Origin of the sequence: Lysobacter sp. Root667, from assembly GCF_001427715.1 — a bacterium.
Taxonomy (GTDB): domain Bacteria; phylum Pseudomonadota; class Gammaproteobacteria; order Xanthomonadales; family Xanthomonadaceae; genus Lysobacter.
The window spans coordinates 228,875-286,545 of record NZ_LMHF01000012.1 but is presented as its reverse complement, the minus strand read 5'-3'; the positions used below and the strand labels follow the sequence as shown (position 1 = coordinate 286,545).

Annotated in this window: 42 protein-coding genes and 1 pseudogene (2 of these 43 running past the window's edge); 24 read left to right on the top strand and 19 right to left on the bottom strand. The window is 67.6% G+C overall.

The features are described 5' to 3' along the window. The 4 genes from ASD78_RS12650 to ASD78_RS12635 form a co-directional block, all read left to right on the top strand. Window positions 1-560 carry the 3' portion of a response regulator transcription factor gene (locus ASD78_RS12650; RefSeq protein WP_082575612.1) on the top strand. Its footprint begins 136 nt before the window's first position, so 560 of the gene's 696 nt are visible here — the last part of the coding sequence; the start codon falls outside the window, past its left edge; the stop codon is at window positions 558-560. 1 nt (window position 561) lies between these two features. Continuing rightward, window positions 562-1,608, top strand: coding sequence for an ATP-binding protein (locus tag ASD78_RS12645; protein ID WP_056101863.1), 1,047 nt, complete (start codon window positions 562-564; stop codon window positions 1,606-1,608). 158 nt (window positions 1,609-1,766) lie between these two features. Beyond that, entirely contained in the window at window positions 1,767-2,156 is a 390-nt protein-coding gene (locus ASD78_RS12640; RefSeq protein WP_156087738.1) for a hypothetical protein, read from the top strand. Between the two features lie 60 nt (window positions 2,157-2,216). Continuing rightward, window positions 2,217-3,341: a hypothetical protein gene (locus tag ASD78_RS12635; protein WP_056101861.1), complete on the top strand. Its 1,125-nt coding sequence runs from the start codon at window positions 2,217-2,219 to the stop codon at window positions 3,339-3,341. Between the two features lie 123 nt (window positions 3,342-3,464). Here the strand turns inward: ASD78_RS12635 and ASD78_RS12630 are convergent, their stop codons facing one another. Together ASD78_RS12630 and ASD78_RS12625 are read right to left on the bottom strand one after the other, a co-directional pair. Continuing rightward, entirely contained in the window at window positions 3,465-6,332 is a 2,868-nt protein-coding gene (locus ASD78_RS12630; RefSeq protein ID WP_056101858.1) for a type 2 lanthipeptide synthetase LanM family protein, read from the bottom strand. A 97-nt stretch (window positions 6,333-6,429) separates the two neighbouring features. Next, window positions 6,430-6,615 (bottom strand): DUF6229 family protein, encoded by a 186-nt coding sequence (locus tag ASD78_RS12625; RefSeq protein WP_056101853.1) that lies wholly within the window; start codon window positions 6,613-6,615, stop codon window positions 6,430-6,432. Between the two features lie 630 nt (window positions 6,616-7,245). Here ASD78_RS12625 and ASD78_RS12620 point away from each other — a divergent pair. The 3 genes from ASD78_RS12620 (at window position 7,246) to radA (ending at window position 9,609) form a co-directional block, all read left to right on the top strand. Further along, entirely contained in the window at window positions 7,246-7,551 is a 306-nt protein-coding gene (locus tag ASD78_RS12620; protein WP_055900116.1) for a hypothetical protein, read from the top strand. A gap of 181 nt (window positions 7,552-7,732) precedes the next feature. Continuing rightward, window positions 7,733-8,020 carry a hypothetical protein gene (locus ASD78_RS12615; RefSeq protein WP_055900113.1) on the top strand — a complete coding sequence of 96 codons (288 nt, stop codon included), beginning with the start codon at window positions 7,733-7,735 and terminating at the stop codon, window positions 8,018-8,020. 179 nt (window positions 8,021-8,199) lie between these two features. After that, on the top strand, window positions 8,200-9,609 hold the full coding sequence (gene radA / locus ASD78_RS12610) for a DNA repair protein RadA (protein WP_055900110.1): 1,410 nt from the start codon (window positions 8,200-8,202) through the stop codon (window positions 9,607-9,609). A gap of 37 nt (window positions 9,610-9,646) precedes the next feature. On the opposite strand, the gene ASD78_RS12605 is transcribed toward radA, so the two are convergent. After that, window positions 9,647-10,642, bottom strand: coding sequence for an ankyrin repeat domain-containing protein (locus tag ASD78_RS12605; protein WP_056101846.1), 996 nt, complete (start codon window positions 10,640-10,642; stop codon window positions 9,647-9,649). A 117-nt stretch (window positions 10,643-10,759) separates the two neighbouring features. Between ASD78_RS12605 and ASD78_RS12600 the strand changes: the two genes are divergently transcribed. Both ASD78_RS12600 and ASD78_RS12595 read left to right on the top strand, forming a co-directional pair. Then, window positions 10,760-13,225 (top strand): XVIPCD domain-containing protein, encoded by a 2,466-nt coding sequence (locus ASD78_RS12600; RefSeq protein ID WP_056101843.1) that lies wholly within the window; start codon window positions 10,760-10,762, stop codon window positions 13,223-13,225. A gap of 288 nt (window positions 13,226-13,513) precedes the next feature. Further along, complete coding sequence (locus tag ASD78_RS12595; RefSeq protein WP_200944173.1) at window positions 13,514-15,220, top strand: enoyl-CoA hydratase-related protein; 1,707 nt, start codon at window positions 13,514-13,516, stop codon at window positions 15,218-15,220. Window positions 15,221-15,298: 78 nt separating this feature from the next. Here ASD78_RS12595 and ASD78_RS12590 read toward each other — a convergent pair whose 3' ends face one another. The 6 genes from ASD78_RS12590 to ccsA all read right to left on the bottom strand — a co-directional run bounded on the left by ASD78_RS12590 (window position 15,299) and on the right by ccsA (window position 21,821). Continuing rightward, window positions 15,299-16,861: a DHA2 family efflux MFS transporter permease subunit gene (locus ASD78_RS12590; RefSeq protein WP_055900101.1), complete on the bottom strand. Its 1,563-nt coding sequence runs from the start codon at window positions 16,859-16,861 to the stop codon at window positions 15,299-15,301. Between the two features lie 148 nt (window positions 16,862-17,009). Beyond that, window positions 17,010-18,194 (bottom strand): efflux RND transporter periplasmic adaptor subunit, encoded by a 1,185-nt coding sequence (locus ASD78_RS12585; RefSeq protein ID WP_055900098.1) that lies wholly within the window; start codon window positions 18,192-18,194, stop codon window positions 17,010-17,012. Continuing rightward, window positions 18,191-19,714 (bottom strand): efflux transporter outer membrane subunit, encoded by a 1,524-nt coding sequence (locus ASD78_RS12580; protein ID WP_055900095.1) that lies wholly within the window; start codon window positions 19,712-19,714, stop codon window positions 18,191-18,193. The genes ASD78_RS12585 and ASD78_RS12580 overlap by 4 nt, the downstream gene beginning before the upstream one ends. 3 nt (window positions 19,715-19,717) lie before the next feature. Continuing rightward, window positions 19,718-20,173 carry a MarR family transcriptional regulator gene (locus tag ASD78_RS12575; RefSeq protein WP_056101840.1) on the bottom strand — a complete coding sequence of 152 codons (456 nt, stop codon included), beginning with the start codon at window positions 20,171-20,173 and terminating at the stop codon, window positions 19,718-19,720. A gap of 164 nt (window positions 20,174-20,337) precedes the next feature. After that, window positions 20,338-21,006: a CPBP family intramembrane glutamic endopeptidase gene (locus ASD78_RS12570; protein ID WP_056101836.1), complete on the bottom strand. Its 669-nt coding sequence runs from the start codon at window positions 21,004-21,006 to the stop codon at window positions 20,338-20,340. A gap of 26 nt (window positions 21,007-21,032) precedes the next feature. Further along, a complete protein-coding gene (gene ccsA / locus ASD78_RS12565) occupies window positions 21,033-21,821 on the bottom strand; it encodes a cytochrome c biogenesis protein CcsA (RefSeq protein ID WP_055900086.1) in 789 nt (262 codons plus the stop codon). Between the two features lie 152 nt (window positions 21,822-21,973). On the opposite strand from ccsA, the gene ffh reads away from it, so the two are divergent. The 7 genes and pseudogenes from ffh to ASD78_RS12530 all read left to right on the top strand — a co-directional run bounded on the left by ffh (window position 21,974) and on the right by ASD78_RS12530 (window position 28,290). Continuing rightward, window positions 21,974-23,341 (top strand): signal recognition particle protein, encoded by a 1,368-nt coding sequence (ffh, locus tag ASD78_RS12560; protein ID WP_056101833.1) that lies wholly within the window; start codon window positions 21,974-21,976, stop codon window positions 23,339-23,341. Window positions 23,342-24,047: 706 nt separating this feature from the next. After that, entirely contained in the window at window positions 24,048-24,947 is a 900-nt protein-coding gene (locus tag ASD78_RS12555; protein WP_156087737.1) for a hypothetical protein, read from the top strand. Window positions 24,948-25,324: 377 nt separating this feature from the next. After that, on the top strand, window positions 25,325-25,582 hold the full coding sequence (gene rpsP, locus ASD78_RS12550; protein ID WP_055900076.1) for a 30S ribosomal protein S16: 258 nt from the start codon (window positions 25,325-25,327) through the stop codon (window positions 25,580-25,582). Between the two features lie 54 nt (window positions 25,583-25,636). After that, the gene (rimM, locus tag ASD78_RS12545; RefSeq protein ID WP_055900073.1) at window positions 25,637-26,152 is read left to right on the top strand and encodes a ribosome maturation factor RimM; all 516 of its coding nucleotides are present in this window, start codon (window positions 25,637-25,639) and stop codon (window positions 26,150-26,152) included. A 153-nt stretch (window positions 26,153-26,305) separates the two neighbouring features. Then, window positions 26,306-27,043, top strand: a pseudogene (gene trmD / locus ASD78_RS12540) (tRNA (guanosine(37)-N1)-methyltransferase TrmD); the annotation flags it as partial. Window positions 27,044-27,253: 210 nt separating this feature from the next. After that, window positions 27,254-27,646, top strand: a complete 393-nt coding sequence (gene rplS, locus ASD78_RS12535; RefSeq protein WP_055900070.1) for a 50S ribosomal protein L19 — start codon at window positions 27,254-27,256, stop codon at window positions 27,644-27,646. A gap of 227 nt (window positions 27,647-27,873) precedes the next feature. Beyond that, window positions 27,874-28,290, top strand: a complete 417-nt coding sequence (locus ASD78_RS12530) for an RNA-binding S4 domain-containing protein (RefSeq protein WP_055900067.1) — start codon at window positions 27,874-27,876, stop codon at window positions 28,288-28,290. Window positions 28,291-28,664: 374 nt separating this feature from the next. On the opposite strand, the gene ASD78_RS12525 is transcribed toward ASD78_RS12530, so the two are convergent. The 8 genes from ASD78_RS12525 to ASD78_RS20755 all read right to left on the bottom strand — a co-directional run bounded on the left by ASD78_RS12525 (window position 28,665) and on the right by ASD78_RS20755 (window position 39,794). Beyond that, window positions 28,665-29,291: a DUF937 domain-containing protein gene (locus ASD78_RS12525; protein WP_056101827.1), complete on the bottom strand. Its 627-nt coding sequence runs from the start codon at window positions 29,289-29,291 to the stop codon at window positions 28,665-28,667. 511 nt (window positions 29,292-29,802) lie between these two features. Next, window positions 29,803-31,983 (bottom strand): catalase/peroxidase HPI, encoded by a 2,181-nt coding sequence (gene katG / locus ASD78_RS12520; RefSeq protein ID WP_056101824.1) that lies wholly within the window; start codon window positions 31,981-31,983, stop codon window positions 29,803-29,805. Window positions 31,984-32,449: 466 nt separating this feature from the next. Next, complete coding sequence (gene mutS / locus ASD78_RS12515; RefSeq protein WP_056101821.1) at window positions 32,450-35,065, bottom strand: DNA mismatch repair protein MutS; 2,616 nt, start codon at window positions 35,063-35,065, stop codon at window positions 32,450-32,452. Window positions 35,066-35,563: 498 nt separating this feature from the next. Beyond that, window positions 35,564-35,845, bottom strand: a complete 282-nt coding sequence (locus ASD78_RS20085; protein WP_235565764.1) for a hypothetical protein — start codon at window positions 35,843-35,845, stop codon at window positions 35,564-35,566. A gap of 166 nt (window positions 35,846-36,011) precedes the next feature. After that, window positions 36,012-36,800 (bottom strand): His-Xaa-Ser repeat protein HxsA, encoded by a 789-nt coding sequence (hxsA, locus tag ASD78_RS21545; RefSeq protein WP_082559524.1) that lies wholly within the window; start codon window positions 36,798-36,800, stop codon window positions 36,012-36,014. Beyond that, a complete protein-coding gene (hxsC, locus tag ASD78_RS12505; RefSeq protein ID WP_056101818.1) occupies window positions 36,785-37,981 on the bottom strand; it encodes a His-Xaa-Ser system radical SAM maturase HxsC in 1,197 nt (398 codons plus the stop codon). Before hxsC ends, hxsA begins: the two co-directional genes overlap by 16 nt. Then, window positions 37,981-39,492 carry a His-Xaa-Ser system radical SAM maturase HxsB gene (gene hxsB, locus ASD78_RS12500; protein ID WP_235566492.1) on the bottom strand — a complete coding sequence of 504 codons (1,512 nt, stop codon included), beginning with the start codon at window positions 39,490-39,492 and terminating at the stop codon, window positions 37,981-37,983. The genes hxsC and hxsB overlap by 1 nt, the downstream gene beginning before the upstream one ends. Next, complete coding sequence (locus ASD78_RS20755) at window positions 39,489-39,794, bottom strand: hypothetical protein (RefSeq protein WP_156087736.1); 306 nt, start codon at window positions 39,792-39,794, stop codon at window positions 39,489-39,491. The genes hxsB and ASD78_RS20755 overlap by 4 nt, the downstream gene beginning before the upstream one ends. Before the next feature lie 446 nt (window positions 39,795-40,240). Here ASD78_RS20755 and ASD78_RS12495 point away from each other — a divergent pair, with 446 nt between their 5' ends. Beyond that, entirely contained in the window at window positions 40,241-40,954 is a 714-nt protein-coding gene (locus ASD78_RS12495) for a hypothetical protein (protein WP_055900051.1), read from the top strand. 364 nt (window positions 40,955-41,318) lie between these two features. Continuing rightward, window positions 41,319-42,713: a TIGR03013 family XrtA/PEP-CTERM system glycosyltransferase gene (locus ASD78_RS12490; protein WP_056101815.1), complete on the top strand. Its 1,395-nt coding sequence runs from the start codon at window positions 41,319-41,321 to the stop codon at window positions 42,711-42,713. Window positions 42,714-42,747: 34 nt separating this feature from the next. Here the strand turns inward: ASD78_RS12490 and ASD78_RS12485 are convergent, their stop codons facing one another. Together ASD78_RS12485 and ASD78_RS12480 are read right to left on the bottom strand one after the other, a co-directional pair. Continuing rightward, window positions 42,748-43,488: a hypothetical protein gene (locus ASD78_RS12485; RefSeq protein ID WP_156087735.1), complete on the bottom strand. Its 741-nt coding sequence runs from the start codon at window positions 43,486-43,488 to the stop codon at window positions 42,748-42,750. A 144-nt stretch (window positions 43,489-43,632) separates the two neighbouring features. Continuing rightward, window positions 43,633-44,043: a J domain-containing protein gene (locus tag ASD78_RS12480; protein WP_055900045.1), complete on the bottom strand. Its 411-nt coding sequence runs from the start codon at window positions 44,041-44,043 to the stop codon at window positions 43,633-43,635. A gap of 216 nt (window positions 44,044-44,259) precedes the next feature. On the opposite strand from ASD78_RS12480, the gene ASD78_RS12475 reads away from it, so the two are divergent. The 6 genes in view from ASD78_RS12475 to ASD78_RS12450 are tightly spaced (at most 49 nt apart) and all read left to right on the top strand, a layout consistent with a single transcriptional unit that may run on beyond the window. Next, window positions 44,260-52,623, top strand: coding sequence for a hybrid non-ribosomal peptide synthetase/type I polyketide synthase (locus ASD78_RS12475; protein WP_056101809.1), 8,364 nt, complete (start codon window positions 44,260-44,262; stop codon window positions 52,621-52,623). Window positions 52,624-52,672: 49 nt separating this feature from the next. Beyond that, window positions 52,673-53,476: a hypothetical protein gene (locus tag ASD78_RS12470; RefSeq protein WP_056101806.1), complete on the top strand. Its 804-nt coding sequence runs from the start codon at window positions 52,673-52,675 to the stop codon at window positions 53,474-53,476. After that, entirely contained in the window at window positions 53,473-54,315 is an 843-nt protein-coding gene (locus ASD78_RS12465; RefSeq protein WP_156087734.1) for a hypothetical protein, read from the top strand. The genes ASD78_RS12470 and ASD78_RS12465 overlap by 4 nt, the downstream gene beginning before the upstream one ends. Continuing rightward, on the top strand, window positions 54,312-56,093 hold the full coding sequence (locus ASD78_RS12460) for a hypothetical protein (RefSeq protein ID WP_156087733.1): 1,782 nt from the start codon (window positions 54,312-54,314) through the stop codon (window positions 56,091-56,093). The genes ASD78_RS12465 and ASD78_RS12460 overlap by 4 nt, the downstream gene beginning before the upstream one ends. A 38-nt stretch (window positions 56,094-56,131) precedes the next feature. Next, window positions 56,132-57,652 (top strand): oligosaccharide flippase family protein, encoded by a 1,521-nt coding sequence (locus tag ASD78_RS12455; RefSeq protein WP_056101801.1) that lies wholly within the window; start codon window positions 56,132-56,134, stop codon window positions 57,650-57,652. Between the two features lies 1 nt (window position 57,653). After that, on the top strand, window positions 57,654-57,671 hold the 5' portion of the coding sequence (locus ASD78_RS12450) for a YdcF family protein (protein ID WP_082575602.1). Its footprint extends 747 nt past the window's final position; only the first 18 of its 765 coding nucleotides appear in the window; it begins with the start codon at window positions 57,654-57,656; its stop codon lies off the right edge, out of view.

Below are 57,671 nucleotides of genomic sequence, written 5' to 3'. Positions count from 1 at the left end.
ACGCGCTGGTCGTGTTGGACATCATGATGCCGCGCCTATCGGGCATCGAGGCATTGCGTCGGATACGCGCCGCCAGCGCAGTGCCCATCCTCATGCTCACCGCGCGCGGCGACAACATCGATCGCATCGTCGGGCTCGACATGGGCGCCGACGACTACGTGCCCAAGCCTTGCACGCCCGGTGAACTGGTGGCGCGCATACGCGCGATTCTGCGGCGTGCGGAAGGCCGCGGGTCGCCAGGCGGCGCAAGCGTGCAACGCATGTTGCGGGTCGGGGACCTCACGCTGTGGCCGGGCAGCCGGCGGGCGGCCTGGCGCGGCGCGGCGCTGGAACTGACCGGCACGGAGTTTCGCTTGCTGGAAGTGCTCGCTCGGCATTCCGGTCGGCTGGTCAGCAAACAGGACATTTCCTTACAGGCGTTCGACCGGCCGCTGGCTCGCTTCGATCGCCGTATCGACGTGCACATCAGCAGCATTCGTCAGAAGCTGGGCGTGCGCCCGGATGGCCAATCCTGGATCCAGAGCGTGCGAGGGTTGGGATACCAACTGCTGGAGGACTGAGATGTACAAGTGGAGACCCGGGCGCCTGTTCTGGAAGCTGTTGCTTGCGCTGTGGGTATGCATGATCTTGTCGATCGCCGGTGTGGCTACTTATTTTCAGCTCACCGGTCGGGGTCCGCCCCCGTCCGTCGATGGCATCGCGCGTATCGGTGTCCTGCCGGTAGCGCCCCTGGTGTCGGCGGGAGTCGCGATTCTCGTCACCGGGCTGGCGCTGGCGTGGTATCTGTCTCGCCCACTGCAGCACTTGCGTTGGGCGTTGCGCCGGATCGCCGAAGGCCACCTCGACACTCGGGTTCAACCGCTCATGGGGCGCCGTAGCGACGAGATCGCCGATCTTGCGCAGGACTTCGACCGCATGGCGGTACGGCTGCAGCAACTCACCGAATCGCGCAAGGTCCTGCTCCACGACATTTCCCATGAGCTGCGCTCGCCGTTGACGCGCATCCAGGCGGCGATCGGCCTTCTGAGACAGGATCCCGCGCAGAGCGAGGCGATGATCGGCCGTATCGGGCGCGAGGGCGAACGGCTCGACGCCCTGATCGAGGAGTTGTTGACGCTGCATCGCATGGAGGCAGGAGTGGCGGCACGCGAGCGCGTCGATGTCATCGAACTGCTGTATGCGATAGCGGAAGATGCCGACTTCGAGGCGCGGGCGTCGTCGCGTTCCTTGGTGATCGAGGCGCCCGGCCAGTTCGTCGCGGACGTCAACGGCGATCTCATCTACCGGGCGTTCGAGAACGTGATCCGAAACGCCGTGAAGTTCAGCCCGGAAGGCGCGGTGGTGGAAGTGAGTAGCAGAATCGTCGGCGATGGGCGCGTACTCGAGACGGTCGTGAGCGATCGCGGGCCAGGCGTGCCGGAGCACATGCTGGAGTCGATATTCCAACCTTTCACCAGAGTCGAAGGCCAGGAACCCGTCCATGGAGCCGGTTTGGGGCTCGCGATCTCCCGGCGCGCGATGGAAATGCACGGCGGCCAGGTCGTCGCGGCCCGGCGCGCGGGCGGTGGGCTTGAGGTGGTGCTCACGCTGCCGCTGCGCGACGCCTGATGGATCTTGGCGCGGCCGCGCTGCGCCATCCCTGTCGAACCCAACCCAGGATTGGCGGCGAAGCCGCGTCGAACGCGCAGGTCCCACGGTTTCACGAGGACCTGCAATGGCCGTGCTAGGCTCGCGCCATCGGACGCCAGCCACTCCAGGGACGGTTCATGAGCAAGCCATCGATCACCTTGGGGGTTTCGCCCCGGCTCGCGCTGCAGCGAGCGCGAGTCGGCGTTCTGTTGATTCCCTTCCTACTATCGGCGTGCCCCATGCAAGAGACCACGAACTTCGATTCGGCTGCCTGGAAATCGCAACGCGGCGCGAAGCCGCTGGACAACCAACGCGGTTCGATGGTGCCCGCGCTGGCGAAGCTGGTCGCCGACGGCATGCCGCGCGAGGACGTGATCGGCCTGCTCGGCGAGCCGGACTCCAGCAATGCGGCGACGGGCGTCGACATCTACGAACTCGGCGTTTCCGACGCCGGCATCGACGAAGAGTATTACGAGGTCCGCTACCAGGACGGGCGCGTGGCATCGCGCCGTTGGGCGCGCAGATAAAGCGCGCGGCGCGCGCGATCGCGCGGTAGCGAACGAAACGCAAGCGAAAAGGAGAGCGCGATGGCGGATCCACGTCCCAACCTCAACGACATTCGGACGAACTACCAGGTCTCCGACGACGAGGTCATCACCTACCATCCCCGGGCGTTCGGTGCGATCGATATCCCGTTCACCGACGGCCGGCAGATGACCAAGACCGAGGGCGCCTTGCTCGATCGCCTCACCCGCGATCGCGGGCTAGCCGGTCTGAGCGGCTTCCGCGATATCGCACGCGAAGCCTTCGCCGAGGGCGAGCGGCGCTTTCCGGACAATGCGGTGCCGGCCGGGGTTCCCGCCGACCGCGCGCGCGAGTGGCAGGGTAACGACGGTCATCGCGACGCGTTCCGGCACGCCTATTGGAGTGCGCGGCTGGCGCAGGAGTACGGGCCGGAGTGGGGCAAGGCCTTCACCACCGCGCACGAAGGGCTGCCCGGCAACTGGGCCAATCGCGAGGCGATGGACCTGTACAACAATTCCATCGGCAACCAGATCGGCGCCGCCAACCGCAATGCCACGCCGGAGCAACTGGCCAATCTGATCGGGCAGTCGCTCGATCAGGGCAAGCTGGTGCTGATGAACGGCAGCGGCAACTTGGAGTGGAGCGACCGCGTGCGCGTGGGCCAGCACGGCCTGTCGCCGGAGGATGTGATCGGCCCGAAGCTGCCGACGCCGGGCACCGTATCCACCGACAGCCACGCCAGTCTGCGCACGCCCGATGCGGCACCCGGCGAAGCCCGCACCGCGCTGGCCGCACTGGACCCGAACGTCGCACGCATGCGTGAGGATCCGATGTATCAGCAGGTCGTCGCCGCGATGCGCACGCACGGCATGGCCGACGACCAGTTGGCGGCCAATCTGTACGCGGGCGCGAAACAGAAAGGTTTCGACGGCGTGACCGGGATCCAACCCGGCCATCCCATCGTCGATGCCAGCGGCAATCCGGATCGCAATGTGTTCGTGTTCGACGGCAGCAAGGGGCCGTCCGGTCCGAACTACGCGATGGTCAGCGAGAACCAGGCGCGTGGGGTGCGCGAACAGGACGCCGCGACCGTCGCGGTGCAAACCCAGGCCCAACCGCAAGCGCAGACCCAGCTGGCGGCCGCGCAGACGACCGAGCAACCCGAGCATCGCAAGGCGATGGGATAGCCGGTGCGCACGGAGCCGTTGCCGGCACCGTCTTTCCGAAGCCCCGCGATGCGGGGCTTCGTCGTTTTCGGGCATCGACGGATCGCCGCGTAGTCCGCTTTCGGCTGGAACCGGCGCCGCCGCCTACGAGATCGCAAGCGCCTCCAAAGTCGTCGCCACGCTCGCTTTCGGCGCGGCGGTCCGCTTGCATTCCAGCAGCAGCGGCGAGGCCAGGTCGCAATCGGGGTGCATGCGGTTGAGGCCATGGATAGCGCCGGCCAGACCGGTCATCAGGCCGGGGGTGAACGCCTGGCGGGTGATACCGCCGACGATGCCGTGTTCCTCGATCGCCGAGACGACCTGGGCGGTCGCCTCGTTGTGGTCGATGGCCGAGGCCTCCGGGTCGAGCATCGATGCGCGCACCAGCAGTTCCCATAGCGAGAAATCGCCGTGGCACAGGGTATGGGTAAATCCCCATTGCCCGCGCGACGCCGCCACCGCGCGACGCATGTCGCGCAAATCGCGGGGATCGCCGCTGCGCGCGTACAGATCGGCGGCCGCCAGACCGATCCCGACGCCGCCGTTGCACCAGGTAGGGAAGTTGACGGCGTCTTTGATGCGAATATCGCGCCAGTTGCCGGCCGATGCGTCGAACAGCGAGTCCTGGAACGCGAATGCGGCGACGGCGAGTTCGTTCCAGCGCCGGCGTTCGGCCTGGCTGCCGGCGTCGGTCCGCGCCAGACGGGCCAAGGCCCATCCGATGCCATAGCCGCCGTGGGCGAAGCCGCCGATCGGATCGGCAAGCTCCAGCGTTTGCCAGTAGGTTCCCTGTTCGTCGGTGCGCGCCTTCGATTCCAGATGCGCGGCGGCGCGCGCGGCGAGCGCCAGCCAACGCGGATCGGCGGTTGCCTCGGCCAGACCCAGCAGGGGCGCGATCGCGCCGCAGCTGCCATCGGTGATGTCGAGGCTGCGGTCGTCCTCGAAGCCCTTTCGCTCCAGCGCCGCCGCGCAAGCGCAGGCGTTGGCGAGCAGTTCCGGGCGCCCGAGCAGATCGTGCAGAACCAGCCAGGCCCAGATGCGGCTGCCATCGCCGGTGAAGCCGCCTACGGTTGCCGGCGCTTCGGCGTCGATGAACGTCTGCAAAGAGAGCAGGGCGCCTTCAAGCGCCTCGTCGATGCCCGCTACCGGGTCGGCGCGTCCGTTTTCGACTTCATGGCGATAACCGGCCAAGGCGACGGCCACGCCGCCCAGGCCGAAATAACCGTCCGCGCCCAAGGGCTGCACGTGCCAGCCCTTGTCGCCGAAGCTTTCCGGTGTGATCCAGGTGACCGAGCCATCTTCGCCGCGCACGGCGAGTCGCAACAGGCGTTCGGTGGTTTCGGCGGCCAGCTTGCGCCTGCGTTGGTCGAGCTTGTCGCGATGCGGACGGCGGGCGAAATGCGAGCGGCTGTCGCGTTGGCCCGGTCCGTCGGTACCGCTGTTGAGCTGGGTGACGACCAGCGAGCTGCGGATCGTCATTTCCTCAAGCTCGATCCGCATTGTGCGCCAGTTGTCGAGGGTTTCGGCAATGCGCTCGGGCGTCAGCGACACGACGAAGATCGGTATGTCGCCATAGCGCAAGTCGTCGATTTCGCCGGCGATTTCCTGCTGCGTTGGGGCCATGCCCGCGGTGCTGCCGGAAAACAAGGTGCGTGCGCGCTCGATGGCCTTGGCTTCCTCGTGCAACGATGCCGGATGCCAGAGCATGCGGCCGATCTCCACGTAGATCTGGGTCGCGCGTCTGACCTCGCGCGCCCGGCAGCCTTCGAACGCGGACAGCAAGGGCACCAGCCTGCCCTCCGCATCGAGCGCGCGCAGCCGCAGCGAGGCCTCGAGAAAGGCGTCGGTAATGTCGTCCCAATAGCGCGACACATCGGGATTCGGGCTGGGATGGTTTTGCGAGGTCGCCATGTCCGCTTCGACGAGCTCCACCCGCGCGGCGGTGGTGCCGTCGTCGGCGATGACGGGCACCTGCAGTTGCGGCTGCTCGCCCGGCAGCGAGCCGGCGGCGGACAGGTCGGCGCGGCCGAAACCCAGGGCCCGCGAACGGAACGGCACGATGCCGGTGCGCAGCACGGAACTCAGGATCAGCGTCTGGGCGAGATCGTAGGCCTGGCCGTAATTCGACGCTGCCACCGGATGGGCGGCGGCGAACAGGCTCTCGACATCGACCACGGTCGGTACGGGGCCTGCGGCGACCAGGTTCTCCAGGTGGATGTCGGTGCCGCCGAGCAGGCGCAGCACCSCCAGCCAGTGGCCCAGGCCACGATAGAAGCTGCGCAATTCGTCGTCGTTTTCGCAATAACGATGTTCGATGAAGGTGGCCCAGCCGTAGTCGCCACGGTCGAGCACGGCGGGCACGCGGATGCGCAACGCGCCTTCGAAGATGCTGGCGAGAAATTCATCGAATACCGCGTCGATGCGCAGCGAACGCGGCTTGTACATGACCTGTCCGGCTTCGAATTTGAGCCGGGCCACGGTCTGGCCACCGTCGTGCAGGTCGCCTTGGCCGAGGCTGAGCTTGATCAAGCGGCCAGGTGCCGCGCCCAACAATTCGGCCAGCGCCGCGCGGTCGGCGATCAGGCGCGCCACCAGCGTTTCGATGGCGGCGCATTGTTGGCCCAGCGCGCGCTGCAGGCGTTCCAACAGCGGCGGATAACGTTGATGCAGGAGTTCGGTGAATTCGCTGCGCAGCGTCTTGGCGACGAACTGTGCGAAGCGGCCGGGCTCGTCTTCGGCGGTGAGTTCGCCGCCCAGCTTCGCGGCGTGCAGTTCGAGCAGGAGGACGCGATTGAGCTTGAGCCGCGCGTTCTCGTACAAGGCTTGGGCCAAGGCCGCGCGGATCAGTTCCGATTCCTGGGCGTCGATGCCGGCGGACAAGGCGGCAAGCCGGGTTTCGAAGGCCTCGCGCGCGGCGGCGGTGAAGTGGTCGATGATCGGACCGAAGCCCTCGTGTATACGGCTTTCGGTCATTGCGGCACCGGCTTGGGATTCGAGTGTGCGGCGCGTGGACGGCGCCGAGACGACGCGCAACCCGGCTGGGGTGCGCGCCGATGACTGCGTGACTGCCTCAGATGCAGCAGTAGCAGCGCCCGCTCGGGCAAGTCGATATCGACGTGGAGTGCGTCAGGGGCGACCTCATCGCGTCATCGACAGCGACTTCCCCTTCGATAAACAGCGGTCCCGCCGGATTCATGTAGCCGTCGACGCTGTTGGCGCCGGTGAGCCAAGCCGAGACGATGTCGTTGCTTTGCATTGCGGATCCTCCTTGAGTGCTGATGTCGTCCAGCGGACAGCAGTTCCAATGGCGAAGGGCTGTCGCACGGGACACCGATTTCGAGCCTCGCGGCCTCTCATCGCGAACCGACTCGCATCGGCGACGCACCTCAAGAGGTACCGCCCCGGCACTCTAAACAGGCGCCTCAACGGCTGTCAAATGAGCGGTATGGATATCTTCAGACCGCTCCAAACGCGCCGAACACGACGGTCCGCAAGGCTGTAGCGCCTGCGAACTGTGATGCACTGCCGGTCTGCGCCGAATTGTTCTCCATCGACCGTCCATGAATGCGCGGGCCCAACCAGACGCACGGACACCGGCGACGGTGGCGCGCTTGCGTAGCACAGGGCCTGGAGTCGGCGCGACGCTCGACCGCCGAGATCATTCATGGCTGCGTCGCAGCATTGCATGAGGTCGAGCGCCGTCGCGCCTCATCGTGACGCGCGTCTGAACCGCCGCCTGCCGCGTCGCGGAACCTGCCCACGCTTCCCAGGTCACATACGCGATCGCCTAAGTGCCCGCCGCCGTTGCAGTGTCATCCGGTGAGACGAGCGCTGCCTAGTCTCGTTGCCCGTCGTCGCCGACGAGCCCTCACAGGAACCGCCGCCCATGCATTACACATCCGCGCAGATCGAAGGCGAGTTCCAGCACCTGGACGCGACGCTCGCGCGTGCGATCGCGCGGGCGGGACGCGGACTGGACTACGAGATCGAACGCCGTCTCGACGCGCACCGGCGCACGCTCAGCGACATGGTCGGCGCCGATGGCGCGGTGCTGGTGCTGGACACGGTCAACGCCGCCAAGCACGTGATGGGGCAGGAGCGCCCCGGCGATTATCTGGTGGCGATGGAGACATCGCGGCGCACCCTGGCGTTGGTCGTGCGGCGCATGCTCAGCCGCCTCGAAGCGGCCTGAGGCGGGGCTGCGCGAATCGCATGCGCCGATAACGGATCGTTCTGTAGTGCAGTGCGCGCCCGCGCCTACGATTCACCGTTCCGCCATCATTCTTTCACGAAATTTTTCTTGCGCGATCGCCACCATGGCGCGCCATCGAGCGGCGAGGCCGTTCTGGCGCGGTAGGCTGAGGAGACAATAGATGCGTGTGGACGTGTTCGTGGTCGGCGACGAGGAAGGTTACGTGGTCGCACCCGCGGGGCGGCCGTTGCCGCTGGACGAGATGTTCGCGCTGGGTGCGCTGCGCTTCGGCTGGACCATCGAGAGCACGATGGCCGCGCCGCGCCTGGACTGGCGCAGCATCGCCGCCGATATCGACGCGCGCGGCTACGGAATCGTGCCGCGCGCCGATGTGCCGGGCCTGCTGGCGACGCCGCAGCGCTGGCTGCCGGCGCTGTACCCGGAGCATCACCGGCCGTTGGCGGCTTGAGGTTCCGCGTGGCGCCGTAGCGGTCGGTGCCCGCGCTGCATTCATCTGGATAAGGCCGGGCAGGGCGGAGCCCTACCTGCCGGCGCGGCATCGGCTTACGCGCCTTTCGGCCGTTCCGGTCTCGCGCGCTGCGACGCCGTCCCGGTACAGTGCAGGCCGGTTTCCGCACAGCGCCCCCCATGTCCAAACCCGCCAGCAAGCCCGCCGCCAAGGCGCGCACCGCCTACGTCTGTTCCGAATGCGGCGCCGACCACACCAAGTGGCAGGGCCAGTGCGGCGAATGCGGGGCCTGGAACACGCTCAGCGAGTTCGTGGTCGAGCCTGCGGCCAAGGGCGGCGGGGTCGCCGCGACCCGGCGCAGCAGCTGGGCCGGCCGCGCCGACGCGCCGGCGGTCACCGCGCTCAAGGACGTGCAGCACGGCGAGGAATCGCGGGTCAGCACCGGTATCGGCGAGTTCGACCGCGTGCTCGGTGGCGGCCTGGTCCACGGCGCGGTGGTGCTGGTCGGCGGCGATCCGGGCATCGGCAAGTCGACCCTGCTGCTGCAGGCGATCGTGCGCATGGCCCAGACCCTGCCGGGCCTGTACGTGACCGGTGAGGAATCGCTGGCTCAGGTCGCCGGCCGCGGTGCGCGCCTGGGCCTGCCGCTGGACGGCGTGCACGCGCTGGCCGAAACCGGGGTCGAGCGCATTCTCGAGCATGCGGTGAAGATGAAGCCGGCGCTGATCGTGGCCGATTCGGTGCAGACCCTGTGGACCGAACAGCTCAGCGCCGCGCCGGGCTCGGTCAGCCAGGTCCGCGAAAGCGCGGCGCGGCTGGTGCGCTACGCCAAGGAGACCGGCACGGCCGTGTTCCTGGTCGGCCACGTGACCAAGGAGGGCGGCATCGCCGGCCCGCGCGTACTCGAACACATGGTCGACGCGGTGCTGTATTTCGAAGGCGAAAGCGGCAGCCGCTTCCGGGTGCTGCGCGCGTTCAAGAACCGCTTCGGCGCGGTCAACGAGCTGGGCGTATTCGCGATGGGCGACAAGGGCCTGCGCGAGGTGCCCAACCCCTCGGCGATCTTCCTGTCCGGCAGCCGAAGCCCGCAGCCGGGCAGCTGCGTGATGGTGACCCGCGAGGGCACGCGGCCGCTGCTGGTCGAGGTGCAGGCGCTGGTGGATTCCTCGCCGCTGTCGAACCCGCGCCGGGTCGCGGTCGGCATGGAGCAGAACCGGCTGGCGATGTTGCTGGCGGTGCTGCACCGCCACGGCGGGGTCGGGGTCGGCGACCAGGACGTGTTCGTCAACGTGGTCGGCGGCATCCGCGTGCAGGAAACCGCGGCCGACCTGCCGGTGCTGCTGGCGGTGCTGTCCTCATTGCGCGACCGGCCGCTGGCCGAGCAGACCGTGGCCTTCGGCGAGGTCGGCCTGTCCGGCGAAATCCGCCCGGTGCCCAACGGCGAGGAGCGGCTGAAGGAAGCGGCGACCCACGGCTTCAAGCGCGCGATCGTGCCCAAGGCCAATGCGCCCAAGAGCGGGCGGGTGGGGGAGATGACGGTGATCGCGGTGGAGCGTCTGGCCGATGCTCTGGAGGCGTCGGCGGACTGAGCGAGCGCGGCGCGCGCCTGGCGCGCCGGCGACTGGGTCAGCGGGCAGGTGCGGGAGTGGGCGCGGGCGACTGCGTCGGTGCCGAGGCCTGCGCGCGCTTGGCTTCCTCCAGCGTCGGCAGCGGAATGTCTTTTTCCTCGGTCGGCAGGCCGAGGCCCTTGCGGCTGAACTTGATGGCCTCGGGCATCGGCGGCGGTTTCAGGCCGCGTGCCAGCGCGAACATCTGGCATTTGCGCTGCCATTCGACCATATGGGGTTTTACCGGCAGCCAGAAGATGTCTTCGAGGATGGGCATGCGGCCGCGCTCGCTTGCGAACTTCGGATTGTCAGACACACGCATCTTCAAAGAAGGGTCGGCACCGCGTTGCAACAGCCAATAGGCTTTGTCGAAATTGCCCAGGCTCGCATACCAGTTGAGTACGGTGTTGTGGCCTCGATTGTCATTGAGTGTGGAATAAAGCACGTCGTTGACATCCGCGCCGCGCTCGATCAGCAGCTGCACGTTCTGCCATTGCCCGCGCAGGTAAGCCACGTACAGCAGCGATTCGTCATTGGAATTGAGCGTATTGGGATCGCCGCCGTGATCGAGCAGCAGCTTGAGGTAGACCGGGTTCTTGCTGCGCGCCGCCAGCACCATCGCATTGTTGCGGTACTGCCCGCGCTTGCGCTGCGGCTGATGCATGCGTGCGTTGGGATCGGCGCCGTTTTCCAGCAATAGGCGCAGCCCTTCGGGGTTCTCGTTGAACACCGGCCAGGCGACCAGCGGCATGTCGCCCTTGTCGAACAACTTGTCCGGGTTGATGCCCTTGTCGCGGATCATCCAGCGGATCTGCTCGGCCTTGCGCCGGTCGCTGGCCAGCGCCAGCTGCAGCGCCGGGCCCTCGAAGTAGTCGCCCGGGTCCCAGGGCAGCCGGTCGCCGCCCGGGGGCGGCATCGCCCAGCACGCGGTCAGGGCGCACAGCATCAGGCCGGCGAGCGCCAGCCCGGCGAGCAGCCGGCGGCGCAACGGCGGGGGCGGAAGCGGCAGCGTCATGGCGGCGGTCGTCCTTGGCGTGGGGCGGTCCGAATGTAACAAAGCCGACGTTTGACAGGGGCGGGGCGAAGTGGCAGTTTCGGGCCGAGCTTAGCGCCGTTCAGGGATAGAACCGCCATGTCCACGCCCGAGCAGGACCTCCCGTCGCAAACCCCGCGTACGGCCGAGGAAAAGATCGCACAGTTGCGCGATCAGCAGGCCCTGCTGACATCGATGCGCGAACGCTCGGCGACCAGCGGCGACCGCGAACTGGGCGCCCAGGCCGATGCCCTGCAACGCCAGTACCATGCCCGCGAAATGGCCGGGCTGGCGGCCGATGTCTATCGCTCCGCCGAACACGCCGGCCAGCCGCCGCCGGGTTGGTTGCGTGGCAGCGAGCATCCGGATCTGTTGCGCAAGGCCGGGTTCGATATGAGCGATCGCGAAATCGATCGCTTTCTGCAACCCGATGATTCCGCTTTCCGTGCCGAGATCTACCTTCCCGATCCCAAGGTGCTGGGGCCCGAGGCCAAGCCGGTGCTCAGCTACAAGGGCTCGAACGGTCCGGTCGTGTTCGACGAGGATGGCAAGCAGGTCACCCGTGAATCGGCCCCGGAAGACTGGATGAACAACGGGCGCCAGGGCCTGGGTCTGGAAAGCGATTACTACACTCGGGCGATGTCGCTGGCCACGGCGGTCAATCAATCGTCCATTCGCGGCAACTTCGAAATCGTCGGCCATTCCCTGGGCGGCGGCCTGGCCTCCGCCGGCTCCGCCATCACCGGCGTGCCCGCGACCACGTTCAATGCCGCCGGCCTGCACCAGGCCACGGCGCAGCGTTACGCCGACCAGAACGGCCTGAGCGTCCACAACCCCAACCAGACCGTCGTCGCCTACCAGGTCACCGGCGAAGTGCTGACCGACGTGCAGACCAGCATCGACCGCATGAACGGTCTGCGCCGGGCCGAACTCGGCCGCGTCGCCAACCAGGCCTCGGAACTGATGCGCCTGCCGGGCGCGAAGGAACTGCTGGGCCAGCAGCTCGCGCAGCACCTGCCTTACAGCCGCGAGGCGCAGTCGGATGCGCGCGGCTTGGTCGATGCCCTGGCCACCCAATCGGGCAATCGCGCCTTGCGCGACATGCCGCTCGCGGCGGGCCAGGTGCAGCCCTTGCTGACGCCGAAGACGCGCGATGCGCAAGGCAGCCTGATCGACCGCCCGCAGGCGATGTCGCTGGGCCAGGCCGGCGAATTCGCCGGGCCGCTGCTGCGCGTCGCCACGGTGTCGCTGGCCGGCGCCCAGGTCGGTCGCCAGGCCGGCGAAGTGATCGCCGGGGGCGGCCGCGTGGTCGATCGCGGGTTGGATCTGGCCGGCGACGGCGCGCGCGTGAGCTTGCAGACGACCGGTCGCGCGGCCCAGGTCGGCACGCATACCGTCGGCCAGATCACCGGCTGGCAGGTGCGCACCGGCGGCGAAGCCGTGGCCCAGGTTCAACTGGTCTCGGGCCGCGCCGCAGCCGCGGTCGATATGGTCCAGTGCGAAGGCGCCAAGTGGACCAACAGCGCCACCAACACCTTCCTGCGCGGCGCCGGACGCTGGGTGCCGATGCTCAACGACATCGCCGACCAGCGCGACCGCGCCACGGCGCAGTACTGCGAGACCCAGCGCGGCGAGGCGCGCGCGGCACTGAACGGTTCGCAGCAGGCCGCCAACCACACCCGCAGCGGCGCCCAGCAGGGCGCGCGCGCGATCGAGCAGACCGCCGATGCGGTCGGCGCCAATGTCCGCCGCGCCGCCGACGGCGCCGGCCATTCCATCGACGCCACGCTCGACGCCACCGGCTACCAGGTCCGCCGCACCACCAGCTATGCGCCGCTGGGTTTCGCCCTGACCGGCGCGACCGTGGCCGGCGTCGGCGGCGCCGCGGTCACCTTCGACCCGACCCACCCGGGCGGCATCCGCAACATCGTCCAGACCAAGGTGCTGTTCGACAACATCGGCCAGGCCGCGGGCGAGGCGGTGCAGCGCCACGGCATGGTCGACACCGTGCTGCCCAGCCTGGACTTCCGCACCCGCCAGATGGAGCAGTCGGCGCTCAAGCGCATGCCGGCGATCGCACCGCCCGCGCAGGATGCGCCGGTGCTGCCGCAGGCCCAGCCGGCGCAACGCGGCGCATCCGCGACGCCCGATGGCGACGGCGTCCTACTCAACGACCCGCGCCATTCGCAGTACCCGCTGTACCGCGGCGCCGCCCAGGGCGTGTATGCGCTCGACGCGCGCTTCGACCGCACGCCCGATCCGCGCAGCGACCAGCTCGCCGGTTCGCTCGCGGTCGCGGCGATGCGCAGCGGCATGAACGAGATCAATCACGTCGAACTCAGCCGCGACGCCAGCCGCGTGTTCGCGGTACAGGGGCGGCTGGACGATCCGGCGCGGGTCAACGCCAGCGTCGAAACCGCTCGCGGCATGGACACGCCCTTGCGCGAGAGCACCCAGCGCGCGGCCGAGATCGAAGCCGCGCGCGCGCCTGCGCTGGCCCAGAACCCGCAGCTCGAACAAAGCCAGGATCCGCAGAGCGCCGAGCGCGCGATGCGCCGCGCCTGAGTCGCTGCATACGGGTTCCGCGACGCGCCGTCGTCGCGGAACCGGCCTGCGTCGATCTCGCTGTGCGCGGGTTGCCGCGCCGCCGCAGCCACGCCCGAATTCCCCATGGCCGGATGCACGAACGCGCGCTTGCGCCGGTTCGCGGCATCGGCTGAGCTTCAAGATCCGACCGCCGTCCAACTTTGACCGGTCCGGCTGCGACCATTCGCAGGAAATGTGACTAGGGAGCGAGTTTGCCCCTCGGCCTTGGCCGAGAGTGAATTCACACGGACGAACAAGGAATGTTCGATGGCACTGCGCATATTGCTGTTGTGCACGGCGTGCAATGGACTGTCGCAGCTGGCCGCATGCCGGCTGTCGGAACTGGGCCACGACGTCGTCATCCAGGTCGCGACCGACCCCGAAACCATGCAGCAGGCGGCGCAGCGCGAGCGCCCCGACCTGATCGTGGCGCCGATGCTGAAATCGGCGATCCCCGAGGCTGTCTGGAATCGCTATACCTGCCTGATCGTGCACCCCGGCATCGTCGGCGACCGCGGTCCGTCGTCGCTGGACTGGGCGATCCTGGAAGGCGAGCGCGAGTGGGGCGTGACCGTGCTGCAGGCCGCGGCGGAGATGGACGCCGGCGATATCTGGGCCAGCGCCGGTTTCGCCATGCGCGAGGTCGGCAAGAGCGAGCTCTACCGTCACGAAGTCGCGCAGGCGGCGATGCGTGCGCTGCTGTCGGCGATCGATCGCTACGCCTCCGGTCTGTACCAGCCGCGCGCGCTCGACTATGGCGACGCCGAGGTGCGCGGACGTCTGCGCCCGTCGATGCGCGCGGCCGATCGCGCGGTCGACTGGGACCTGCCGAGCGCGACCATCCTGCGCCGCGTGCGCTGCGGCGACAGCACGCCGGGCGCGCGCGCGACGCTGGCCGGGCTGGCCTGCCAGCTCTACGGCGCCTGGCCGGAAGCGTTGCTGCGCGGGCGTCCCGGCGAGCTGCTGGCGCAGCGCGAGGGCGCGGTCTGCGTCGCCAGCGGCGACGGCGCGCTGTGGCTCAGCCATCTGCGCGCCAAGGACGGGATCAAGCTGCCGGCGGCGCAGGTGCTGGGACCGCAACGCATGGCGCGCGTGCCCGAACTGCCTTTGGAGATCGACGCGCCGGAAGGCCCGGCGACCTGGCGCGACATCCGTTACCGCGAAGACGGCGACGTCGGCTATCTGCATTTCGATTTCTACAACGGCGCCCTGTCGACCCGGCAGTGCGAGCGCCTGCGCGCCGCGTTCATGCATGCGCGCCAGCGCCCGACGCGGGTGATCGCGCTGATGGGCGGCACCGATGTCTGGAGCAATGGCATCCACCTCAACCAGATCGAGGCCGCGGACGATCCGGCCTTGGAATCGTGGCGCAACATCCTGGCGATGAATGCGCTGGTGCGCGAGATCGCGATCACCGACAGTCACCGCGTGGTGTCGGCGATGCAGGGTAATGCCGGCGCCGGCGGGGTGGTGCTGGCGCTGGCCGCGGACGAGGTCTGGGCGCGCGGCGGCGTGGTCCTGAACCCGCACTACAAGGGCATGGGCGGCTTGTACGGTTCGGAGTACTGGACCTATCTGCTGCCGCGCCGGGTCGGTGCGGCGCGCGCGCAGGAACTCACCGAAAGCCTGCGACCGCTGACCAGCGAGCACGCGGCGCGCATCGGCCTGATCGACGCGGCGTTCGGCGAGGACGGCGAGGCCTTCCGCGCGGAGGTGGAGGCGCGCGCGCAGGCGCTGGCTGAGCCGGCGGCGTGGCGCAAGGCGTTGGGACTCAAGCGCCGCCGCCGTAGCAGCGACGAACGCCGCAAGCCGCTGGAGAGCTACGCGGCCGAGGAACTCAGCCACATGTACCGCAACTTCTTCGGCCCCGACCCGGCCTACCACGACGCCCGCCGGCGTTTCGTGCGCAAGGGCGCGCCCGTGCCCGCGAGCGAACCCGCGCGCGACCTGAGGGATTCGCGCGAGACCGCCTAGCGGTTCCGTGAGCGCGATCGACGCAAACGAAAAGGGCCGGGAAATCCCGGCCCTTCGTTCTTGCGCGTGTCGCCGCGCTTAGTGGCCGCCGCCCGCGGGCGCGCCGGCCTTGGCCTGGAACGGCGGCTTGGCGAACCATACGAACACGATCACCGACAAGAAGATCAAGCCGAGCAGGTGGAAGATCTCATTGAAGCCGATCTGCGCGGCTTGGTTGGAGATCATCCGCTCCAGCATCGCCGCGCCGGCCTGCAAGTTGCCGCCGCCCATGCGGGTGGCGGTCTCGATCAGGTTGGGATCGTAGGCCGAAAGCTTCTCTGTCAGGTGGGCATGGTGGACCGCGCCGCGTTCGGTCCAGGCGTACGTGGTCAGCGAGGCAGCGAAACTGCCGCCCAGGGTGCGCATGAAGGTCGCCAGGCCGGAGCCGGCGGCGATCTCGTGCGGCTGCAGGTCCGACAGCAGGATCTGCAGCACCGGCATGAAGAACAGCGCCACACCGAAGCCTTGGAACAGCTGCACCATGGCGATGTGGTTGAAGTCGACGTCCAGGTTGAAGCCCGAACGCGCGAAGCTGGTCAGCGACATCGCGACGAAGGCCAGGGTGGCCAGCCAGCGCAGGTCGAACTTGTGCGCGTACTTGCCCACGAACGGCGTCAGCAGCACCGGTAGGATGCCGATGGGCGCGGTCGCGAAGCCGGCCCAGATCGCGGTGAAGCCCAGGTTGCGCTGCAGCCACAGCGGCACCAGGATGCCGACGGCGAAGAAGGCCGCGTAGGCGATCACCATGGCCGCGGTGCCGGCGGCGAAATTGCGGTGCCGGAACAGGCGCAGGTTGACGATCGGGTCCTTGTCGGTGAGCTCCCAGATCACGAACACCGCCAGCGCGATCGCCGACACGATCGCCAGGATCACGATCAGGTTGGAGCGGAACCAGTCCTCGTCGTTGCCCAGGTCCAGCAGGATCTGCAGCGCGCCGACGCCGATCACCAGGGTGATCAGGCCGACGTAGTCCATCTTCGGCTTTTCCAGCTTCTCCGGCCGGCCGCGCAGCTGGCTGCCGACCACCAGGCTGGCGAAGATGCCGATCGGCACGTTGATGAAGAAGATCCACTCCCAGCTGTAGTTGTCGGTGATCCAGCCGCCCAGGATCGGGCCGGCGATCGGCGCGACCACGGTGACCATCGCCAGCAGCGCGATCGCCTGTCCGCGTTTGTGCGGTGGATAGATCGAGATCAGCAGGGCCTGGGTGATCGGGTACATCGGGCCGGCGACGAAACCCTGCAGCGCGCGCGCGGCCACCAGCAGGCCCATGCTGCTGGCCAGGCCGCACAGCAGGGACGCGATCACGAACAGGAAGGTCGCCCACACGAACAGCTTGCGTTCGCCGAAGTGGCGGGTCAGCCAGCCGGTCAGCGGCAGCGCGATGGCGTTGCTGACCGCGAACGAGGTGATTACCCAGGTCGCCTGATTGGCGCTGCCGCCGAGGTTGCCGGAGATGGTCGGCAGCGAGACGTTGGCGATGGTCAGGTCGAGCACCTGCATGAACGACGCCAGCGCGAGGCCGAGCGTGGTCAGCGGAATGTTCGGTGGCCGGAAGCCGGCTTGCGGGGCGGGCGCGGCTGCGGTGGCGGTGGCGGACATGGAACGGCCTTGAGAAGGAGTGGCGCGGTGTTCGTCGCTATCGGGCCGGCGCCGTCGTCGTCGGCGGCGTCGGGTGGCGGCTGGGCGAGGCTGCCCGGCGCGGTCGCGCCAGGCAGCGGAGGCGAGCGCGGAGCCGCGCTCGCTGCGCTCAGCCGTGACGGTTCGGCAGGTTGTCGTTGACGATCTTCTCGATCAGCGCGTCGGCGTCGGCGAGCTGCTTGGCGTAGGCATCGGTGCTCAGCACCGGCTTGACCGGCGTCGAGTTGGCCAGCATCGCGCCGTCCTGGCCGCGGATGTTGACGTCGACGTGCATGCTCAGGCCCAGGCGCAGCGGATGCTCGACGACCTGCTTGCGGTCGACTTCGATGCGCACCGGCACGCGCTGCACGATCTTGATCCAGTTGCCGCTGGCGTTCTGCGCCGGCAGCAGGGCGAAGGCGCTGCCGGTGCCCATGCCGATCGCGGCGACCTTGCCGTCGTAGGTCACGTCGGAGCCGTACAGGTCGGAATGCAGTTCGACCGGCTGGCCGATGCGCATGCTGTTGAGCTGGGTTTCCTTGAAGTTGGCGTCGATCCAGACCTGTTCCAGCGGCACGATGGTCATCAGCGTCGAGCCCGGCTGCACGCGCTGGCCCAACTGCACGTTGCGCTTGGCGACGTAGCCGGACACCGGCGCGACGATCGCGGCGCGCTGCAGGTTGAGGTAGGCCTGGCGCAGTTGCGCGGCGGCGGCGGCGACCTGCGGCTGCTTGCCCAGGGTGGTGGCGTCGACCAGCGCACGGTTGCGCGACAGCGAGCCGCGCGAAGACGACAGCGTGGCCTCGGCGGCGGCGAGTTCGTCGCGGGCGTGGGCCAGTTCCTCGGCCGAGACCGCACCGCTGGCGACCAGGCCCTCGCGACGCTTCACGTCGGCGCGCGCCTTCTGCACCGCGACTTCGCGGGCGTTGAGGTCGGCCTGGCCGGCGTCGACCGCGCTGTACAGGCCGCGCACCTGGCGCACCGTGTTGGCGAGGTTGGCGACCGCCTGCTCGTAGGCGACCTGGGCGTCGTTGGGATCGAGCTGGACCAGCACCTGGCCGGCCGTCACCTTCATGCCGTCGTCGGCGCCGATGCTGACCACGGTGCCGACCGACTGCGGGGTGATGCTGACGATGTTGCCCTGGACATAGGCGTCGTCGGTGTCTTCGTGCCAGCGCGCGACCAGCAGGTACCACGCGGTCCAGGCGATCGCGGCGATCACCACCACGGCCAGCAGGATGAGCAGGAACTTGCGGCGCTTGCCGTTGCTGGGCGCGACGGCGGCCGCGGCTTGCGGATTGATCTCGGTGGTCATGGCGTGGAGGCCTTGGCGGTATCGGAATTGGAGACAGTGGTGGAAGCGACGGTGGCGGGAGCGGTCAGTACGAGTCCGCCGCCGAGCGCGCGGTCGAGTTCGATCGACGCGCTCAGCCGCTGCGCGCGCAGCGCGGTGATCTGCTGGTCGAGCTGCAGCAGCGGACGCTGCGCGGCGAGCACGTCGAGCTGGGTGCCCAGGCCGCCGCGGTAGCGCGCCGTGGCCAACTGCCAGGCCGACTGCGCGGCGTCGCGCGCCTGCTGCGCGGAGACCAACTGCGCGTCCAGCGAACGTGCGGCCTGCAGCGCATCGGCGACTTCGCGCAGGGCGCCGACCAGGCTCTGGTTGTAATTGGCGACGGCCAGATCGTAGTCGGCGTCGCTCTTGGCGAGCTGGTTGCGCAGGCGGCCGCCGTCGAAGATCGGCATGCTGATCGCGGGGCCGCCCTGCAGCAGCAACGCGTCGCTGCTGAACAGATCGGACAGGCCGCCGGAGGCCAGGCCGATCATGGCGCTGAGGTTCACGGTCGGATAGAAGTCGGCCTTGCTCGCGTCGATGCCGTGCGCGGCCGCTTCCACGCGCCAGCGCGCGGCGACCACGTCGGGACGATGGCCGAGCAGCTCGCTGGACGCGACCGCCGGGATCGCCGGCGCGGATGCGCTCAGCAGCGCCGGCTTGGCGATGCTCAGGCCGCGGTCCGGGCCCTTGCCCAGCAGCGCGGCGATCGCATTGCGGGTGGCGTCGATCTGCTGCTGCGCGGCTTGCGCCTGCTGTTCGGCGGCGGCGACCGTGCTTTCGGCGTTGCGGATCTGCAGTTGATTGTCGAGGCCGGCCTTGACGCGCTGACGGCCGAGGCCGAGCAGGCGGCTGGCGCGTTCCTTCTCGGCGAGCGCGACGTCCTGCGCCGCGTGCGCCTGCGCCAGCGACACGTAGGCGCGAGCGATGTTCGACGACAGGGTCAGACGCGCGGCCTGGCCTTCGACTTCGGCGGCGCGGGCCTGGCCCAAGGCCGATTCCCAGCGCGCGCGGTGGCCGCCCCACAGGTCGGGGCTGTACTTGAAGCTCAGCGACAGCAGCTCGACACCGCTGTAGTGGCCGCCCAGCGGTTCCGGGGCGACGGTTTCGGGGATGCGCACACCGGCGTACTGGGCGCTGGCGCCGACCGTGGGCTTGCGCGCGGCGTCGGCCAGGCCGGCCTGGGCGATCGCTTGGCGTACGCGCGCGTCGGCCGCGTCCAGGCCGGGCGTGCCGGCCAGGGCTTCGGCGATCAGGCCGTCGAGCTGCGGGTCGCCGAGCGCGGTCCACCAATCCTGTTTCGGGAAGGCGGCGTCCGATACCGCGTACGCGCCCAGGCTGCGCTGGCTTTCCAACGCATCGGCGTCGAGCGCGCGGCCTTCGGGGGACAGGCCGTGGGTACTGGCGCAGCCGGCCAGGATCAGCGCGGCGGCCAGGGCGGTGAGCAGGGGACGCAGGATGCGCCGCGGCGCGGCTGCGTTCGCTGTCGAGGCAGGAATGTTCATGGCTCAGGAACCAGAGGGAGTGAGGTTGTCGCGCACCTGTTCGAGCAGGCGCATCAGGGTATTGCGTTCGTCGTCGCTCATGCCGCTCAGGGCCTGCTCGCGCACGCGCTGGCCGCATTTGTTGATGTCTTGCCAGATCGCTATGCCGGCGTCGGTCAGCAGGATGTTGAGGGCGCGGCGATCGGTGGGGTCGGCGACGCGGGCGACGTAGCCGCGCGCTTCGAGCCGGTCGAGCAGGCGGGTCATCGCCCCGGGGTTGAGCTCGGCGGCGCGGGCCAGATCGGTCACGCCGGCGCTGCCGTCGGAGAGCTTCTTGAGGGTGATGTATTGGCTGAACGTAAGCTCGTGGCCGGCGGCAGCCAACTCGCGCTCCATCTGCGCCCACATCGCGTCGCGGACTTGACGGAACAGCAGGCCGAGGGTGGATCCGCTGCAAGCGGAGGCGGAGGAGGTTTTCATGGGGCGGCATATTGCTACCCCGTGCAATAGTTGTCAATGCAAATATTGTTACGTCAATGTAATTCTGCGTCCTGGCGATCGAACGGGCGCGCGTCGCCGGTTCCGGGACTGGGCAGTCCTGGATTTAATCCAACAAAATCAGTTGGATGTGCGGGGTTCGGTGCTCAAGCCAGCGCCGCCAGGCCGATTACATCCAGGGCGAAATGGGCCAATACCAACGGCCACAGGCGGCCGGTACGGGCGTACCAGCCCGCGAAGATCAGCCCCATCGGCACGATCCCCAGCACCCCGGTCGAGCCCTGGTAGAGGTGGTAGGCGACCCGGATCGCGGTGCTGACGTGAATCGCCGGCCACAGGCCCCAGCGTTCGCGCAGGACCACGATCACGTAGGCGCAGACGAAGATTTCCTCGTAGAAACCATTTACCGCCGAGGCCGCCAGGATCGCGGTCCAACCCACGCCCGGCGACATCGCCGCCGGCTTGAGTTCGACCCCGCCCGACAGCGCCAGCACTGCCAGCACCTGGTAGGCGACGATGGACGCGGCCATCAGCACCAGCCCGGGCAAGACATCGTGCCTTTGCGGCGGCGGTCCGAAATGCGACAACGCCCAGCCGCGTGCGCGCAGGAACCAGCCCAGCATCGCCAGCACCGTCAGTTCGATGATCAGCACGCTCCACAGCGCGGCCGCGCTGAAGGTGAACGCCGCGTCGGTCTGCGCCGACGCGCCCGACAGCACGCTCTGCAGGCTCGACAGCAGGGCCCAGCCGAACGCCAGCCCGATCACCACCACGAACTCGCTGCGCAGCGACAGCGACCGGATCCAGTGCAGCATGGGGGGCGTTCCGAGCCGGGTGGGGGTCAGGTCCGCTGCAGGACCAGTTCGAGCACGAACTTGCTGCCGAAGAACGCCAGCACCAGCAGGCCCATCGCCGCCAGCGTCCAGCGCACCGCGATGCCGCCGCGCCAGCCGTAGCGCCAGCGGCCGATCAGCAGGCCGCCGAAGGCCAGCCACGACATCACGCTGAACACGGTCTTGTGCAGCAGGTGCTGGACCAGCAGGTTCTGGACGAACAGCAGGCCGGTCAGCAGGGTCGCGGTCAGCAATACGAAGCCGACCGCGATGGTGCGGAACAGCAGCGTTTCCAGTTCCACCAGCGGCGGCAGCGCGCGCAGCCAGCCGTGGAACTCGCGCCGGCGTAGGGCGCGCTCCTGCAGCCACAGCATCAGCGCCAGCAGCGCCGCGATCGCCAGGGTCGCGTAGGCCAGCAGGGCCATCCAGGCGTGCAGTTGCAGGCGCCAGTCCAGCGGCTCGGCGACCACGTGGCCGTAGGCGTGGTAGCCGATCAGGGTCAGCGCGGCCAGCGGGAACACCACCACGCCCAGCGCGGCCATGCGCCCGGACGCTCCGACCACCGCGGTCAGCGCCGCCATGCCCAGCCCGACCAGCGACAGCGCGGCGAAGAAATGCATGTCGGCGCCGCCGGCCAGCTTCCAGGCCAGCAGGTGCGCGGCGCCGTGCAGCAGCACCGCCAGATCGGCCGGCAGCAGCCACAAGCGGGCGCTGCGCCCGCCGTCCTGGCGCACGGCCGCGACCAGCAGCCCGGTGGCGACCAGATAGAGTGCGACGGCGATGAGAACGATTGTCATCGCCGCAGTGTGGCATAGCGCGGTGCCGATCCGCAGCGGCCATCGTCCACGCGGCCGCGCCGCGCCGGCCCGGCTATACTTCGCGGCCCCGACCGTTCCCCCAGGCGCGCCGCGCTCCGGCCCGCCGCGTCCAGCCCGCAGGTGCCTCACCCATGTTCGAATCCCTGACCCAACGCCTGTCTGGCACCATCGAGCGCCTGCGCGGCCGCGGCCGTCTGAGCGAGGAGAACATCCGCGAAGCCACCCGTGAGGTCCGCATCGCCCTGCTCGAGGCCGACGTCGCCCTGCCGGTGGTGCAGGCCCTGATCGAGCGCATCAAGGTGCGTGCGGTCGGCCAGGAAGTGCTGAAGTCGCTGACCCCGGGCCAGGCCCTGATCAAGGTCGTGCGCGACGAGTTGACCGCGGTCATGGGCTCGCAGGCCTCCGATCTCAACCTCAACGTGCCGGCGCCGGCGGTGATCCTGATGGCCGGCCTGCAGGGCGCGGGCAAGACCACCACCGTCGCCAAGCTCGCCAAGCACCTCAAGGAACGCCGCAAGAAGAAGGTCATGGTGGTGTCGGCCGACGTCTACCGCCCGGCCGCGATCGAGCAGCTCAAGACCTTGGCCGAACAGGTCGACGTGCTGTTCTTCCCGTCCAGCGCCGACCAGAAGCCCGAAGTTATCGTGCGCGCCGCGATCGACGACGCGCGCAAGTCCTACGCCGACGTGCTGATCGTCGACACCGCCGGCCGCACCAGCATCGACGACGCGATGATGGCCGAGATCAAGGCGCTGCACGCCGCGGTCGCGCCGGTCGAGACCCTGTTCGTGGTCGACTCGATGACCGGCCAGGACGCCGCGGTCACCGCCAAGCACTTCAGCGACGCGCTGCCGCTGACCGGCGTGGTCCTGACCAAGACCGACGGCGACGCGCGCGGCGGCGCCGCGCTGTCGGTGCGCTACGTCACCGGCCGCCCGATCAAGTTCATCGGCGTCGGCGAGAAGCCCGACGGCCTGGACGTGTTTCATCCCGATCGCGTCGCCAGTCGCATCCTCGACATGGGCGACGTGCTGTCGTTGGTCGAGCAGGTCGAGCAGCAGGTCGACAAGGACAAGGCGCAGAAGCTCGCCGAGAAGGTCGCCAAGGGCAAGAAGTTCGACCTCAACGACATGAAGGACCAGCTCGAGCAGATGCAGAACATGGGCGGCCTGCACGGGCTCATGGATAAGCTGCCGGGCATGGGCCAGATCCCGGACGCGGTCAAGAACCAGGTCACCGGCAAGGAAGTGCCGCGCATGGTCGCGATCATCAACTCGATGACCAAGAAGGAGCGCCGCAATCCGGCGCTGCTCAACGGCTCGCGCCGCGCCCGCATCGCCAAGGGCTCGGGCATGACCCCGGCCGACGTCAACAAGCTCATGAAGCAGTTCCAGCAGATGGAAAAGATGATGAGCAAGCTCTCCGGCGGCGGCATGAAGGGCTTGATGCGCGGCATGAAGGGCATGATGGGCGGACGCGGCGGCATGCCGTTCCGCTGATCGCTTCGGCGGCGCGGCATCACGACGAAACGGCGGCCGGTGGCCGCCGTTTTCGTTTGTCCGCCGGAAGGTTTTGCTGCCCATGAAGCGCGCGCGTCGGTCGCCGCTCATCGCAGCGCTCGTCGTCGCAGCGCTCGTCGTAGTTGCATCAGCGCGATCGCGGCTCACGCCGCTCCCACAGAAAGCGGCGCCCGCCCGCTTCGGGGTAGGAGCGGCGTAAGCCGCGACCCGATGCAGGTCGCGCGCCGACATCTACGTGGGCCTGGCCCGCGCGATCGCCGCAATGGCGGCGCCAATGGAATCGACACAAGCCGATTCGATACAGGTCGGATTCGATTCGACATAGGTCGGATTTTGGCTGCGGCCACGCCACCGCCTCCTGTGGGAGCGGCGTAAGCCGCGATCCGATACAAGCCGAATCCCAACCGCATCGCCACCCCGACACCGCCTCGTCCGCATAGGTACACCACACCCGTATCTCCCGCTGCGATTGCGCACACCGCGCGTCGCCCGATAGGCGGCGTGCGCCGTCTCGTCGAGGGAGACGCCGGAAGCCGATCCTGTTTCGGCAGCGCGATGCAGGACCGCATCGCAACGCAGAGTCCGCAGCGACTCGTCGCCGCCGCAGTCGCGCCGGTGCATTCGCCATAGGCCGAGCCGCCCCATTCCGGGGCTTGCCGGCCGCCCTCAAGGAGTGAACGAGCCCATGACGAAGTTCCACACGCAAGCCATTGCCGCCGCCCTCGCATTCGCGGGCTTCCTCGCCGCGCCCGCGCAGGCGGCGACGGTGTTCTCCACTTACAGCCAGCCCGGCGATCCGATCGGCGAAGGCCAGGCGGCGGTCTACACCGACACCGACTCGACCCTGTCGCTGGATGCCGACGCGCGTTCGATCCGCCTCAGCGTGTCGCGCGGCGACGACAGCTGGTACGTCTCGCTGGGCGCGCCGCGCGAGCGCAAGTTCGAGGTCGGGCGTTACTACGACGCCGAAAACCCGACCCGCCGCACCGGTCGCGCGCCCTATGTCTATCTGGCCAGCAACGGCCGCCGTTGCGACGACGCCTGGGGCGAGATCCACATCCAGCAGTTGCAGCTGGACGCGGACGAGCGCGTGGTCGCGTTGGAGGCGACGGTGCTGCAGCACTGCGACAGCGCCAGCGCACCGGTGCTGGCCGCAGTGATCCGCCACAACGTCGCGCCGCTGTCGCTGAAGATCGACAGCGACCCCGGCGACGTGGTCGGCGAGGGCCTGCAGAAGTCCTACTACGGCGATACCTCGGTGTTCGAACTCTGGGGCGGCGGGCAGTCGGCGATGCTCAACGTGCACGGCCAGCGCGACTACTGGCGGGCCAGCCTGTTCGCGCCTTACGGACAGATCTTGCAGGTCGGCACCTATCCCATCGGCGACGCCGCGCCGGCCGGCAGCGCCGTGTTCGTGTTCGAACGGCCCAGCCGTCCCTGCTTGCGGGTCAGCAGCGGCACGCTGCAGATCCTGGCGGTCGAGTACGACCCGGACGGCGTCATCACCGCGCTGCATGCCGACTTCGTGCAGCACTGCGACGGCGCCGCCGAGGCGGTCCGCGGCACGATCCGCTACCGCGCCTGATCGGCTTCGGATGAGCCCTGCCAGGAAGGCGGGGCCGGCCAGGGAGGGCCGCGGCAAGGGCAGGGCGGTGGGCCAGGGAAGGCCCGCCGTCCCCGCTGTTGGGGGGCAGACGAAGGCGCCGGCGCCGGATCGGCTTTCGATGGGGTCCGAGGACGGGCGAGCCCATTCAGGCCCGGAAAGACCGGGCGACAGGAGTCGAAAGGGGGCGTTGAGGCCGGCAAGGAGGCCCCAAACCGCCGATCGAGGCGTCCGGAGCCCGCCTGGAGGCGCCTGGGCAAGGGGCCAGCCGGCCCGGAGTTTGCCTAAGCTCTCGGATCCGCTACAATTTCCGGCTTACCTCGCCAATCCGGCGACTGGGCAACACAGGAACTGTAAAGATGGTCAAGATTCGCCTGACTCGTGGCGGCGCCAAGAAGCGTCCGTTCTACCACATCATCGTCACCGACAGCCGCAGCGCGCGCGACGGTCGCAACATCGAACGCCTGGGCTTCTACAACCCGGTCGCGATGGGCAACGAAAAGCGCGTCGAGCTCGACCTCGAGCGCGTCAAGCATTGGGTGAGCCAGGGCGCTCAGCTGACCGACAAGGTCGCCGCTCTGTACAAGCAGGCCGGCAAGGCCGCTCCGGCCGCCTAAGCCGTTTCGCCGCGCGCCCCGCGCGCGCGGCGACCGCCTCACGGCCGCATCAAGATGACCGAGACCACGCGCCGCATCCTGCTGGGCAGGGTGCTGAGCGCCTTCGGCGTGCGCGGCGAGCTCAAGCTCGAGTCCTGGACCGAGCCGCGCAGCGCCATCTTCCGCTACCAGCCCTGGATCGTGCGCGACCCGCAGGGCCGCGAGCGCGAACTGTCGGGCGTGCGTGGCCGCGAAAGCGGCAAATACCTGATCGCCAGCTTCCCCGATGTCGCCGACCGCGACGCGGTCGAAGCTTTGCGCGGCACCGAAATCTACGTCCCGCGTTCGGCGCTGCCGCCGCCCAGCGAGGGCGAGTACTACTGGGTCGACCTGGAAGGCCTGCGCGTGGCCACGGTCGACGGCGTCGACCTGGGCACTGTGTCGCATCTGTTCGCCACCGGCGCCAACGACGTGCTGGTCGCGCGCGACGACGAGCGCGAGCGCATGATTCCGTTCGTGATCCCGCAATACGTGGTGTCGGTCGACTTCGAGGCCGGACTGGTTACGGTCGACTGGGATCCTGAGTTCTAGAGCGAATCGGGGAGCGGGAAGCGAGCAGAAGCTTCCGGTCTCTACATTCGTTCGCAGACCGGCTCCGGGCCGTTCCGCCGAATTCAGCCGAATTCAGCCCAATCGGCCGTACCTTTACGCTCGCCACTTACTCTTCGCCGCCCACTGCTGCCCATGCGCATCGATATCGTCAGCCTGTTCCCCGAATTCGTCGCCCAGTGCGCCGCCTTCGGCGTGGTCGGGCGCGCCGGCGAGCGCGGCCTGCTGTCGCTGCACGGCTGGAACCCGCGCGACTACGCCGAGGGCAATTACCGCCGCGTCGACGACCGCCCGTTCGGCGGCGGCCCCGGCATGGTGATGCTGATCGACCCGCTGCGCGCCAGCCTGCGCGCCGCGCGCGCGGCGGACCCGGCGCCGGCGCGGGTGATCTACCTCAGCCCGCAGGGCGCGCGCCTGACCCAGGCCAAGGTCCGCGAGCTGGCGCAATCCGAGCGCCTGATCCTGCTCTGCGGCCGCTACGAGGGCGTGGACGAGCGCCTGATCCGGGCCGAAGTCGACGAGGAACTGTCGATCGGCGACTACGTCCTGTCCGGCGGCGAACTGGCCGCGGCGGTGGTGGTGGATGCGGTCGCGCGCCTGCGCGAGGGCGTGCTCAACGACGCCGAATCCGCGGTCCAGGACAGTTTCGAGGACGACGGCCTGCTCGACTGCCCGCACTACACCCGCCCGGTCGAGCACGAGCTGGGCCCGGTCCCGGAAGTGCTGATGTCCGGCAACCATGCCCGGATCGCGCGCTGGCGGCGCCAGCAGGCGCTGGGCCGGACCTCCGAGCGGCGCCCCGATTTGCTCGACGAAGCCGGCCTATCCAAGGACGATCGCGCCCTGTTGGCCGCATATCGCGCCGAAAGGGCGGCCAAGGCCACCGTCGGGACGGGGCCGGATCGGGGCGAGGCCGGCGGCTCGGGCCCGGCGGCCCCGGCCGACGCGGCCCCGACTGAAGCGGCTAAGCCCTAGCCACGCAACGAAAAACGCCGTTATAATGCACGGCTTCATTTTGCTCCATCCATGCCATGACGCGGGTCCACGTGCACTCGCGCAACAACTAATCCAACAGGCCGTGCCATGAACAAGCCCTCGCTCAATACCCTGCTGCAGAATTTCGAAGCCGAACAGGTCCAGCGCCAGCTGCCGGACTTCGGCCCCGGCGACACCATCGTCGTCAACGTGAAGGTCAAGGAAGGCAACCGTGAACGCGTCCAGGCCTACGAAGGCGTGGTCATCGCGAAGAAGAACGGCGGCCTGAACTCCTCGTTCACCGTGCGCAAGATCTCGCACGGCTTCGGCGTCGAGCGCGTTTTCCAGACCCACAGCTCGATCATCGACTCGGTCGAAGTCAAGCGCCGCGGTAAGGTCCGCTCCGGCAAGCTGTACTACCTGCGTGGCCTGGAAGGCAAGAAGGCGCGCATCAAGGAAGACCTGGCCGCCTATGCGCGCGCCAAGAACGCCGCCGAGTAATTCCGCGTCGCGCGCACTGCGCGCAGCGCAAGAAACGGCCGCCGCGAGGCGGCCGTTTTCGTTTGCGACGCCGCGTTTGCGATGCGCGGCAGCGAGCCGCCGCGCCCGCTTGTGATTCCGCAATCGCGGTCCTACGTTAGCCATGGGCGCGGCCTTCCTGTGCCCCAGCGCCCCCAACGCAGGAGCGAGCGCCCAACGCGCGAGACCCGATGAAAGCATCCACCGCAATGCCGACTTCCGCCGACACGGCCGCCGCATCCGCCAGCGTTCGCCTGGACCTGTGGCTGTGGGCAGCGCGTTTCTACAAGACCCGCAGCCTGGCCCGCAGCGCGGTCGAGACCGGCAAGGTCGACATCGGCGGCCAACGCGCCAAGGCCGCGCGCGCGGTGCGCGTCGGCGACGCGTTGCGCATCACGCGTGGCGAGGAACAGTTCGAAATCGGCGTGCTCGCGCTCAGCGATACCCGCGGCCCGGCCAGCGTGGCCCAGACCCTGTACGCCGAAACCGAGGCTTCGCGCGCCGCGCGCGAGGCCGCACGCGCGCTGCGCATGGCCGAACGCAACGGCTACCGCGCGCCGGAGACCAAACCCGACAAACGCGCGCGGCGTTTGATCCGCGCGCTGGGCGATATCGACGCGTTGTAGCGCGGGCGGGCCGGTTGCGACCGGCTCGCCCCACAGWCAGCSACGAGCCGCCCCTGCTTTGGGTAGGAGCGGCGTAAGCCGCGATCGGTGCCAGGTCGCCATTCGGGCCGATTGTGATTCCGATGCGATCGAGCGATGTCCCGCTTGCCGGCTTTCGCCGTTACCGCGCTTGCGCAATCGCGGCTCACGCCGCTCCCACAGAAAGCSACGAGCCGCCCCKGCTTTGGGTAGGRSCGGCGTAAGCCGCGAACCGATACCGACGGACTCACCCCTGTGGGAGCGGCGTAAGCCGCGATCGGTATCCGATCGAACCCCAAAACGACTGCGGCCGCGTCGAAACGCGGCCGCAGTGGCATCGATTGATCGGCTGAAGCTCAGCGATTGCCGCCGCCCAGCAGGCCGCCGCCGATCTTGAGCAGATCGCCCAGACCGAGCTGGCCGTCGCCGTCCTGGTCCAGCACCGAGCCGAGCAGCCCGCCGGCGCTGCTGTCCTGCTGAATGCGCTGGTGTTCCTGGCCGAGCACGTCGCCCAGCGCCTGCGGCGAGGCCGCGGCCTGACCGCCGCCGGAGAACATGCGCTGGGCCAGATACGACAGCACGATCGGGGCGAGGATCTTGAGCAGGGTGTTGGCCTGGCTGCCGCCGAGGCCGGTGGCCTGACCCAGGCCCTGGGCCGCGGTTTCCTGACGGCCGCCGAAGATGTGACCCAGGATGCCGGCACCGTCGGCCTGACGGCCGCCGCCGCCGCCGAGCACCGCACCCAGCACGCTGCCGATATCGAGACCGCCGGCGGCGCCGGCATGGTCGCGCTGCAGGGCGCCGAACAGCGCCTCGGCGCCCTGCGGCTGGCTGGCGTTGCGGCCGAGCGCGCCCAGCAGGAGCGGCAGCGCCGCCGACACCGCGCCGGCGGTCTGCGACTGCGACAGGCCGAGCTGGCTGCTCATCTGTTCCAGCGGCTGACCCTGGAGTTGGTGGAGGAGGTCGTCGGTCAATGAGCTCATGGGGGAGTGTCCTTTGGGCAGTGGAAGCCGATCCTAGCGCCGTTTCGCCCGACCGTGGTGACGCCGCGGCGCCGCTCGTCCGGTGCCGGCACATGCGGTCAGCGCGCGCGGCATACAAAAGCGGTATGCGCAGCGCCGCCTTCGCGCTTGCGCGCAGGCGACCGGGCCGTTCGTCCGCTCCATCGGTTCGAGCGGCCCGAGACACCAGCACGCCGTCTGGAGATCGTCGCTGAGACCGGGCTACTGCCGCGCGCGGCCGCGATGGATCGCCGCCCTGCAAGCCCTGTCGGCGGCCTGGCATTGCAGGACGACGGGGAAGGCTAGGCGGCGCAGCCGCTGGCGCTGTGGTCGGCGGCGTCGGCGCCGTGCGCGCAGGACGCGAGCGACTGATCGCAGCGCGCCGTTAACAAAAAAAGACCCGGCGATCGCTCGCCGGGCCAGTCGTTGTCACACGGGAGTTACAGGGTAGGCCGGTGCGTGGGGCACACCGGCATTGATCAGCGGGCGAGGATCACGCCGCGGCGAATCGATCGAGGTTCATCACCTTGTCCCAGGCCGCGACGAAGTCCTTGACGAACTTCTCCCCGGCGTCCGAGCTTGCATAGACCTCGGCCAGCGCGCGCAACTGCGAATGCGAGCCGAAGATCAGGTCGGCGCGGGTGGCGGTCCACTTGAGTTCGCCGGTCTTGCGGTCGCGCCCTTCGAAGGTCTCCTTGTCGGTATCCGAGGCCGTCTTCCACTGCGTGCTCATGTCGAGCAGGTTCACGAAGAAGTCGTTGCTCAGGGTGTCGGCGCGCTTGGTGAACACGCCGTGCCGGGTCTGCCCGACGTTGGTGTTCAGCACGCGCAGGCCGCCGACCAGCACCGTCATTTCCGGCGCGGTCAAAGTCAGCAGCTGCGCCTTGTCCACCAGCAGGGCTTCGGTCGACACCGCGAACTTGCCCTTGAGGTAGTTGCGGAAGCCGTCGGCGAGCGGTTCGAGCACGGCGAAGGAATGCTCATCGGTCTGCGCCTGCGATGCGTCCGTGCGGCCCGGGCTGAAGGGCACCTTGACCGGATGGCCGGCGTTCTTTGCGGCCTGCTCGACGCCGGCGGCGCCGGCCAGCACGATCAGGTCCGCCAGCGACACCTTCTTGCCGCCGGTCTGCGCGGCGTTGAAGTCGTTGCGGATCTGCTCCAGCGCCGCCAGCACCTTGGCCAGCTGCGCGGGCTGATTGGCTTCCCAATCCTTCTGCGGGGCCAAGCGGATGCGCGCGCCGTTGGCGCCGCCGCGCTTGTCCGAACCGCGGAAGGTCGATGCCGACGCCCATGCGGTCGACACCAGCTGCGAGATCGGCAGGCCGGTGGCCAGGATCTTGGCCTTGAGCGCGGCGATGTCCTGCTCATCGATCAGGGCGTGATCCACGGCGGGAACCGGGTCCTGCCAGATCAGCTCTTCGGCGGGAACTTCCGGGCCCAGGTAACGGGCGCGCGGGCCCATGTCGCGGTGGGTCAGCTTGAACCAGGCGCGTGCGAACGCGTCGGCGAGCTGATCCGGGTTCTCCAGGAAGCGCCGCGAGATCTTTTCGTAAGCCGGGTCGAAGCGCAGCGACAGGTCCGTGGTCAGCATGGTCGGCTTATGCCGCTTGTTCGGGTCGAACGCGTCCGGAATCGCGTCGTCGGCGCCGTTCTTGGCGACCCACTGGTGCGCGCCGGCCGGGCTCTTGCTCAGTTCCCATTCGTGGCCGAACAGGCTTTCGAAGAAGTAGTGGCCCCATCGGGTCGGCGTGTTGGACCAGGTGACTTCCAGGCCGCTGGTGATCGCGTCGCCGGCGATGCCGCTGTTGAAGCTGCTGCGCCAGCCCAGGCCTTGCTGCTCGATATCGCCGCCTTCGGGCTCGCGTCCGACGTGCGACTCGGGGCCGGCGCCGTGGGTCTTGCCGAAGGTGTGGCCGCCGGCGATCAGGGCGACGGTTTCCTCGTCGTTCATCGCCATGCGCGCGAAGGTTTCGCGGATGTCCCTGGCCGCCGCGACCGGGTCCGGGTTGCCGTTCGGGCCCTGCGGATTGACGTAGATCAGGCCCATCTGCACGGCGCCCAGCGGATTTTCGAGCTCGCGGTCGCCGCTGTAGCGCTTGTCGCCCAGCCAGGCGGTTTCGGCGCCCCAGTACACGTCTTCTTCCGGCTCCCACACGTCGGCGCGGCCGCCGGCGAAACCGAAGGTCTTGAAGCCCATCGATTCCAGCGCGACGTTGCCGGTGAGGATCATCAGGTCGGCCCAGGAGATCTTGTTGCCGTACTTGCGCTTGATCGGCCACAGCAGGCGGCGCGCCTTGTCGAGGTTGCCGTTGTCCGGCCAGCTGTTGAGCGGTGCGAAGCGCTGCTGACCGGCGCCGGCGCCGCCGCGGCCGTCGGCGATGCGATAGGTGCCGGCGCTATGCCAGGCCATGCGGATGAACAAGGGGCCGTAGTGGCCGAAGTCGGCCGGCCACCATTCCTGCGAGTCGGTCATCAACGCGGTCAGGTCGCGCTTCACGGCGGCCAGGTCGAGGCTCTTGAAGGCCTCGGCGTAGTCGAAATCCGGGTCCATGGGATCGGACACGGGCGATTGCTGGTGCAGGATCTTCAGGTTGACCTGGTGCGGCCACCAGTCCCGGTTCGAGGTGCCGCCGCCGGCGGTGTGGTTGAACGGGCATTTCGCTTCGTTTGACATGGGTTTTCTGCCTTAGACGGTGTGGATCCAACGACCCGGTGCGATGAGGAGTACGGGGGATATCCGAACGGGCCCGAGGCTGGGCCGGCTCGGATCGGTACTTAGTGGGGCACCAGCTTTACGACCCGGCGATCGTGCTGAAGCGGCGCGGCGGTCGCGCCGTGGCGGTGGTCGGGAGCCGCGAATCGGCTCGGCTTGTCGTCGTCCTGCTGGCTCATGGGCTGGCACTCCGTGTCAGGGGTTAAGTCGCCCACCGACGATAGGCCGGGCCGATCGCCATGTGAAATCGATCCTTTCGACCTATCTGATAGGGCGAGGCTATGGAGCGGGTCGCGGCGGCTCGCTCAGAACCGCGCGCGCAGTTTGGGCACGGCGGTCTTACGCCGCCGTGATCGCTGCGGGCCGGGCCCGATCTAAATGTTCGCCAGCCGGCCGGGCCGCCCGCAGGCGGCCTCGGTCCGAGGGATCAGGTCAGCGCCTTGATCCGGTACAGCGCTTCCAGGGCCTGCTTGGGCGTCAGCTCGTCCGGGTCCACTGCGGCCAGCGCGTCCAGCGCCGCCGAGGACGGCGCGAACAGGCCGAACTGCTGCGGCTGGTCGAGCGCGGCCTGGGCGAAGGAAGGCATCGGCGTGTCGCGGCCCTGCTGCTCGAGTTCGATCAGGCGTCCGCGTGCCTGCTTGACCACCGACTTGGGCAGGCCCGCGAGCGCGGCGACCTGCAGGCCGAAGCTGCGGTCGGCCGGGCCGTCCTTGACCGCGTGCATGAACACCAGTTGCTCGCCGCCGTTCTTGTCGTGATGTTCGACCGCGTCCAGGTGCACGTTGGCGATGCCGCTGCCGGGCTCGGCGAGCGCGGTGAGTTCGAAGTAGTGGGTCGCGAACAGGGTGTAGGCGCGGTTGTGCTGGGCAAGGTGGCGCGCGCAGGCCTCGGCCAGGGCCAGGCCGTCGTAGGTCGAGGTGCCGCGGCCGATCTCGTCCATCAGCACCAGCGACTGGTCGCTGGCGTGGTGCAGGATGTAGCTGGTCTCGCTCATCTCGACCATGAAGGTCGATTGCCCGCGCGCCAGATCGTCGCCGGCGCCGATGCGGGTCAGGATGCGATCGATCGGGCCGAGGATCGCGCGCGTGGCCGGCACGAAACTGCCGATATGCGCGAGCAGCACGATCAGCGCGTTCTGGCGCATGTAGGTCGATTTACCGCCCATGTTGGGACCGGTGATGACCAGCATGCGGCGGCCGTTGGCTTCGTCCAGGATCAGATCGTTGGGTTCGAAGGGCTCGCTGCGCACCGCCTCGACCACCGGATGACGGCCGCGTTCGATGCGCAGGCCGGGCTCGTCGCGCAGTTCCGGCGGCGACCAGTCCAGCGCCTGTGCGCGCTCGGCGAAACCGCACAGCACGTCGAGCTCGGCCAGCGCCGCGGCGCAGCGCTTGAGCGGCGCCAGACGTTCGTTGAGCGTGTCCAGCAATTGTTCGTAGAGCAGGCGTTCGCGGCTGAGCGAGCGTTCGCGCGCCGACAGCACCTTGTCCTCGAACTGCTTAAGCTCCTCGGTGATGTAGCGCTCGGCGTTGCTCAGGGTCTGACGGCGGGTGTAATGGGTGGGCGCCTTCTCGGCCTGGGCCTTGCTGACTTCCAGGTAGTAGCCGTGGACGCGGTTGTAGCCGACCTTGAGAGTGGGGATGCCGCTGGCGATGCGTTCGCGCGCTTCCAGGTCGACCAGGAACTGATCGGCGTTGGTCGACAGCGTGCGCAACTCGTCGAGTTCGGCATCGAAGCCGGTCGCGAACACGCCGCCGTCGCGCGCCAGCACTGGCGGCTGGGTCACGATCGCCTGGGTCAGCAGCTGCGCGTGCTCGGCGTGTTCGCCCAGTTCGGCGGACAGTTCGCTCAACAACGGCGCGTCCAGCGGCGCCAGCAGGGCGCGCACGTCGGGCAGCAGGCACAGGCCGTCGCGCAGGGTCGACAGGTCGCGCGGGCGCGCGCTGCGCAGGGCGATGCGCGAGAGGATGCGTTCCAGATCGCCGAGCGCGCGGAAGCGTTCGCGTACGCCGTCGCCGGCGCGCGAGTCGATCAGGGTCGCGACCGCCTGGTGGCGCAGGCGCAGGGTGGGGCGGTCGCGCAGCGGACGGTGCAGCCAGCGCCGCAGCAAACGCCCGCCCATCGGCGTGACCGTGCTGTCGAGCACGCCGAGCAGGGTGGTGCGGCTGTCGCCGTCGACGCGGCTGTCGAGTTCGAGGTGGCGGCGGGTCGCGGCGTTCATCGCGATCGCGCCGTCGCCGGATTCGACCGCGATCGAGGTCAGGTGCGGCAGGCGCTGCTTCTGGGTTTCTTCGACATAGCCCAGCAGGGCAGCGGCGGCGGCGATCGCGAGCGGACGGTCTTCGAGGCCGAAACCGCTGAGGTCGTGCAGGCCGAAGAAACGCAGCAGCTGGCGGCGGCCGCTGTCGACGTCGAACAGCCACGGCGCGCGCCGGCGCAGGCCGTTGCGTTCGGACACGAACGGCGCCCAGCCGTCCTCGTCGGCGATCAGGGTCTCGGCCGGTTCCAGGCGCGCGAGTTCGGCTTCGAGCGCGTCTTCGCTGGCGACTTCGTTGACCAGGAAACGGCCGCCGGCCAGATCGGCCCAGGCCACGCCGTAGCCGTGCTTGCCGCGCGCGATGGTCAGCAGCAGGGTGTCGCGGCGTTCGTGCAGCAGGGCCTCGTCGGTAACCGTGCCCGGGGTGACGATGCGCACCACCTTGCGCTCGACGATGCCCTTGGCCAGGGCCGGGTCGCCGATCTGTTCGCAGATCGCGACCGACTCGCCCAGTGCGACCAGGCGCGCCAGATAGCCCTCGGCCGCATGGTGCGGCACGCCCGCCATCGGAATCGGCTGGCCGGCCGAATTGCCGCGTTGGGTCAGGGTAATGTCGAGCAGCCGCGCCGCCTTGCGGGCGTCGTCGTAGAACAGTTCGTAGAAGTCGCCCATGCGGAAGAACAGCAGCACGTCCGGGTGCTCGGACTTGGCGGCGAAGAACTGGCGCATCAACGGCGTGTGCTCTTCGGAGCTCTTTCCAGTGCTGGGCTTTTGGACTTTATGCATTTGATTCAATGATTTATGGCTCTTGAGCTCAGCGGAGTATGGACAAATTTGGACAAGTGAGGGCAGATGGACACACCGGCCTGTAACGCCAGTGTGCCGCGGTGCGCCAACGTCCAGCCAGCAAGGCGGGCCTTGGAGCTACATATGGAAGGTAGGCCGTCCAGGAAGGTGGCACTCACGCCCATCATGATCAAGGAACAGCTCTCGTTCAGCCGCATCCCGGTCGTCGGCGCCACGGGCAAGATCGTTAATTTTGCCCCGAATACGGAGCAGAAGCGCTATGTGATCTTTGACAGTCACCGGGACGTCCCCGCGGGGTTCGGGGTGGCCGTAATCGAACCAACAGCGGATGCATGCCCCAGTGTCTCAGGGCCCATAAGGGCAATCCACCGCTATAGAGCCCGGGGTCTACGGGCTAAGACACGAGAAACCGACGATCCATCGCTGGATGGATACTGATCGCGGCTTGGAAGGTCAGTAGGCCTGTTTACCAAAAGCTCAGGGCACATCGCTCCGAGCTACCTTTTGATCCCATGCCGCGTCGTAGGTCTTCCAGTTCTTGATCAACCAGTCGCGGACTTTGGCGCGGCTGCGAACGTCCGACGGGAAATAGTCATGGATGAGCCATTCGAGCTTCAGGCCACTTCTTTTCTGCTTCCATTTCTGCGCTTCGGCGAACCGGTTGATGAAGCGAGCACCTCGTAGCCCTCTCGCCGCCTCAGCAGAGCGGAATCGGGGTTGCCTGTGAGGCGAGGGTCGTCGCCTTTCAGTGCCGTCCATGAGTAGTCATACGACAGGTCGTTTTCTGGAGCAGGGTGCTCGAAGATACTTCCTTGGGTTGAGTTGATTTACTGATTGGGCTTTCAGGACGGCTAGGTGCGTGCGGTAACGACAATGCTGGGAACACCCATTGCTCTGACTTGATCGGCGGACCTATGAAGCAAGATCACCGAACCAACGCCACCCCCAGCGCGTTGAGTGTTTCCGTCGTCATCTGACCTGTTGGCACCAGGCCATAGGCTTCCTGAAACTGCTGCAGGGCCGAGACCGTGCGCACACCCAGCACACCGTCGATGGCCCCGGGGTCGTAGCCCTTGGCGTAAAGCGCAGCCTGCACGCGCATGATCATGAGGCGAAGCTGATCCGCGTTGGCTCTGGTGGACCCCGTCGCGGGCGTTGAGCGGTTGCGATCGGCCCAGCGCATCCAGCCGTTCTGCGGCGATGAGCTGGGCGCGGGTGTGGTGTCGGTCCCATGGCCGGCGGAAGGATGGGTTGAGGCGGCATCCGCCGTCGGTGGATCGTATGCGTCGACATTCAGCGGCGCATAGGTCCGTGGCGAAGGGAGCCGTCGGGTAGGTGCTTTCCTGGTGCGCGGTGTCGAGCGCACGGGAGCCGCCGGTGCGACATAGGGGCTCGACGTGGGCGCAACATAGGAACTGGGAGCGGGCGGGGTGTAGGTGGAGGCCGGCGCACGATAGGAACCGCCGCTGCCCGAGTAGTGCGAGCTGTGGGAACTATGGGAGCTGTGCGAGCGATGCGAGCTGTGAGACCGGTGCCCCGCGTAGAGATTGTCGATATCCGCGTTAAGAGGCGCCACCAGCGTAGTGGTGTAGTTCGCGTCTTCTTGTGCAAGCGCCATCAATGCGGACTGCTTGCCCGCCTGGCCTTCGGTGTCCTGGAAGGAGCCATGCAGCGCCGACAGCGCGCCACCGGCCAGGGTCAGTGCCTTGCGCATGAGAAATCGTCCTTAGCGGTAACTGGGGCGATGGCGCGGCTGGTCCACTCGGGGGTGATCCAGCCGAAAAAGCCGCCACATCGGTCTTTCAGCGCGCAGCCCTCGCACGCCGGCAGGTAGTGTTGTTTCCAGTCGGAGATGCTGCGCCGAGCGAATGGCCACAGATCGGCGGGCAGAGTGCATAGCGGCAGGTTGTAGAGGGATACCGCCATGCCGCGCCGATCCAGGAACTGCGCGGCTTCCAGCAACGCCGGCGCAAGATCCACGGGATCGATCCACAACGCCTCGCGATGGGCTTTAGCGAAGCCAATGGGCTCCGTGCCCATCAGCGCCACATGTTCAACAAAAGGCAGGTTGCGGTAGAGATAGCGCGCCAATTCCGGCAGCCGTTCTGCCACCGGCTTGGTGAGCACCACCCGCACCTCGACCCGTTGCCCGGCAGCATGAAGGGCATAGAGCCCGCGCACGGTCTGGGCGAAGGCACCTGGGCTCTGGACAATGTAGTCGTGCAAGCGGTGGTGATCGCCATACAGCGGCACGCCCCAAGTCAGCGAGGGGTGGGCGTCGGTGAAGGTGTTCGCGTAGGCCTGATCCTCGAAACGGCGGCCGTTGGAGAGGACATGGATGTGCGTGTCGGGCAGCATCTCGGCGCAGCGCCGGATGACCCGTTCGAGGCCGGCGCCCAGAAGCGTGGGCTCGCCACCACTGATGGCAATGGAAGGTTCGTCCTTGTCGATCAATCCCGCCAGGTCGCACAACTGCTCCACGCGCCAGCCGTCGTCGATCTCACGAGGCGGCTGGGAGCACATCAGGCAGAAGCTGTTGCACCGCTCGGTCGCAAACAGGACATTGCCGTTGTCGCCCCGACGGTAGCGCACGGCGATTTTGGAACTGCCTGGACGAAGCTCGACCACATCGCCCGGGCGGACAGTGGCTGGGTCGCCCAGGAGCGCGACCTCTCGATGTCCAACAGGCGGAGGGCCATCGGCGCCGACGAGCACGCCGGCCCAAGGCAGGTCCAGCAGCGAGGCAGCACCGGCAGTCTCCGGAGTGCGCAGGTCCAGCAGCATCCGCTTCAGCGGGAATTCGCCCGCAGCGAACTCGCGCAGTCCCGCGACTTTGAGCAGAGTGGGCTCCTGCCACTCCGGGCTCCAGCGGGCCTTGGCGTCCAAGGGCAGCATCAGGCGGCCACCTCCAAAGAAGCGTCCGGAGCGATAGCAGGAGCTGCGCCGGGTCGCCGTATGGCCCAAGCCTCAAACACGGCTCGGTCGGCCGGCGAGCTGTCCTGCCATCGCTGCAAGAGCAAGTCGAACATGCCCATCTGTTTCGCGCAGAAGTCGCTGGTCGGCCGGTGCCCGACCGAATCGCCCTGTCGGGCGTAGTGGTCGATGGGATCGGCGCCGCACAGCGGCACATACGCGCAGTCGGCACAGGTAGGCAGGGCCTCGGCGATCCCGGCGGCCAGCACCTGCTGCATGGCCGGCGACTGAAGCCATTGGGCGACCGGTTCGTCGACCCGACCCATGGCGAAACTGTGGTCGCCCATGGCAGCCAGCATGCGTGCTTCGTCCGAGGGGTAGACCTGACCGTCGTAGTCATAGACGACCGTGCCCAGGCCGGCGCCTGTGGGGGAGCGCAGGTCCACATAGCCGTGGGAGAAGGGCGTCAGCAACTGGGACAGCAGCAAGCTGGCATAAGCCTCTTCGAGCTCAAAGCCATCGTGGTTGACGCTTAGGATGTGGTCCAACGCGACGACGTAGAACTTCAGGAACTCGGCGATCGGATAGCCCTGGCGCGCTTGGGTCTTGCGGGCGAAGCCGTAGGGGCTGAGCGGCCGCAGAAAGATCGAATGCAGCCCGTGTTTACGGTATTCATCGATGATCTCGCGTGGTGCGGTGAGGCTGCGTGCGGTCAGTGTCGTCAGGGCCGACACCGCATCCTCGCCCAACGCCCGCCGTCCACGCTCGATGCCTTCTATTGTGCGCTGATAGCTGTCTCGCTCCGGTCGCGGTCGATTGGCATTGTGCAGCCACTCGGGGCCGTCCAGCGAAGTGGACAGCTGAAAACGGTGCTCCCGCATGAAAGCCAATTGGTCGTCGGTCAAGTCGTGCAGGGTCGACGCGATGACGAAGCGCAACGATCGGCCTTTCGATCGGTTGCGATCGACGATGGCTTCGGTGAGCGAGCGCACGCGATCGAAATGCAGCAACGGCTCGCCGCCCTGAAACTCGACGGTGAGTTTGTCGGATGGCCACTCGAACAGTCGTTCCACCGCATGGCGGCCCGCGGCGCCGCTCATATCGAAGGTGGTTTCCGATGTGGGGCGCCGCGACACCTGGCAGTAGGAACAGGTGTGATGGCAGCGCAAGGACACCACGAAGATGTGTAGAGCCGGTCCGGCTTGGAGATAGGCCTTGCGGGTCCGATATTGGGACAACAAGGGCGCCAGCGTGGAACGCGCTGGATCAGCCAGGATGAGGTGGCGTGCCTCCATCGACGCGAAGAGAGCTTCGTCCTGCTGTAGCTCGCCGCCCACGACCCGGTCCAAGTCGGACCGTGGTATGACGAGCCAATCGCCGGCCAGTGAGGTCACCAAGACTTGGGTCTCATCCCAAGGCAAGCGACGAAAGCGCATCGGCAGCAGCCGGTAGCTGGAGGCGCTATTGAAGTCAGAGCGCTGAGCGAACCTCATGGCACTGCCTTTGGATCGCGTGGCGTGGCCTCGCGTAGCGCAGCTTGCACCAGTGCCGTTTGAAGATCGGCGGTTTCTCCGCGAATCAGGTCGCGCAACCGTTCGTCGAGTAGATCGTTGTTGAAGCGCGATGCTAGCCGGGTCGTATCTACGTCTGCATGCTTGGGCGTCAACACCACATGGCTTGACGCTGCGGACAGCGCCAAGTCGACGAAGCAATCACCGGTGTGTCGATGTGCGGCGCGCGCGATCACATCGGGCGAAAACACGCCCACATCAACCATAATATGTATGGCATCCATTGCCACCAGCCTCCCCCAGGCTTGGTCAGGGGCATCGTGCACCTGGAATTGCCTGCCATGCAAGCCAGGCCCGGCAAGGACGTGCCCGTGGGGAACATCCCGGCGGATGAATGGGGCGCCCTCGATCGCACTCCAACTCTTGGCCGGGCTTCGACGGCCACCGGGACGCATCGATCAGTTCGGAGGGCCGTCGATTGGGCGCGCAGGGGCATCGTTTTCGTCGAAAGCCCTGATCCGCTGCACTGCATAATACATACGTATGCGTATGGTTTGATTCCTGCCGATGCGGGCAAGCTGGGAAAGTCTGGTCGGCGCAGCCAGCAGAGCCATCCGCCATGCGTGCCGTTTTCTCAAGGCTCACAGCCAAAGGCGCCGCCGCCATTCGTGTTGCTCCTCCAGTGCCCTGCGGTCCGAAACCATCCCGGGACCGCGTTGTTCTTGACGTCATGCGCCAGAAACTTCAAGCCGCCGTGCTGCTGGCCTGCTCCTGGGCCGGCGGCAATGCGGCTGCGCAGCCGGCATCGCAAGGGGCGGTCCTGGCGGACGCATCGTCGCGTGCGATGGCTGGATCCGCTACGACCCACAATATCGACGCCATCCGCGACTCGATCGCCGGTCCCCTGATCGAGGCGATATCGGCGAGGCTTGGCGGTCGCGCCGTGGACCTGCGACTGGATGTCGTCGATGTCCGCACGATCAATGCCAATGAACGTGCGATCAGCGGTACCGGCGACGCCCAGATCGTGGGCAGGCAGGACTGGATCGGTTTTCGATTCGGCTTGCTGTACGACGCTCGCCTGCGCAGATTGAGCTATCCCGATGTCAGCATCGACCGCGTCGCGGCGGGAGAGCGCGACATTCCCAACGCCCCGATCCTGGTCCAGCAACTTGAGGCCCTGGTAACCGCGGATCTGGCCCGGGAGCATCGCAAACCGTCGGCCCGGCTCCATCTCGACCGGGTCGCCACCGTCGAAGGCGACGGCCAGCGCCTGCGGATCGACGCACAGGCCACGGCCTACCTCGATCGCTATGGCCCGGGCATGCCGTTGACCATCGTGGCCCTCTACGATCGTTCCAGCGGTGCCTGGCTGAAGCTCGAATACGGCCCCGGCCACGATGCCGCAAGCCGCCCCTGGGATAGGCGATCGTCGGCCCGTTGACGCCCCACGGCGCACGCTGGCCGTTGCCATTGCGGGTGCGCCGGATGTTTCCCACACGAGCACCTAGCTGCGCCCCGTCTGCAACTGAATGATTCACGGGCCGCTGCGTCCGATCGGCGATCCGACCGCATTCGACGGCCGGAGCGCCGCGATTCTGTCGTTGCTCTGGTTGAGCCAGCCCGTTTGGAGAGCGAGCGTCCTTTGCCCGGAAACGGGGTAGCCAGGAGTGAGGGCTACGCATCGGCAGGTAAAGCGTCATGAAGGATCACCCGGTAGCGTGCCTTCGCTTCGATCCTAGTCCAGCGCGGAAATCGAACCGGGGGCACCCGTCGTCGCGTGCATTGCACGAGAGGCGGGTGGCGCCATGAGCATCGCACTGGCCAGTCGCAAAAACCGCGCATTGCTGCTGCTTTGGCTGGGCGAGACCTGGCTGCTGATCCTGTCGGTCATGGTGGCGGCATGGCTGCGCTTTCTGGATACCTCGCAGGGTTTGTTCACCTTCTTCCAGTGGGCGCCGGTACGCGCGTTCGTGTTCGCCGCCTTCATCACCGTGTCTATGGTGGCCTTCGGCCTGTACCAGGTGCATGTGCGCCACAGCCGGATGGAGTTCTTCATCCGGCTGTTGCTGTCCTTCGCATTCGGCGGTATCGCGTTGCTGGTGCTGTACTACCTGGCGCCCGCCGCCTATATCGGCCGCGGCGTGCTGGCGATGGCGCTGGCGATCGGTCTCGTCGCGGTGACGGCGCTGCGCCTGATCGTCGAGCGGGTGTTCAAGACGGATGTGTTCAGGCGCCGGGTGTTGGTGTTCGGTGCGGGCAAGAACGCCGATCTCATCAACACTCGCCTGCGGCGGGGATGCGACCGGAGGTCCTTCGTGGTGGTGGGCTTCGTGCCGGTTCCGGGGCAAGCCGTACAGGTGCCCGAGCAACTGCTGCTCAGTACGGATTTCGCCCTGTCCGAAATCGCCGAGTGGCTGCACGTCTACGAGATCGTCGTTGCGCCCGACGAGCGGCGCGGCGCGCTGCCGATGGAGGAAATGCTGACCTGCGCGCAGCGCGGAGTCACCGTAACCGATCTGTCGACGTTCTTCGAGCGCGAGGCCGGCATGGTGAAGCTGAACGTGGCGGACCCGTCATGGCTCGCGTTCTCGGGCGGCTTCGACCACTCGATGCCGCGTCGCCTCAACAAGCGGTTCTTCGACCTGGCCGCGGCGTGCGCCCTGTTGCTGGTCGCCTGGCCCTTCATGCTGCTGGTCGCGGCATGCATCACGCTGGAGTCGCGCGGTCCGGTCCTGTACCGGCAGACGCGCATCGGCGAGAACGGACGCACGTTCGAGCTGATCAAGTTCCGCAGCATGCGCGTGGACGCCGAATCCGATGGCGTGGCGAGGTGGGCTACCCAGAACGACGATCGCACCACCCGGGTCGGACGGATCATCCGCCTGTCGCGTCTGGATGAGCTTCCCCAGTTGTTCAACATCCTGCTCGGGGAGATGAGCTTCGTCGGTCCACGGCCCGAACGGCCGCAGTTCGTCGAGATGCTCAGCCAGGAAGTGCGCTACTACAACGTCCGCCATTGCGTGAAACCGGGCCTGACCGGCTGGGCGCAACTGCGCTATCCCTACGGCGCCTCGGTGCGCGATGCCGAAGAGAAGCTGACCTTCGATCTGTTCTACGTGAAGAACCACGGCCTAGTGTTCGACCTGTTGATCCTGTTGCAGACGGTCGAGGTGGTTCTGTTCCGCCGCGGTTCGCGCTGACGCCGCCGCTGCGCGACGGCGTTTGTTTCATGGCTTATTTCGCAGGCTCGGATGCGCTCAGCTTGTCCCGCGTACCGGCGAAAGCGAATCGCACTTCGCCGAAACGTCCCGCGACATAGCGTAGCAGCGCATGGATGAAAGCGATGACGCCCGCCATCTCCATGCCTTCTTCCAGGCTGACCAGGACGTGATAGATGAGGTTCTTGTGCCCGTGCGCCTCGCGCCACCATCCCTCGATCAGTTCGACGCCCAAGGCGCCGCCAAGGTAGATCGCGGCGGAAACGACGAAGGCGATCGCCGTTCTGCGGGGCAGGCGCAACAGAAAGCGCAGGAAGAACGCACCCAGGAAGAAGACCAGCGCAAAGCCGGGAATCACCCATGCAAAGAAGAAGATCCCAAGGTGCTGGCCGCCCAGCAGCGCGCGTAGTGGCGCGATCGCCTTTTCGTGGAACGACAGGGACTCGTCCATGGCCATCAGCATGAAACCGGCGGCGAGAATCGCCCACTTCGACACGTCGATGCCCTCGTGCCGCCTTTCCAGCACGGCGATCAGGGCGAGCAGCAGTGAAGCGCAGAACAGCAGCAGGGTCGAAAACAAGGCCGGGAGGTTGTTTTCTCCATCCATGCTCATCATCGCCAGGCCGACGACATGCTCCTGGTGCGCGATCAGCCGGTAGGCCTGCATGCTCATGTTGGCGGCCACGAGCAAGACAGTCGCGACGGACAGGGGCCAGGTGATGGCCCATGGGTTGAGTGGGATCTTCCTGGCGTCCATCGTTGATTTGTCGCCTGTGGTGCGGTCGCCGGTTCGCGCCTGCCTATTAAGAACGGGCCCAGGCCAGGTCTGCGGACATCGCGGGCCAAGCTGCGCTTCCGTGCAGGTGGATGCTGGCAGTCGCGGACGTGTGGCCCGGGGCTGCTACCTCAGCCATTCCCCGGAGGCGAGCGCCAGCAGGCCGAACAGGACGATCAGGAGCGCGACGGCCAGCACCAATGCGATCCGCGCCGGCGCGGGCGGGGGTTGGTCGGAAGCGCGCTGGCTGTAGGCGACATAGGTCCGCGACACGCCGGCGTGCGATGGGCTGCCGCCTCCGATCCGGTGCGGGGCTTCCCCGGGCAGGCGCCCGTAGCGGCGATGGAAGCGGGTGGCCGTGGTGTACAGGCCGATCAAATCGCACAGGTCCGCGGATTCCCGCGATGGCGGCTTCGCGCCGGGACGGCTGGGGTGCAGCTCGGAAATCCGCCGGCGATAGGCAAGCTGAAGCTCCTCGAAGCTGCAGTTGGGCCTCAGCCCCAGTTCGGAGTACAGCAATGTCAGGTCGGCTTTCATCGGGGACCTCCCATGACCCTATCGTAGCGCGCGGAACGGGCGGGGGAAGCAATTTTCCCTGTAATTCGTGCATGGCCGCATGACCACCCCTGCGCCGTTTGTCATGACATCAACGCGCGATCTTTACCCTGCCGGGTGCCGAACCGGGGGCTACGACTGGGATGTCATCACGGTGGGGTCGCCAGTGCTGCGGGCGCGGGTAGGGGAAACATGGGTATGAACAAGTTATCCGATGGTTCTTCGCAGTACCGTCCGCTCGCCTGCATACCGCAACTGGTCGAACAGCAAGCATCCACGAGGCCGGATGCCATCGCCGTTACCTGCGATGGCGCCAGCCTGACCTATCGCGAACTGAACAGTCGAGCCAACCAGCTCGCCCATCGCCTGCGTTCGCTGGGGGTAGGGCCGGAGACGCTGGTCGCGATCGGCTTGGAGCGCTCGCTGGAAATGGTGGTCGGGCTGCTCGGCATCCTGAAGTCCGGCGGGGCCTACCTGCCTGTCGATGCCTCCTATCCGCGCGATCGCGTGCAGTTCATGTTCGAGGACGCGCGCCCCGCCGTGCTGCTGACATCGACGGGACAGAGGGGCGCGTTGCCTGCGACCGACGTCGCGACCTTGTTGCTGGACGGAGACTGGGCGGAGTTCGCCGCGGAGCCGGTTCACGACCCCGAGCCGCTGGCGCAACTCGATAATATCGCCTACGTCATCTACACCTCCGGTTCGACGGGCAAACCCAAGGGCTGCCAGGTCACGCACGCCAACGTCGCGCGGCTGTTCGTCGCGACCCAGCCCTGGTTCGAATTCGGTCCCGACGACGTGTGGACCTTCTTCCATTCCCACGCCTTCGATTTTTCGGTGTGGGAAATATGGGGCGCCCTGATCTACGGCGGCCGCGTCGTGGTCGTGCCGTTCCTGGTCAGTCGCTCGCCGGACGCGTTCCATGCGCTGCTGGTGCGCGAGCGCGTGACCGTGCTCAACCAGACGCCATCGGCGTTCCGCGGGCTCATCCATGCCGATCTCGCGTCCGCCAGCGAGCCTTCGGCGTTGGCGCTGCGCTACGTCGTGTTTGGAGGCGAAGCCCTGGAGTTGCAGATGTTGCGCCCGTGGTTCGAGCGTCACGGCGACCGGTCCCCGCAGCTGATCAACATGTACGGCATTACCGAAACCACGGTCCATGTCACCTACCGGCCGGTAGCTCGCACGGACCTGGAGCGCAATGCAGGCAGCGTGATCGGCGAACCCATTCCCGATCTGCGCCTGTATGTGCTCGATCCCGAACTCGTACCGGTCGCCGCCGGCGAAGTCGGCGAGATCCACGTCGCAGGCGCCGGCGTTAGCCGCGGCTATCTCAATCGCCCGGACTTGACCGCCGAGCGGTTCTTCGACTGGCAGTCGCCTCAAGGCGAGCGTGTGCGGCTCTACAAGACCGGCGACCTGGCCCGTTCGCTCGCCGATGGCGATCTGGAATATCTCGGCCGCAGCGACCACCAGGTCAAGATCCGCGGCTTCCGCATCGAGACCGGCGAGATCGAGAGCGTCCTTGCGAGGCACGAATCCGTCCGCGCGTGTGCCGTGATCGCACTCGACGACCGCGCAGGTGGCGAGGCGCGGCTGGTGGCCTACGTGGTTCCCGCCGACGTGCACGCTTCCCAGGCATCCCTGCGCGCCCATCTCGCGACCGTCCTGCCGGACTACATGGTTCCCGGCGCATTCGTCGAACTCCAGGCGCTGCCATTGACCGAAAACGGCAAGCTCGATCGTCGCGCGCTGCCGGCACCGGCCCGGCAGCGGCCCGAACTCGCCCATGCCTTCGAGCCCGCCATCGGAGCGCTGGAGGCATCGCTGTGCGCCGCATTCGGCGAAACTCTCGCCGTCGACAACGTCGGACGGCACGACAATTTCTTCGAGCTGGGCGGCGATTCGCTATCGGCGGCAAGGCTGCTGCAACGGCTCAAGCAGACCGGCGCGCATGCCAGTGCCATACCCACCGCGCAGCTGTTTCGCCATCCGACGCCGGCAACGCTGGCCGGCTCGCTCGAAGGCCGCGGCGCCGCGGAGATCGATCCTGCGCGTTATGCATCGGCGCGCCGCAGGGAAAGCGGCGGGATAGCCGTCGAGCCGATCGCCATCGTCGCCATGGCGGGACGCTTCCCCGGTGCCGCGGATGTCGAGGCGTTCTGGCGCAATCTCTGTGAGGGGCGCGATTCGATCACGGTCTTCGATCCGCAGGATCTGGATCCTGCCGTCAGTGCGCAGGATCGCGACGATCCGGCGTATGTGCCCGCACGCGGCGTGATCGACGGCGTCGAGCAGTTCGACGCGGCGTTCTTCGGCATCGGTCCGAGGGAAGCCGAATTGATGGACCCGCAACAGAGGATTTTCCTCGAACTTGCGTGGGAATGCCTGGAACGCGCCGGCCACGTGCCCGACGCCACCTCGGCTCCGGTGGGCGTGTTCGGCGGTATGTTCAATGCAAGCTACTTCCAGCGGCATGTGTCCGCGCATCCGGACCTGGTCGACAAGGTCGGCGCTTTCCAGGTGATGCTGAACAATGAGAAGGATTTCGTCGCCACACGGGTTGCGCACAAGCTCAACCTGACCGGTCCGGCGGTCAGCGTGCATACCGCGTGTTCGACCTCGCTGGTGGCCATCTGCCAGGCCGTCGACAGCCTGACCCTCGGCCATTGCGACATGGCTCTGGCCGGCGGCATCACCGTCACTTGCCCGCCGCGCAGCGGCTACTTCTACCAGGAAGGATCGATGCTGTCGCCCGACGGCCATACCCGGCCGTTCGATGCCAGCGCACAGGGCACCGTGTTCAGCGACGGCGCGGCGATCGTGCTGCTCAAGCGCCTTTCCGATGCCGTGGCCGACGGCAACCAGGTATTCGCGGTGATCCGCGGCGGCGCGGTCAACAACGACGGCGGCGGCAAGGCCAGCTTCACCGCACCCAGCAGCGAAGGCCAGGCGGCGGTCATCTCCATGGCCCACGATCGCGCGCAAGTGGATCCGCGCAGCATCGGCTATGTCGAAACCCATGGCACCGCCACGCCGGTGGGCGATCCGATCGAGATCGAGGGCCTGACGCGCGCATTCCGTCGGGGCACCGAAGAGCGGGGGTTCTGCAGGATCGGCTCGGTGAAGAGCAACATCGGTCACCTGGTCATAGCCGCGGGCGCGACCGGCGTGATCAAGACCGCGCTGGCGTTGGCCGAGCAACGCATTCCGGCGACCGCGCATTTCAAGTCGCCCAACCCGGCCATCGATTTTTCCGGATCGCCGTTCGTCGTCAACGACGCCCTGACGGACTGGCCTGCCACGGACGTCCCACGCCGCGCGGGCGTGAGTTCGTTCGGCGTCGGAGGCACCAATGCGCACGTCGTGCTGGAAGAGGCGCCGAAGCTGCCGGCGTCGGACGCGGCGCAAGGGCCGCAATTGCTCATGCTGTCCGCGCGCACGCCAACGGCGCTTTCGCGAGCGGCGACGCAACTGGCCGACCGTCTCGATGCCGATCCCGACATCAACCTCGCCGACGTGGCATGGACGCTCGCCGTGGGCCGCAAGGCGTTCGCGCATCGCATCGCGGTCGTCGCCGACGACGTTGCCGGTGCGGCGGCGCAACTGCGCAGTCCGGAGGTCGCCGCTGCTGCGGCACGCGGCAAACCGGTGCGGCAGGGGGATGTCGTCTTCCTGTTCCCAGGACAAGGCGCGACCTATCCGGGCATGGGGCGCGGTCTGTACGACACGGAACCGGCATTCCGGGCGGCATTCGACGCTTGCGCCGATGCGCTGCTTGCGGAACTCGGTTTCGATCTGCGCGAACGCGTTTTCTCGAACGACCCGGAGGCGTTGCTGCCCACCGCGATCATGCAGCCGGCGACGTTCGCCATCGAGTACTCGGTCGCGCAGCTATGGATAAGCCGCGGCATAGTACCGGCGGCGATGATCGGACACAGCATCGGCGAATTCGTCGCTGCGACGCTGGCCGGGGTATTCGCCTTGCCCGACGCGCTGAAGCTGGTTGCGCGGCGTGGCGCGCTGATGCAGGCGCAGCCGGCTGGCGGCATGCTTTCGGTACGGCTGGCCTGGGACGAACTGCTGGCCAGGCTGCCCGCGGATCTGTCGCCGGCGGCCGAGAACGCGCCGGGCAGCGTCGTCGTATCGGGTACTTTGGAAGCGATTGCGCGTTTCCAGGCCGAGCTGGAGGCCGATGGCGTTGCCTGCCGCGCGCTGCGCACGTCGCATGCCTTCCACTCGCAGATGATGGAACCGGTGGTGGCGCCGTTCCGCGCCGAAGTAGCCGCCTTGCAGCTGTCGGCGCCGCTGATTCCTATCGTCTCGACCGCGACCGGGGATTGGCTGGAAGAAGCAGCCGCAAGGTCCCCCGACTACTGGGCGTCGCACCTGCGCGATCCAGTACGCTTTGCGACGGCCGTGGGCAAGGTGCTCGAAACACCGTCGCGCGTGCTGCTCGAAGTGGGCCCGCGTGCGACCTTGAGCGGCCTGTCGCGCCAGCATCCGGCTCTGCTGAAGCAGCAGGCCACGGCGATACCGTCGCTGGCCGACGACCCCGCGACCGAAGCCTCCAGCTTCCTTTCCGCGGCAGGCCAGTTGTGGTGCCGCGGCACGCCGATCGACATCGCCGCGTTCGATCGCCGCCACTCGCGTAAGCGGATGTTGCTGCCCACCTATCCGTTCGAACGCCAGCGCTTCTGGGTGGAGGCTGCGGCCAGCTCGAACGTCGTGCAGCTCCCCAGCGCGAGTGCCGTGCATCCGGTTGCGATCGTGGCTGGGCCCGCATCCGCTGCCGAAGATGCGACCGTGCCGGCCACGTCGGGTGCGCCGGATCGCCACGCACGGCTGGTCAGCCAGCTCTCGGACATCTTCGAGGACGCAGTCGGGCTCGACCTTTCCGAAGTCGATGACGAGGCCAATTTCATGGAACTCGGCCTGGACAGCTTGATGCTGACCCAGGTGGCGCTGCGCCTGCAGAAGATATTCTCGGTCAAGCTGACGTTCCGGCAGCTGATGGGCGAATGCAGCAGCCTGCAGCGCCTCGCGACGATGCTGGATGCGCAGCTGCCGCCGGAACCTGAAGCCATGCCCGCATCGGCGGCGGAGTCCGCGGCACCGGCCGGGGCGTCCGAGTCGGAAAGTGGGGAAAACCTGGCGCGCCGATTGCTGGAGCAGCAGATGCAATTGCTGCAACAGCAACTTTCCGAACTCGATACTTCGCAGGGCGCGACGGCAGTTGCGATGCCCGGCGACGAAGCCGCGCAGCCCGTGCACACCGGCCACGATCCGTCCGCTGGCGGTGCTCCAACGCTAGTGGCGCCGACCACCGAACCGCAGCGCGAGATATGGCTTGCCGATCAGCTCGGCCCGGAAGCGTCTTTGGCCTTCAATCTCTCGGTGTCGCTGCAGTTCCACGGCGATCTGAACCTGGAGTTCATGCGCGACGCCCTGCAGGAACTGGTGGATAGGCACGAGTCGTTGCGCGCAAGCATCGGGCCGGACGGCGAAACCTTCTGTGTGCTGGAACGATGCGCGTTGCTGTTGCCGATCGCCGATCTTTCGTCGTTGAGCCCCATCGACAGGCAGGTGGCCGTCGACGAGCGCATCCGGCTCACGGTGGAAACGCCGTTCGCGCTCGACCAGGGACCGCTGTTTCGCGCCGAACTGCTGCGTTTGGCCGAAGACGAGCATCTGCTGCTGCTGACGGCGCACCACATCGTCTGCGACGGATGGTCCTGGTGGACCATCGTGCGCGAGCTCGGAGCTTTGTACGGGAAGCGTTTCGAGATGACGGCGCAGCCGCTCCCCGACGCGGCCTCGTTCGTCGATTACGCACTGGCGGAGGCAGGGCGCCAGGGCGACGAGAGCCAGGCAGCCGATGAGGCGTATTGGCTTTCGCGCTTCGCCACTGGTACGCCCGTGCTGGAACTGCCCACCGATCGGCCGCGGCCGCCGAACCGCAGCTTCGCTTCGGCCCGCCTGGATCACGTACTCGATTCCGGTTTGCTGGAGGCCCTGCGCCGGACGGGCGCGGCCCGGGGCGTCGGTATGTTCGCCACGCTGCTAGCCGGCTTTTCGGCGCTGCTGTCGCGCCTGTCGTCGCAATCGGACGTGGTGGTCGGGATTCCCGCGGCGGGGCAGGCGGTGTGCGGTGCGGACCACCTGGTGGGGCACTGCGTCAATCTGCTGCCGCTGCGCTTCGAGCTCGACTCGACGAAATCGTTCGCGCATGCGATCGATGACGCGCAAGCCATGCTGCTCGATGCGCTGGAACACCAGCGTTACACCTTCGGCACGCTCCTCAGGAAGCTGCGGCTACGACGGGACCCCGCGCGGATACCGCTGGTCAGCGTGCTGTTCAACCTCGACCAGGCCATGGACCAGGAATGCACCGCGTTCCGCGGCGTGTCCATGGAATTCGACAGCAATCCGCGCAGCTTCGAGACCTTCGAGCTGTTCGTGAACGCTGTGCAGGCCCATGGCCAGTTGCGACTCGAATGCCAGTACAACCGCGACCTGTTCGATGCCGCGACCATCCGGCGCTGGCTGCGCGCCTACGAAGCCTTGCTGCGCGCTGCGATCGAGCGCGAGACTGCGGACTTCGCCAGCCTGCCGCTGGTCGATGCAGTTGCGCGTACCGAGTTGTCGTCGTTGCAGCCGGCCGCGGTCGCCTACGACCGCGAATGCAGGATGCACGAGTATTTCGAGGCCCAGTGCGATCGCACGCCGGATCGGGTCGCATTGCGCGCAGGCCCGACGTCCCTGAGCTATGCCGAGTTGGAGGCGCGCTCGAACCGCGTCGCCCATGTGCTGCGCGAGCATGGCGTCCGCCGTGGCGCGCTGGTCGGCCTGGCGCTCGATCGCGGCCCCGACATGCTGGCTGCGTTGCTGGGCATCCTCAAGGCCGGCGCGGGGTATGTGCCGTTGGATCCGCAGTTCCCGACGGAACGCCTCGCCTACATGGCCGCCGACGCCGGACTGGCCATGCTGCTGACCACGCGCGAGCATGCCGCGCATTTCGATCTGCGTGGCAGGCCGGTGCTGTTGTTCGACGAACATGCGCCCCAGCTTGCGACGGCCGCGGCAACGCGGCTCGGCCGCGACGAGTACGCCGCACAGCCCGAGGATCCGGCCTACGTGATCTATACGTCGGGTTCCACCGGTCGCCCCAAGGGCGTAATCGTGCCGCACCGTGCCGTGTCCAACTTCCTCGACAGCATGCGCCGCGAGCCGGGACTGGCTGCGCAGGACCGGCTGATGGCCGTGACCACGCTGTCGTTCGACATCGCGGTGCTGGAACTGCTGCTGCCGTTGGCGGTGGGGGCACAGATCGTGCTGGCCGATCGCGAAACCGCCGGCGACGGTGCCGCACTGCGCAGGCTGCTGGAAAGCAGCGGCGCGACGGTGATGCAGGGCACGCCTTCGAGCTGGCGTCTCCTGATCGATGCGGGCTGGAACGGGGACGATGGGTTCAAAGCCCTGTGCGGCGGCGAACCGATGGCCGTCGACCTGGCCACATCGCTGTTGTCGCGTTGCGGCTCACTGTGGAACGTCTATGGGCCCACCGAGACCACGGTGTGGTCCACCTGCGCGCGCATCGCCGCCGATCCCGATGGACAGGCGCCCGACATCCATATCGGGCGACCGATAGGCAATACCAGCGTGTGGATATTGGATGCGCATGGCGAGCTTTGCCCATTCGGCGTGCCGGGCGAGATATGCATAGGCGGCGAAGGCGTCACTAAGGGATATCTGGAGCGCCCGGATCTGACCGCCGAACGATTCGTCGCCGATCGCTACACGGCAACGGCCGCAGGCACGCCCGGACACGATGGCGTCGCCTTGCTGTATCGCACCGGCGATCGCGGTCGTTGGCGCGCGGACGGCAACCTCGAGCATCTCGGGCGTCTCGATCACCAGGTCAAGGTGCGCGGCTATCGCATCGAGCTGGGCGAGATCGAGGCCAATCTCGCCACGCGCGAGGAGATCGCCCGTGCGCTCGTGATCGTGCGCGAGGATCGCGCGAACGACCAGCGCCTGGTGGCTTATGTGGTCGCAGCGCCGGGGGCGACCATCGAAGAGACGGCGTTGCGCGCACACCTGCGGGAACTGCTGCCGGCCTACATGCTGCCGCAGCACTTCGTCGTGCTCGATGAGATTCCGCTCTTGCCGAACGGCAAGATCGACCGGAACGCGCTGCTGCCGCCAGTCGCTAAAGAGGAGGCCGTTTCGCCTCCTCCGAGCGCGACTGGGGCGGCAGCCGACCCACGCGTCCGTTACCTGTCGGAGATCTGGTCCGAGTTGCTGGGTCTGCCCGCCGGCCCAGACGACAACTTCTTCGAACTGGGCGGCCATTCGATGCTCGCCGTACAGATGGCCAATCGCGTCGAACGCGATACCGGCAGGCGGATCAAGCTGATTCGCCTGGGCGCGGAGACCCTGGCCCAGGTCGCGGCGGGGCTACCCGCTGCCACGGAGGACGCCGTGCCGGCGGGCGGCGTGGGCGGGCGCATCAGCAGCGGCTTGCGACGCCTGTTCGGATTGAACCAGGGATCCAGCCCATGAACTTCGCCGCATTCGACTGCTGTCCCGCAATTGCACGGAGGCGCTCGCCATGAGCCTCGATGGCTGGGAACCGTTCTGGCTTGGACCGTCGTCGCACCGCTTGTATGCAGCGCTGCACGCCGCATCGGGCGCGTCTTCGACCGGCATCGTCCTGGTGCCGCCGTTGCTGCATGAACTGCCGCGCAGCCGCCGGTTCATCACCGAAGTCGCCAGCGAACTTGCGGGCCTGGGCTTGCCGACCCTGCGTTTCGACTTCCATGGCACCGGCGATTCCGGGGGCTCCGGGGAGGAGCTGGATCTGGCCTCGATGCATCGGGATCTCGAATTGGCGGTGGCCGCGCTGCGCGAACGGACCCGGATCAAACGACTGGTTCTGGTCGCATGGCGGGGAGGCGCGCTGGCATTGCGCGGATGGCTCGAGAGCGGCGGCGCGGCCGACCTGATCCTGCTTTGGGAACCGATCGTCGATGGCGGTGCCTGGGTGCAGGAACTGGTAGAGACCGATGCGCGCGAACGTGCGCTGCGTCCGCCGCCGCGTGCCGGCGTGCCCCGCATGACCGATCCCTCGGACGGCCAACTGATGGGCTTTCCCGCGCCCTCGCGCCTGCGCGCGGACCTCGGGAAAACGCGTCTGGACAAGGGCATGCATCGCGACGATGTGCCCATGTGGGCGATCGTTCGCAACGATCTGGCGGAGCTTCCCGTGGACATCGCGAGAACCCTGCCGCTGCCTGCGAATGCCCCCAGTTTCAATGTCGGCGCCGCGATGGATGCGACGTTCTTCCTCACGCCTCCGGTTCGCGAGCTGGTCGGGAAACTGGGGCAGGCCGTCCGCGAGGAAGCATGGGCATGAATGCATTGCTGGATGCCAATCCTGTCGAAGCGGCCGTGGCAGACGATGTGTTCGTGCGCTTCGGTCCGGACGGGCGATTGCGTGGCGTGCTCAGCGGCGCGTCCGGAGCAGGGCCGACGCTGCTGTTGCCCAGCGCGGGTTTGCAGCCCCGGTCCGGGCCGTTCCGATTGCACGTGCTGCTGGCCCAGCAGCTGGCGGCGCACGGGATCCGAACATTCCGTTACGACATCCCTGGCGTGGGAGAGGCGCCGCGCATGCCGGAGTGCGACGCCACCCAGGCGACGATCGCCGCTTTGGACCAGCTTGAGGCGATGCACGGCTGTCGCACCTTCGCGGTGGGTGGAATCTGCAGCGCCGCCGATACCGGCTGGGACGTCGCCAATATCGATACGCGCGTGTCGGCGGTATTGCTGTTGGACGGTCTATGTTTCACCGGCCCCTGGTACTACTACGCGCGCGGGCTGGAACTGCTGCGTCGCCTGCCCAGGGAATGGCGGCATTTCGCCCGCAAGCTGCGAGGGCGCATGCGCGGTAACGCCAGTCTGGATTCGAATGCCTTCCGCACCTGGCCCAGCCATGCGCAGGCCCGCGAGCAGTTCGCCGCGATGGTGGCGCGCGATGTCCGCTTGCTATGGATCTTCAGCGGTGGCTTTGCCGACCGGTTCCTGCATGCGCGCCAGTTCGAGTGGGCCTTCGGCGCTGCGGCGCGCGACCCGCGCGTGACCATGCATTACTGGCCCGATTGCGACCACACGTATTTCGGGCGGGCACAGCGCGAGCGCCTGATCGAAGCGATCACGGGCTGGATGAGCCGACTGCCGGGGCGCCAGGGCGGATGAAAGAGATCGGCACGCAAGCACGGACCCCTCTCTATCCCGCGCCTCCGGGAGCCACGCGGCCGTTGCGCGTGGCTCTGGTGGGGCCGCCACAGGTACCTGCCTGGGTGCAGGCATTCCACGGCCTGGTCGCTGGCTACGACTGGATCGAGCTGACGACGCTGGCCGCCGCCGACGCGACGCTGCCCAAGGTCTCCGGGATTCCCAGGGGCGTCCGCGCCTTGCTTGCGTTCGAGCATGCCCTGCTCGGCGGCACCCGCAGCCTAGCGGCGATGCCGATGCCGTCCGATCCCCCACAGGATGCCGGCCATGCGGCAGCAGGTCCTGGGGACGGCGTCTCCCTGCTTGATCGCATCAGCAGCTCGCGCCCGGACCTGGTCATCGTGCTCGGTACGAAATCCTGGGCGTCCGCGCTGGCTGGCCAGATCGAGTGCGCCTGCTGGCATGTCGACGCGAGCCTGCTCGACCCTCGCCATGCGGGGTTCTCGCTGCTCGGCCCGATGATGCGTCGTGAAACAGCGACGCGGATGGCCCTGATCCTGCACGAGCCGGACCAGGCTCCCATCGACCTGGCAGCCAGCTGGGGCAAGACTCGGGCGACTTCGTTTCTCAAACAGCGCGAGGACGCGTTCCGCAAGCTGCCTGCCTTGCTGCTGCGCGCCTTGCATCGCGTCGCCCAGGGAGGCCTCGCTGCGGGCTCGCTTTCGATGGCGACGCTGGAACTGCAGTCGCAGGCGCCGGTCGGGCGGGCTGTCGGACTGCGCGCCTTCCTGTCGATCGTGCGCGCTTCTCCGCGTTGGCTGACAGGCTGGTTCAGGAACGCTCGCGTCGGCTGGACGCTGGTGCTGCGCCTGGGCGGGGCGCCGCTCGATCCGCAGTCGCCGACGATCGGATCGCACGCGCTGCTGAAAGCGCCGAAAGGATGGTGGGGCGATCCCTTCGTCGTGATGGCGCAGGAACGCAGGCTGCTGTTCGTGGAGGAAATGCTGGACCCGCGACTCAAGAAGGCCACGATCGCCTGTGTGGAATTGACCGCGGGCGGAGCGCGCGCGCTCGGCGTCGCGCTGGACGAACCCGGCCACCTGTCCTTCCCGCAGGTCTTCGCATGGGAGGGGCAGTGGTACATGACGGTCGAGTCCGGCTACGACCGGCGCGTCAGCCTGTATCGGGCCACCGACTTCCCCTTGGGATGGGCCCGGGTGAAGGATCTCGTCACCGGGCGCGTCTGCGTGGATCCGACCCTGCATCATCACGAGGACCACTGGTACCTGTTCGCCAACGTCGCCGAGAACCAGAACAACACCTGCGACGAATTGTTCCTGTTCGTCGCCGATAAGCTCGAGGGGCCGTATGCGCCGCATCCGGCGTCCCCCATCGTCTGCGACGTACGCCGCGCCCGAATGGCGGGAAAGCTGTTCCATCGCAACGGCAGGTTGATCCGGCCGGCCCAGGATTGCGGACCCGGCTACGGCAACGCCGTCGTGTTCAACGAGGTATTGGAACTGGGGCCCACGACCTACCGCGAGCGGCAACTTTCTAGGCTGGCTCCCTACCTGAAGCGCAGTGTCGATGGCTGCCATACCTACAACGCTGCGGGCGGCGTCGAAGTCCTGGATGTCCTCGGTCGTCCGCCGAACAGCGCGTACGTGGAAGTGCTCGATGCGCGGTCCGCAACGGACGCACGTGTCCGCGCGCCTTTATCCGATTCGACGGAGCCGGTGGTTTCCTCCGGCCCGCCTTCTACCGGCGGCCCGGTTCATCGGGGCGCCGCCCCGCGGTGATGCGTAATGATCCTCCATGGCGATCGAGGTTGCGCGGGATGAACAGTTCGACGGGACGCGCCTCGGGCGCGGACGAGAGCATTCGCGAGCTGCCGCGGGAACGGCCCGGCATCGTGACGCATTACCTGCGCTACTCGATCTCCAATGGCCTGGTGATGCTGGCGGGTTTCATCTCGTTCCCGATCCTGACCCGCTTTCTCGACAATACCCAGTTCGGCATTCTCAGGTACTACGACACGCTGATGCTGCTGGGCGTCGCGATCATCAAGCTCGGCACGCCGCACGCGATCGTGCGTTTCTACCCATACGACGGAAACGAGCGACGAATGCAGGAGTTCGGCACCAACATGGTGCTGATGCCGCTGATGCTGTCCGGAACGATATGGCTCGCGGGCGTGTCGGTGATCGTGCTCTGGTCCTGGCTGGGGGAGGGTACGTTCTCTCCCCTGGTCTGGTGCGCGGTGCTGATGATGCCGATGTTGGCGGCCGTCAACATCGTGCAGATGGTGATACGTGCCAGCGAGCGTTCGGACATCGTCATGGCCGTTCGCGTCATCGGCCGCATGCTCGAACTGGTGCTCGTGCTGGGCGCCGTGATCCTGGTGCAAAGAAGCGCGCTGGCGATATACGGCGGCAAGATCGTCGCCACGATACTGCTGCTGGCGTGGCTCGCACATTGGATGTACCGCAACGTCAACGTAGCGCGCGATGCGATCGACTGGCATACCGTTCGTAGCGGCCTGGTCTACGGGCTTCCGCTGATGGCGCATGAGCTGGCTTTCAGCATCCTGGCCAACGTGGATCGTGTTCTGCTCAAGCAGCTCACCGGCGATTTCGCGGCCGTCGGTATTTATGCCATCGGCTATTCGCTCGCGATGCAGCTTAACGTCTTCATAGACGCGACCCTGTCCGAGGCGTTCACGCCAGTGGTGATGCGTGCCTACGAAACCGGCGGCAGCTCCGCGGTGCGTGCGCTCAAGGAGAGGGTGCTGCTGCCGATGACCTACGCGGTGGCGGCCATCATCGGAATCCTGCTGGTATCGGGCGAGGACATGCTGGTGGCGCTCAGCGGGCACGACAAGGCCGCGTCTGGCGAAGTGTTCATCGTGATCGGAATAACCGTATCGACCTATTCCATGCTCGCCATCTCGAACTACGGCCTGCAATTGAAGAAGCGGACGATGCAGGTGCTGATCATCACCTTGGGCGCGGCGCTGCTGAACGTGGTCATGAACCTGATTCTGATTCCGCGCATGGGCTACATGGGCGCTGCATGGTCGACCGCGATCGCTTACGGCGCGTTGGCCCTCGCGCAGTTTGTGATCTGCCCGAAGGGATTGGCGCGCCTGCCGGACGCGCATGCGGTCGCCGTATCGCTCGCGTGCCTGGCGGTGCTGGTGGGCGTGGCGCGCGGCACCAACCTGTTCGGGCTGCACGCCATTTGGGCACGACTGTCCGTCGCCGGCCTGTTGTTCGTGTTGCTGTATGCCTTGCCGGTCATGGCGCTGGATCAGAAACTGCGCCGGATGGCGATGGGCCTGATGACGCGGTCGCGATGAGGTGACGACCTGGTTGCTA

Bases quoted from the DNA above. Each gene is read 5' to 3' on its own strand.
- mutS (WP_056101821.1), bottom strand. From the start codon at position 35,065: ATGCATAAAGTCCAAAAGCCCAGCACTGGAAAGAGCTCCGAAGAGCAC.
- hxsC (WP_056101818.1), bottom strand. From the start codon at position 37,981: ATGCTGCCCTTGGACGCCAAGGCCCGCTGGAGCCCGGAGTGGCAGGAG.
- radA (WP_055900110.1), top strand. From the start codon at position 8,200: ATGTCCAAACCCGCCAGCAAGCCCGCCGCCAAGGCGCGCACCGCCTAC.
- hxsB (WP_235566492.1), bottom strand. From the start codon at position 39,492: ATGAGGTTCGCTCAGCGCTCTGACTTCAATAGCGCCTCCAGCTACCGG.
- ASD78_RS20085 (WP_235565764.1), bottom strand. From the start codon at position 35,845: ATGGACGGCACTGAAAGGCGACGACCCTCGCCTCACAGGCAACCCCGA.
- rplS (WP_055900070.1), top strand. From the start codon at position 27,254: ATGAACAAGCCCTCGCTCAATACCCTGCTGCAGAATTTCGAAGCCGAA.
- ASD78_RS12455 (WP_056101801.1), top strand. From the start codon at position 56,132: ATGAACAGTTCGACGGGACGCGCCTCGGGCGCGGACGAGAGCATTCGC.
- rpsP (WP_055900076.1), top strand. From the start codon at position 25,325: ATGGTCAAGATTCGCCTGACTCGTGGCGGCGCCAAGAAGCGTCCGTTC.
- ASD78_RS12570 (WP_056101836.1), bottom strand. From the start codon at position 21,006: ATGCTGCACTGGATCCGGTCGCTGTCGCTGCGCAGCGAGTTCGTGGTG.
- ASD78_RS12625 (WP_056101853.1), bottom strand. From the start codon at position 6,615: ATGCAAAGCAACGACATCGTCTCGGCTTGGCTCACCGGCGCCAACAGC.
- ASD78_RS12600 (WP_056101843.1), top strand. From the start codon at position 10,760: ATGTCCACGCCCGAGCAGGACCTCCCGTCGCAAACCCCGCGTACGGCC.
- ASD78_RS12475 (WP_056101809.1), top strand. From the start codon at position 44,260: ATGAACAAGTTATCCGATGGTTCTTCGCAGTACCGTCCGCTCGCCTGC.
- ASD78_RS12490 (WP_056101815.1), top strand. From the start codon at position 41,319: ATGAGCATCGCACTGGCCAGTCGCAAAAACCGCGCATTGCTGCTGCTT.
- ASD78_RS12590 (WP_055900101.1), bottom strand. From the start codon at position 16,861: ATGTCCGCCACCGCCACCGCAGCCGCGCCCGCCCCGCAAGCCGGCTTC.
- hxsA (WP_082559524.1), bottom strand. From the start codon at position 36,800: ATGCGCAAGGCACTGACCCTGGCCGGTGGCGCGCTGTCGGCGCTGCAT.
- ASD78_RS12460 (WP_156087733.1), top strand. From the start codon at position 54,312: ATGAAAGAGATCGGCACGCAAGCACGGACCCCTCTCTATCCCGCGCCT.
- ASD78_RS12645 (WP_056101863.1), top strand. From the start codon at position 562: ATGTACAAGTGGAGACCCGGGCGCCTGTTCTGGAAGCTGTTGCTTGCG.
- ASD78_RS12605 (WP_056101846.1), bottom strand. From the start codon at position 10,642: ATGACGCTGCCGCTTCCGCCCCCGCCGTTGCGCCGCCGGCTGCTCGCC.
- ffh (WP_056101833.1), top strand. From the start codon at position 21,974: ATGTTCGAATCCCTGACCCAACGCCTGTCTGGCACCATCGAGCGCCTG.
- ccsA (WP_055900086.1), bottom strand. From the start codon at position 21,821: ATGACAATCGTTCTCATCGCCGTCGCACTCTATCTGGTCGCCACCGGG.
- rimM (WP_055900073.1), top strand. From the start codon at position 25,637: ATGACCGAGACCACGCGCCGCATCCTGCTGGGCAGGGTGCTGAGCGCC.
- ASD78_RS12485 (WP_156087735.1), bottom strand. From the start codon at position 43,488: ATGGACGCCAGGAAGATCCCACTCAACCCATGGGCCATCACCTGGCCC.
- ASD78_RS12525 (WP_056101827.1), bottom strand. From the start codon at position 29,291: ATGAGCTCATTGACCGACGACCTCCTCCACCAACTCCAGGGTCAGCCG.
- ASD78_RS12575 (WP_056101840.1), bottom strand. From the start codon at position 20,173: ATGAAAACCTCCTCCGCCTCCGCTTGCAGCGGATCCACCCTCGGCCTG.
- ASD78_RS12580 (WP_055900095.1), bottom strand. From the start codon at position 19,714: ATGAACATTCCTGCCTCGACAGCGAACGCAGCCGCGCCGCGGCGCATC.
- ASD78_RS12620 (WP_055900116.1), top strand. From the start codon at position 7,246: ATGCATTACACATCCGCGCAGATCGAAGGCGAGTTCCAGCACCTGGAC.
- ASD78_RS12615 (WP_055900113.1), top strand. From the start codon at position 7,733: ATGCGTGTGGACGTGTTCGTGGTCGGCGACGAGGAAGGTTACGTGGTC.
- ASD78_RS12555 (WP_156087737.1), top strand. From the start codon at position 24,048: ATGACGAAGTTCCACACGCAAGCCATTGCCGCCGCCCTCGCATTCGCG.
- ASD78_RS12635 (WP_056101861.1), top strand. From the start codon at position 2,217: ATGGCGGATCCACGTCCCAACCTCAACGACATTCGGACGAACTACCAG.
- ASD78_RS12465 (WP_156087734.1), top strand. From the start codon at position 53,473: ATGAATGCATTGCTGGATGCCAATCCTGTCGAAGCGGCCGTGGCAGAC.
- ASD78_RS12530 (WP_055900067.1), top strand. From the start codon at position 27,874: ATGCCGACTTCCGCCGACACGGCCGCCGCATCCGCCAGCGTTCGCCTG.
- ASD78_RS12495 (WP_055900051.1), top strand. From the start codon at position 40,241: ATGCGCCAGAAACTTCAAGCCGCCGTGCTGCTGGCCTGCTCCTGGGCC.
- ASD78_RS12585 (WP_055900098.1), bottom strand. From the start codon at position 18,194: ATGACCACCGAGATCAATCCGCAAGCCGCGGCCGCCGTCGCGCCCAGC.
- ASD78_RS12470 (WP_056101806.1), top strand. From the start codon at position 52,673: ATGAGCCTCGATGGCTGGGAACCGTTCTGGCTTGGACCGTCGTCGCAC.
- ASD78_RS20755 (WP_156087736.1), bottom strand. From the start codon at position 39,794: ATGGATGCCATACATATTATGGTTGATGTGGGCGTGTTTTCGCCCGAT.
- katG (WP_056101824.1), bottom strand. From the start codon at position 31,983: ATGTCAAACGAAGCGAAATGCCCGTTCAACCACACCGCCGGCGGCGGC.
- ASD78_RS12595 (WP_200944173.1), top strand. From the start codon at position 13,514: ATGGCACTGCGCATATTGCTGTTGTGCACGGCGTGCAATGGACTGTCG.
- ASD78_RS12480 (WP_055900045.1), bottom strand. From the start codon at position 44,043: ATGAAAGCCGACCTGACATTGCTGTACTCCGAACTGGGGCTGAGGCCC.
- ASD78_RS12640 (WP_156087738.1), top strand. From the start codon at position 1,767: ATGAGCAAGCCATCGATCACCTTGGGGGTTTCGCCCCGGCTCGCGCTG.